Below are 57,671 nucleotides of genomic sequence, written 5' to 3'. Positions count from 1 at the left end.
TTCTTTTCCATAACTGCTATATTCTGCCTCACCTATCACACTTGTCAATACCCCACCACCTGAATCCTTACTCTTTTTAAATTAAAAGACTAGCAGTGGCAGGTACAACAAGTTTCCCATGTCGTCTAAATAGCTGGATATGAACTGAACTAGTAATAATGCCCATTGACATTTTTGACAATTGGCAGGAATTAAATATCTTGTGATTTGCTCTATAGTGCTGACGTATTGAGGAGTCCCTTATGATAAATTAATATTTGCTCCTGCACCTGTTCCTCATGCTTTGACTTCGACTAGTAAATATGGATGAGTTCTCCAACATTAGAAACTATCACTAACAGTATTTTTGCGAACTGCAAAATCAAGTTTTCCATTTCCTATAGAAAATTAATTGTGAAACCTGCTCTTGTTGATTAAATCCGAGTGATTCTATCAGATGTTCTACAAGTTTCTTGCTGATGAGAGCTTCATTACTCTCATGTAGTTAGATACCGTGTAAAATTTGATTTCAGTCTATAGTTACCATATTACCAAACAGGAAGAAATATGTGTGAAAACTTTAGGTTTCTTCGGTTAACTCTATTTGTTACTGAAATCAAGGTAGTATTTTCATTTATTTGAAATATAAAAACCGGAGAACTCATAAATTAGGATAATTAATTTTACTGAAAATCCCGAATGGCAGTTGCTTGCTCAGAAAAAACACCAATTAAGATTGCGAATAATTCAAACATTTTGTTTGCGCAAATCAATATTCATAACTATTTTCCCCGTCGGGGTGTAAGTATTTGATGAAGCTAAACTTGAGAGATTTTGTTAGGAATTAGTTTTATGCTTATATTATCGAATAATACTTAATTTCGTAATACTACGTAGATTAGCCTAAATAAATATAATATTACTTACCTTTTTTCTCAATTTTCCAAAAGCGCGATGCTTTGTAGGCTTGACGCGAAGCATATCGTACTTTAGATAAAGTGTAAGTGAGGTATCCTTTGCTTCTCAACTTGCTGCGTAGTCAAGTGAACCAGAATTTAGAATTGCTCACAACTCCCAGCCATCAAACAAAGAAGGAATCAAACGACTTAAACTTCAGGGATATTTTGAAAATTGTAGTCGCCAATTGTGCGTTAGATAAGTTAAAGATGGAAATATCTAAGCAATTTGCATTTTGCATTGCCATTTCCAGTCTTCTGGGGCTGACTGTACCTAAAGTTGAAAGAGTTTTCACCCTTTTGGGCAGTTTGTGTAAGGATTAAATAACTGCTTAGGCGTGATATTTCATCTTGACATTTCGCCAAAATTATCTCAACTTGACTGTTTAGCTTCACAGCTATTCTTTTTTTTGAAATTTCCATGTCAACTCTCGTCATCGTCGAATCTCCAACCAAAGCTCGTACCATTCGCAACTACCTGCCACAAGACTATCGGGTAGAGGCTTCTATGGGTCATGTACGTGACCTTCCACAGTCAGCTAGTGAAATTCCCGCGGCTGTCAAAGGGGAAAAATGGGCGCAGCTTGGGGTGAATATAGAAGCCGACTTTGAAGCGGTGTATGTCGTTCCCAAGGATAAAAAGAAAATTGTCACTCAGCTTAAAGATGCCCTCAAAGGTGTTGATGAATTAATATTGGCAACTGACGAAGATCGGGAAGGTGAAAGCATTAGTTGGCATTTATACCAGTTGCTGAAGCCAAAAATTCCCACAAAGCGAATGGTGTTTCATGAAATTACTCAAGAGGCCATTAAAAAGGCTTTGCAAAACTGCCGTATTATTGATGAGCAGTTAGTTCGCGCTCAAGAAACCCGGAGAATTTTAGATCGATTAGTAGGGTACACCCTATCACCTCTGCTCTGGAAAAAAATTGCTTGGGGTTTATCCGCAGGACGAGTCCAGTCTGTAGCAGTCAGGCTTTTAGTCACGAAGGAACGCCAACGCCGAGCTTTCCATGAAGGTACTTATTGGGATTTAAAAGCTAGCTTACTACAGGAAAAAACCCCCTTTAGAGCCCAATTAGTGACGCTAGGAGGTACCAAAGTAGCGACAGGTAGTGATTTTGATCCCGCCACAGGACAAATTACTGCTGGGCACAATGTGGTGTTGTTAAACAAAGAACAAGCCGTAGAACTCCAGGAACAACTCACGGGTAAAACCTGGAATGTCAACAATATTGAAGAACGTCCAGTTACGCGCAAACCCGCACCACCGTTTACTACCTCGACGCTGCAACAAGAATCTAACCGTAAGTTGTGCCTTTCAGCACGGGATACAATGCGGGTTGCCCAAAATTTGTACGAGCAAGGGTATATTACCTATATGCGTACAGATTCGGTGCATTTGTCAGATCAAGCGATCGCAGCAGCTCGTAGTTGTGTAGAAAAAAAATACGGTAAACAATATCTCAGCCCTCAGCCGAGACAATACACCACCAAGTCCAAAGGCGCACAAGAAGCACACGAAGCTATTCGCCCCGCCGGTAGCACCTTCCGCACGCCCCAAGAAACAGGTTTAGGTGGACGGGAATTTGCAGTATATGACTTAATTTGGAAGCGTACTGTCGCCTCACAAATGCCTGACTCGCGCCAAACCCAAATTACTGTCCAGCTACAAGTTGAAGAAGCTAGTTTTCGTTCTTCTGGAAAACGTATTGATTTCCCAGGCTACCTACGCGCCTACGTAGAAGGTTCCGATGATCCCGAAGCTGCATTAGAAGACCAAGAAGTCATTTTACCACCCCTCAAAGTTGGAGATCATCCTACCTGTACAGAACTGGAAGCAGTGGATCATGAAACTCAACCTCCAGCTAGGTACACCGAAGCTAGTCTAGTTAAAACCTTAGAAAGTGAAGGTATTGGTCGTCCTAGTACCTACGCCAGCATTATTGGCACTATCATCGATAAAGGTTATGCTCACTTGGTGAGTAATGCCTTGATTCCAACTTTCACAGCCTTCGCTGTCACTGATTTATTAGAGAAACATTTCCCCGATATTGTTGATCCCAGTTTTACCTCCAAAATGGAGCAAACTCTAGATGACATTGCTACAGGTGAAGCTAAATGGCTACCTTACCTGAAGAAATTTTATCTGGGAGAAAAAGGTTTAGAAACCCTGGTGAGAGAACGGGAAAGTCAAATTGATGCGACTACAGCCAGAACTGTAGAACTAGAAAATTTAGATGCTAAAGTCCGCATTGGTAAATATGGTCCTTACATTGAAGTAGAAAATGGCGAAGGTGTTGTTACAGCTTCCATTCCCAAAGATCTGACACCCGCAGACCTCGACCCCAAACAGGTAGAAGTTTTACTCAGACAAAAAACCACCGGACCAGACCAGGTGGGAAGGCATCCAGAAACTGGTGAACCAATTTATGTGAAGATTGGCACCTATGGACCTTATGTGCAGTTGGGTGACAAAACTGATGAAAACCCTAAGGCTAAACAAGTGTCTCTTCCCAAAGGTGTCACAGCGGAAAATCTCACTTTAGACATGGCTGTAGGGCTGTTGGCACTACCCCGGACATTGGGAGTTCATCCAGCGACAAATAGTAGAATTCAAGCTAGTTTAGGTCGTTTTGGTCCCTATGTTGTCCATGACCAGGGCAAGGAAGGAAAAGATTACCGTTCTCTCAAAGCAGTTGATAATGTATTGACAATCTCTTTGGAGCGTGCATTGGAATTGTTGGCAGAACCGAAAAAGGGACGTGCTTCTAGCACTAGCAAATCTAAAGCGGCTTTACGGGAATTGGGGACACATCCAGAGGACGATTCACCAATTAATATCTATGATGGACCCTATGGCCCTTACATTAAGCACGGCAAAACTAATGTCAGTCTTCCTGAAGGTCAGACCGTAGAAACAGTAACGCTTTCTGCTGCACTAGAATTACTTCAAGCTAAGGCATCTACAAAATCTACAACACGCAAAACTACTAAATCAACGAGTTCTAAAACTAAGTCAACTACTAAATCATCAATGAGTAGAGCGAAAAAGAAAGAAGCATCAAATTAGGGACAGGGGAAATGGGGAATTATGAAATCTTAAGAATTAAGGAGTATGGCTGTCGCCACGCTGCGGTATCAGGAGGCAGGAGGATAAGAAAGTAATTCCCAATGCCCAATGCCCAATGCCCTGTATCCTCCTATAGCAACATTCAAAAGTAATTCCCAATGCCCAATGCCCAATGCCCTGTATCCTCCTATAGCAACATTCAACCGAAACAGCATTACCCTTTCCTTTTAGCTTGTGATAATCTAATAAGTAAGGAAAAACACAAAACTAAATTTTGCAATTGGTTTATTTTCTCCTAAATACAGAAATGTATCAGCCCTGTTAGAAACCAGAAGTGCGACAATACGCCAGTTTCTGCAAAGAAAGTTCAATTAAAATTGAGGTATTATCTCAGGAGCGTTCAGTTCAATGGACTATATAGAAAAGGTACTGGAAAAGCTGAAAGAGTTAGCACGGAAGCTAGTTGAGGCATTGCTGGGGCCAGAATCTGAACCGGAGCCGGAACTGATTCCGATTCCTGTGAACGAACGTTCTCGTCGTCGATAAATATTTAAAGTAATTGGAGTTAACATTGCCTTCTTTAAGTATTTTCGTACTGCACGGGCCAAACCTCAATTTACTAGGACAGCGAGAGCCGGGAATTTACGGTTCTCTAACCCTAGCGGATATTAACGGACTGTTGGAAGCAGAAGGACGGAAGTTAGAGGCGAGAGTTACTGTTTTACAGTCTAATCATGAAGGAGTCTTAGTGGATGCAATTCATGGGTCATTAGGACAACATCAAGGAATTGTAATTAATGCCGGGGCATATACCCATACGAGTGTAGCTCTCAGAGATGCGATCACAGCGGTGAATTTACCAACAGTGGAGGTACATCTAAGTAATATTTATCGGCGAGAAGATTTTCGTCATCATTCTTACATAGCTCCAGTGGTAATTGGTCAAATTAGTGGCTTTGGTATGCAAAGTTATTTGTTAGGCTTACAAGCATTGATACATCATCTGAAAAAGGACGAAGTTTAACAGTTTGTTGTGGATTTTGATTTTTGGAGCAAATAGATAAAATATTCCAAAATCTAATAAATCTAAAATTATATGCGTTATTCTCTCGTAAGTCGAGTTAGAGGTATTTTCCTGGGAGCATTTCTAGGGGAGAGTTTAGCTACTCACAATCGTTGTGATTTAGGTGCAATGACGATTTTGGGTGTACAAAGTTTAATTGAGTACGGTAGATTAGATGTAGATGATTGGTTAAAGCGTTACCAACAAGCTGCCGTTGATTTAAATATTACTCATATTGCTTGGGGGAAAATAATTTTAGCCACTTTACCAGTGGTAATTTTTTTTCACGAAGACACTATTAAACTTAAAAAAAATTTGCTGCAAGTATTACAAATTTGGGATACTAACCCAGTGATGACAGATGCAGCTTTAGTAATAGGATATGTGATCGCTCAATCTTTGACAGAAAAACTTGACCCCATTACCCTTATTCCCCAAACAATTTCTTTTCTAGGAAAAACTACAACTTCAATACCACAAACTTTATTAAAAGTAAATAGTTTATTAGCCCAAGATGCCGGATTAGAACAGGTGCGGGGCGAATTGACCAAGCAAGAGGAACTAAGTAGTAATATTGCATTAGCTATTTATTGTTTTTTGAGTACATTGGAAGACTTCCGACTGACAGTTTTGCGAGTTAATAATCATACTCGGAAGCAAGAATATTGGTGTTTAGGCTCACAATCTAGAAGTGCAATTACTGGTGCCTTATCAGGGGCATATAATACTGCAGTCGGCATACCTGTTAATTGGCAGGTTTTATTCCCAGCTACTAACTCAGCCCCATGGGGACTGAAAAACTTTTCTCAGATGTTAGAATTAGCAAATACACTGGTAGAGGTTTGGTCAGGTGTGTATACTGTTACTCCCAATACTCAGGAATTAACAAAACCAGGATACGGCATGAATGGGAACCTACTTTCAATCTATGCTGCACCAAGTGTCATTCGCCCACGCTAAAAAATCAATAATATCCAAAGCAGAAGGCAGAAAAGAAGGGAGCATACCAATTTTGCAAAAATATCATACATAAATTGTCATTTTGTTAGTGCAGCACTTCATACCGTGCGGGAAGCAAGCTAGAGCATGACAGTAAACTTACATATTTGGGATGCTCCCAAAAAAAAGAGGTTGTTGGGCAACTTTACTTTTAATTACATACTTTGGTTTTTTGCGCCTTTCCACTTACACTTTCAAACAAACTCTTTGAATAAGTAGTGGTGCAAAATAAATTTTGCATTTAGAGGAAGAAACAGGAAACTCTTAACAGGGAACAGATACAGCAGGAGTCAGGAGTCAGGAGTAAAACTCTCTTGCTGTCTAGGTTTTAACTTAGATTCTGTACCTCATTGATCTGCTATCTGCTGTAAGCAATACGGAGATTTCTGTTTTTCCCAAAAATGTTTGATTAATTTCGCCCAGGTACTTATTGTCTAGGAAAACATTACTGTTGTGTGTATGCCTTGACTAAAAACTTGTTGATCTACTGAATTTAGCATTTTGTATCGGAACTACAGCCAGAAGTAATGAAAACGCAGCAATTTTGGCAGTCCTTGACCCAGCAATTGAGGCAATGGCGGCGACAGTACAAAGTGTTATACCGTCAAGTAAAGAGGCTTGGTTCGGTGAGTAATTCCAAGAGTGGAACTGGCAACAAAAAAGTTTTCAGGAATATTTTCAGAACTATTTTCAAGAATCTACTTCTGTATTTATTACCGACTACTGATCAAGGTGGACACCGACAAGCAAGAAAAGCACCTCAATCAACTGCAAAATCTTTCAAAACTCATCATGGCTTTCATGCAGTAGTTTTCAGTTGGTTACATGAAAAGCGTTCTGCTGTAATTTTGTTTATGGCTGTGGTATCTATTACTGGTGTAATGGGGCATGAATTATACAATCAACCCCAGATGAAAATTGGCACTATTGCACCACAAACATTTATTGCTCCATATACTGCAAGTATCGAAAATAGACAACAAACTGAAGCTGATCGCAAAGTAGCAAAAACAAATACACACGCTATATTGATGATTAATACCCGAAAAAATGAGCAAATTAACGAACATTTACGACAAATTCTCGAAGATGGGAATGAACTTCGTGGTGTTGCTGGGTCTTTTCCTTTTTTCGATGTTTCAATTTTGTCTGTTCCTAACCAGCGATACCTCCGTTCTTGTTTGGAATCCGAATGGCAACGGCTAAAAGTGGCTTTAGCAAATTATCAGAAACAAAATAATAAATTGTTGATGCCTAAATCAAGAACAGCAGATAGACTGGTGTTTTCTAGACCTATGCCTAGTCCGTTGTTGCCTCTATCTACACCTGCAATTAAAGAGGAAAGTAAGATTAGTAAACCTGATTTTGATCAAGCCTTAGCAGAATTAGGTGCTTATAGTATCACTGCCCCAAACAAGAATTTCTCTTTACTGATTACCCAAATATCCCAAATCAGACAAGGATATGTTCAAGCAACTGCCAAACTTTTACAGATAGAGACTCAAAGAAAACAAGCAGTATATGCGGCAACTCTGCTTTTGGATTTGTCAGATGAAGATTGGATAAAAACACAAATGGGAATCCATGAAAGTGCAGAAAGGATTCTTACTCAAGGCATAGCGCCAGGAGTACCATTCAGTATTTTGCAGGATGCGGTGAGTTTACAAGTGCAAAAGTCTGTACCTGATGAAGCTGAATCCTTAGCAACTAAGGTTTTATTGGCTGTGCTGCGGCCGAATCTCCAGCAAGATGAAGAAAAAACCAAACAACAGGCAGAAATAGCCGCAGATCAAGTTCCAACTGTGATGGAAAAAGTCCGTCAAGGACAAGTAATTGTTAACAAAGGAGAACGGATTACAGAATGGAAATCTGATGTCTTAGAGTATTATCATTTGATTCGTCGAGAACTAAATTGGCTGGCTTTGATAGGGGTAACAGGCTTGGTTAGCGCAGCCCTTGGGGTTTTTGCTTGGGTAGACCGGCGGCTTGGTAATCATTTGCGAGAACGCGATCGCTTGTTGATATTACTGCTAACTCTAAGTATCCCTAGTGTTCTAGCGATGGGTGTACCCTACACTACCTGGAGCGCCATCGGGTTATTGTTGGGGAGTTTCTACGGCTCGAATTTAAGTGTAACAGTTGTGCTACTATTATCATTAATACTACCAGTCAGTATAGGCATTAGTAAGATTGTTCTTTTAGCTGGTGCTGCGGGAGGAATTTTGAGCAGTTATTTAGCACAGAGGTTCAAATCCCGCGAAGAACTGGCGTTATTAGGTATTGTGATTGCCTTGACTCAAGGGAGTATTTATTTAGTTTTAAATATACTTATTGGTGCAGCATTTGGTTCAGGATGGTATATCGTCCTCCAAGACTCTCTGTTGTTTGCTTTATCTGGTTTGGCTTGGAGTATTATTGCTTTAGGCTTAAGTCCTTATTTAGAAAAACTATTTGATCTCGTCACTCCCATCCGCTTGGCAGAATTGGCTAACCCTAACCGCCCTTTGTTAAAGCGACTCGCTACTGAAACTCCAGGAACTTTTCAACATACTTTGTTTGTAGCGACTCTAGCGGAAGCGGCGGCTAAAAAACTGCGCTGTAATGTTGAATTAGTAAGGGCTGGGACGCTTTACCATGATATTGGTAAAATGCATGACCCTCTGGGATTTATTGAAAATCAAATGGGGAGTCCGAATAAACATGAGACGGAAATTAAAGACCCTTGGCAGAGTGCGACAATTATTAAAAAGCACGTGACTGAAGGTTTGGTGATGGCTAAGAAACACAGTTTACCGACAGTAATTCAAGCTTTTATTCCTGAACATCAGGGGACAATGGCGATCACATATTTTTATCACCAAGCCCAAGAAATGGCTAAGGATAATCCTAGTATAATTGTCAACAAAGCCGACTTTTGTTATGATGGTCCTATTCCTCAATCTAGAGAAACAGGAATTGTCATGTTAGCTGACTCCTGTGAAGCTGCGTTGCGAAGTCTCAAAGATGCGACTCCAGAACAAGCATTAAATATGTTGAATAATATTATCCGTGGCAAATGGCAAGATGAGCAATTAATAGATTCAGGATTGACAAAGGAAGAAATGTCGAAAGTTGCTCAAATATTTGTGGATGTTTGGCAGCAATTTCATCATAAACGCATTGCTTATCCAAAATTAAAAGCTAGTAGTGAAAAATCGGGTAATGATTAATAGACGACTATAGATAGATCACTTTTTTGGGCCTTCATTTGACTGACCGAAAAAAGGTTGTAGGGAAGCTAGCACAGTGAACAGGTGACCCAACTTGTAGGTGCAGTTTGCGTGGCTTCCCCCAGGGTTGAGGAATGTAGGCTCATTGCAAGCTTTCATTAAAACAAAACATAATTTATGAGATATGATACATAAGTCATAAAATAATTCGTATGCATCAATTAAATTCGTTTGACTCAGAAAACAGCTTGGTAGACAATATAGGTTTACTTTCTCATAAGAAGTTATCAACTAATGTACTTACTAACCAGTACTCGATTCATAGATGGTACAACTTTGTTGGTACAACTTTGTAGGTGGTTTTTATTCTGAATTTGTACGTTTTTATATACAAGAAGCAAAACTAAATTGTGATTATGTTGTAATTGATACTTTCTCTGGGCTTGGTACTACACTCGTTGAGTCCAACTTTCGAAATCTATTCTCAATAGGTTCTGAAGCCCATCCTTTTTTTCATGAGATATCACAAGCTAAAATATTTCTCCCATCCAATATACAAGAAGTAAAATTTTTAGAATATCTATTACTATCAATTCAACCTTACACTGGAAGTTTACAAGAAATATGGTCTGAAGATGCTCTAATTTTTTTAATGTAAGGATTCAGGTCTAAGGTAGAGGGATTAAAGAAAGGTGTATGGAAAGCAGAGTGAACTATGGCTTTCATAGGTTGGTCAAAAAACTCAATTAGAGAAAGTGCCTGACGGCGACAAGTTTTTATAACGGTCAACAAATTCGCAGGATGTTGGAATAGGTCCAGAGAAAGAGAACGACCACAGACTTTTCGTTGTGTCAGTGCTAAACCCAGGGCGAACGCATGTAATTATGGTACATATATACTAAGGAACGAGAAAGGTAGGGAGGGCTGATGATATGGAGGTTGACCAATGAGGCTCTGATGGTAAAGTCATTGTAAAAGTAGAAGAAGAAAGTCCCAAAAAGTGTGAAGCTCAAGCCCACAATCACGATTACTGACCACGTTGCACAGATGGAAGATCCAAGAGTAGAGGGGAGGAAACGACACAAGTTAATTGACATTCTTACCATTGGAATTTGTGCAGTAATTTGTGGAGCAGATAGTTGGGTGGCAATTGAACTGTATGGCTGCACAAAATATGAGTGGTTAAAAACCTTTTTAGAACTAGGAAATGGGCTCTGGTCCCAGGACACATTTGGAAGGGTATTTGCACAATTGAATCCGCAACAATTTCAAAATTGTTTTTTGAACTGGATGAAATCAGTACATAAGATAAGGGATGGTGAAGTTGTGGCAATTGATGGGAAAACTTTATGTAGTTCTCATGGTAAAAATAGTGACTAGAGTGCAATCCAAATGGTAAGTGCATGGGCAACTACAAATAAATTAGTGTTGGGACAGGTGAAGGTGCATGAGAAATCAAATGAAATTACAGCAATTCCCGAATTATTAAAGGTTTTAGAATTAGCTGGATGTATTGTCAGGATTGATGCCATCGGGTGTCACAAAGACATAGTAAAGTTAATTACGCAAGAAAATGCAGATTATGTAATTACTTTAAAAAAGAACCAAGGTAATCTGTATGAGTCAGTAGAACAGCTATTTAAGTCAGGGATAAGTACAGGTTTTCAAGAGCTTCAACATAGCACATATAAACCCGAAGAAACAGGGCATGGTCTTCATGAAATCCGCAATTATGTGATGTTACCTGGAATTGGGTTTCAGCTTGACCCTGATTCAGTTTGGTCAAATCTAAAAAGTGTTGGGATGCTAGAACCTATCGGATAAGTGGATGATAAAACAACAGTAGAGACTCGTTATTTTATTAGTAGTCTTGAGTCAAATGGAGAACAATTGGCTAATTCTGTCCGCAGCCATTAGGCAATAGAAAATTCATTGCATTGGGTATTAAATGTAGCTTTAAAACAAGATGACTACCGGATTAGGAAAGATAATGCTCCACAAAACTTTGCAGTAATGCGGCAGATAGCAGTCAATCTTTTGGGTAAAGAGAACCCCGTGAAGCGGGGGATAAAAAATAAACAGTTTTTGGCAGAAATGGATAATAACTCTTGAGAAAGAGTTTTAGCTTTAGCCTCAACTAACTTGTCAACAATTTACTTAATATTTTCTTCTACTTATTTTTACAGATAAGTTTACTTATTTATGGATGAATAGTTAGCTCATTTATCCTTAGCTAAGAGTTATTCAATTGGAGATAAGCTAATTCATCGCCTAATAGAAAAGTGATTGATTGTGTTTATATATCCATCAAGCTTTGCACTTATATAGATGATTTTAAAATCCTCATTAGTTTTTATTAGGAAATAAGGTGCGTTTGCCCTGGTTTTCAGTGGTTATTCTTCTCATATCACCTGGTCCCAACTAATAATTAGGAGTTACGTAAGCAGTCAGCTTTTTCAGGCTAACGCCAAAAATACCTATTTGATAATTAACCAATTTCTGAAACATTCAGACTCCTTTCTCTTGACTCCTGAATTCTTACCGAATTACGAGTTAATTATCATCTTGATTTTTAGCTGGTTTTGGTGATTTACCTGCATTCCGCACATTCATAACTTTACTCAGTAGATCGAACCAAAAAGGCGCTCCCATTGCAATTGCCAGACCGCTTACCATCCAACCAGTAATCATGGTTAACACAGGAACAACAGGCCAGCTATTCACTTTGTTGATTCTCCAATTGAGTTGTTCTTGTAAGTTTTCTCTTGTCCAACCAATTGGTAAACTAATTTCATTTAAGATCTCTTTTAAAATCTCTTTAGTATTAACACTACTGAGATCATTAGCATTAGTAGTTTCTATTGTTTGCACAGCTTTGTAAACAATAGCTTCTCTTAGTACCATATCTTTTGATAAACGATCAATTATGTGAAATATATCTGCATTTGCACTGACAGCTAAAGTAATACCAATCAAAATGGCTACTCCTTTAGCATTACGCTTGTAAACGCCACCTGCTCGCTGCATAGACTCATCAAAACAGCTTTCAAGTTCTCCTCGTAATATTTTAATACCTTCCTCTGTGCTTTTAGCTCTGTATTGCGCTCGTTTTACTATTGTGCCAATGTTCTCTACTATCATAGGTGGTAAGCTATCAGTCAATTCCTTAATAGTTTGATATATTGGGCTGTTGTCGTCATGTATGGCTGTTTCTATTTCTGTATAAACAGCACTACTTGTATTCATTAATTGGACGATTTCGTTGATATTGGGCTTCAATCCTCCTAGAATTATTGCTTCATCAAGATCTTGAAAAATGTGTTGACGGAGGGCCTGTAATCTCTTCAATGTTTCGTTTAAGAATTCATATTGGGGGTGTATATTGGCTTCAAAATTGTCCACATATTTATATAGACTATCTTTCATCCGTTCAACAGTGGTATCTATATCAAATCTATGATCTTTAAAGTCATTAAAAATGTCTGTATATTGCTGAGATAGATTATTGAAATCATTCCCGATATCCTGGGTGATATGATTGGATATTTTAGTTGTTTCCAAATGTTTCTGCAACCTGACAAGAATCTCTCTGACTTCTTGTAAACTTAGCTCTTTAAATTTTCCCAGCCTCACTACTGTTAAATTATAGATTAATTTAGGTATTTTCAATTCCTCTATCAGAGTTGTGGAAAAAGTATCACCGGACATATAAGAAGGTGCACTATTTTGATTTCCAAGAGCTGTTTTCCCTTGTGAGGATTTAGAAATTATTTGTCCTATGAAGCGAGTTATGGAAGCTATAAACCAAGTCAGTTTTCTAGGAAAAGTAGATAACACTCCTTTAGCTTCCTGGTTGATGCTTTTAATTAATGGATTAGTATAAATTTTATTTGTTAATTCGATTATTTCCTTGGTTTCTGAGTTTACCAAATCTCCAGCTAAGAGAATTTCAATTGATTTTCTTAAATGTACAGCCCGCCATTGCAATACTGTAGCGATTAATTCTTGAATCTCTGACGCTAACAGACTTAAAATTAGGTAAATAAAAATTAAACCCAGGGCGATATCTAAAATAAAAGCTAGGTACATTATACACATTCCTTCAGGACAATTAATAAGTTGATGGTTGTATTCTTTATATCATTTAACTTGTAAAATACTCGTTAAATGATATAAAGAATAACTAAAAAAATTTTTCTCCAAAAAATTATCATTATTGAGAGAAAACTGAGCTAATTTTGGATCTAGCCATTGCTTTCGAAAATAGTTGGTGATGGTGCAATACTGTTCTGGGTTTTGAGCCTTGAAGTTGTAACTTAGTGAGGCATCGGGCATTGAGTGGGTGAGATTCTTATCCCCATCTCCTCATCTTGTTCCCTATTACCTTCTCTACGTAATTGAACCAGCGAGTAAAATGATTAGCATAAAATATGCAAGAAGGAAGCTATATTTGGACTCACCTAGAAAAACAGCATCACCCAGTTGACAAATGGATTGATTGGATATGGTTAATAGTGTTACTGTTGGCGGCGGTGTTACTGTTCAGTATTAATCTTGGAGGACTACCGCTACGAGATTGGGATGAAGGGACTGTGGCACAGGTGGCTAAAGAAATTTGGCAGGATTCAGCAGGTTCTATGGGCTGGCTTTACCCTACTTTGGGAGGTGAACCATACTATCAAAAGCCACCCTTGATGCATTGGCTAATTGCTTGGTCTTACTCTGTAGGTGGTGTAAACGAATGGACAACTCGCCTACCTGGTGCAATATTGACTGCGATTTCTGTGCCTTTGCTGTATTGTCTTGGTAGAGAGATATTTCGCCAGCGTTGGGCGGCTGTTTATAGCGCCTTAATTTATTTGACAATGTTACCAGTAGTGCGTGATGGCAGGTTAGCAATGTTGGATGGGGTGGTAGTAACCCTGTTAATGGTGATGATGTTGTGTGTTTTGCGATCACGCCGAGATTTACGCTATTGCCTTGGTATCGGGATAAGTTTTGGGCTGATTTGCCTGACTAAAGGCTTATTGGGTATATTATTGGGTGCCGTTGCTGTAGTTTTTCTCTTTTGGGATACACCAAGATTACTCACTAGTTACTATCTGTGGATAGGAATATTGATCGGCATTTTACCTGTACTGGGTTGGTACGCTGCCCAACTACTGCACTATGGTTATCCCTTCACTGAGATTAATTTAGTCGATCAACCCCTTAATCAAATTAATCTGGTAGCAAATGGTCAACCTGAAGCATTTTGGTTCTATCTCATAGAAATTCTCAAATGGTCATGGCCGTGGTTAGTATTTCTACCACAAACTCTGCGCTTCACCTGGGACAATCGTAATCTTAGCTGGGCAAGATTGATCATAGTCTGGACTGGTGTGTACTTACTGCTGATTTCTCTGGTTAGTGTCAAACAGCCTTGGTATATCTTCCCCATTTACCCTGGTTTCGCTTTGGCCTTTGGTTTCCAACTCACAGAAATAGAGAATTTGCGTTTATTCTCCTCCTATCCCCGCGCTTGGGTAACTAGTTTTGCTATCTTAGCCGTCGTAGCTTCTGCAGGTAGCATTTATTTTAGTTGGGGGAGTACAGGCAAAACAGACTTACAGATTATTTTCGCCTCTGCAGCCTTGACTATGACTTTAGCGGCTATTTTAGCAGAACGAGGTGATGGGCAATTTTTGAAGATTTTAGTTTGGGGAAGCTATATTTCCCTACTGTTGTTGATGAAATCTAATTACTGGATCTGGGAACCAGGAGAAGCTTATGCTGTCAAACCAGTTGCGCTAATGATAGCACGAGCCAATCCAGCAGTTAGGAAAATATACACATCTTTTCCCTACCCCCGTTCATCGTTGAATTTTTATAGCGATCGCACCATTATTCCTGCTTCTTTTGGGGATTTACAATATTATTGGCAGTATGATGTACAACCACCTTATTTGCTTGTGAATGCATCTGCTTTAGAAAATCTCAAACTTCCATTGATTAAAGTAGTTGATCAAGCTCAAGGTTGGCAATTGATCACTCGCTATTAAAAAAGCTAGAAGGTAGGGGGCAGGGGCTGAAGGTAATACATTCCCCTGCACCTTTTTCTCCTTTTTGACCTTCCTTTAAAAACCTACTACAGTCGTGAATTCAAAATGCTTCTTTCAGAAGAGCTACGCTAACAGAATAGTGCTTCCAGCAGGGTGGGTGAACAAAATTCAAAATGTATATGGCGTGAGATTTTCAGAGATCTGGAATGGTTGGTTTATTTATGCCAAGCCGTACTAGATTCTACAGCCTATTTGTGGTAATTTATGGTATGTAATCCTTTCCTGGTTTAATCACCTTCTCATTTTCTCCAACCAATGGATTGTTGTAGCTTATATTTTCCTGGGTTACAGCAATTGTAGTTAATAAAACTGCACATCCCATAGCCAAAGCGACAAAAGGGCGCTGGAGAAGAACTAAATTCCTAATCATCCTAGCTAGAGGATAGCTTTGACGAGCCAACGCCGAAGCAATGACAATTTCCTCCCAAGTAAACGGATCACGGACATAGTGACCACTGTTACAAACCACAAGCCTTTCCTGACAATATGGACAAGTAAATAAACCAATATAGGTCTTCATAGGTTTTGTTCTGTTATTTCTTTGGCAAATCGGGCAAGTAACATAATTATTATCAAAGGTGTGTATATTCATCTAGCTTGTCCACCTAGTCCATTTACTCACTCTATAAAAATAGCTATATTGAACTTTGATAACTATCGAGTAATCTAGTCAAACCTTTACAACTGCGAGAGGTACGCCAGTTACATCCGCCAAGAAGGTGTATGATCCTGGGTGTGGACAGGAAACAGAGAATTGGTGTTGTTTATACCCAGTCCCAAGATCAATAAGGGACAGAGCTACTACTAATTTTTCCCTGCACCCTAAATCCCTACAAACTTTTTACTGACTTACTCATCTGCCGTCAACACTAATTCTCTCCTATTTAAACCCTTCTTTTCACAAAAATTCTAACTACTTACTTGGGTTTACCAAAGCTTTGTAATTGAAGCCAATCAAGCATACTTGTCCGGTTGCTAAATAATGGCTCACAATGAGAACTAACGAATAAAAGATTAAATTTCTTTCTACATTTCCCCCGGTTTTCATGACTCTCTTGCCTCCTACTCAACTGAGGAAGGTAAGGTCACTACCTGCCTTTCCCACAACTTCCGCCCGTTTAACTCATCTAATTAATCGTTTTCAACCATCTCCAGAAACAGTCGTGCTGTTTTTAGCCGTGCTTATTGGTGGTGGTACTGGTATGGGTGTAGTTACCTTTCACTATTTAATCCAGCTGATTCACGACCTAATGCTGGAAAATTTCATGGGACATATAGGAGTCTGGGGTGCTTGGACTTTAGCTTGTGTTCCCACACTAGGTGGTTTTATTGTAGGTTTAATGCGTTGGCGCACTCAAGACTTTGGCCCCGGACTTTCATCTCTAATTGCTGTCTCTCAAGGGAGAGAGGTGAAGCAACAACTACGACCTGTTACTAAAATGATAGCTGCTGCCGTCTCTTTAGGTAGTGGTGCATCTTTGGGACCAGAAGGACCAAGCGTTGAAATTGGTACTAATTTTGGGGTGTTGTTGTCAGATGTACTGCAAGTTTCTCAAGAGAGACAGCGGTTACTTTTGGGTGCAGGTGCTGCGGCTGGTTTAGCAGCAGGATTTAATGCTCCCATTGCCGGAGTATTTTTCGCTCTAGAAGTGGTGATGGGAACTACATCTTTTGCCACTTATGCTGTGAGTGTTGTTTTACTAGCAGCAGTAGTAGCAGCATTGATAGCTCAAATTGGTTTAGGATCCCAACCCGCTTTTGCTCTACCTGCTTACCAAGTCCGCAGTCTATTGGAATTACCGCTTTATCTAGGCTTGGGTTTGGGTGCAAGTTTAGTTGCACTGACCTACACTCAATCCATTAGTTTGGCTAAAGGGTTTTTCGAAGGTCGGATTAAAGGCTCTGAAGTTTTTACACAGATTCCTCAGCCGATTAAACCAATTATTGGTGGTGCAGTAGTTGGACTTGTGGCTTTACAGTACCCACAAATTTTAGGCATTGGTTATGGAACTGTGCAAGCAATGCTGCAAGATCAGGAATTTTCTTTAAACCTTTTACTTGAACTTATAGTATTGAAACTGCTAATGACGGTGGTTAGTTCTGCTAGTGGGTTTGTAGGTGGTTTGTTTGCACCGGCCATGTTTTTAGGTGCATCCTTTGGGTCAGCTTACGCCAAAGTTTTAGCTTTGATAGCGCCCATAATTGGTGAATATATGGCTGCTCCTCCAGCTTATGCAATGGTGGGTATGGCTGCTGTTTTAGCGGCTAGTGTAAGAGCGCCATTAACAGCTATTTTAATGTTGTTTGAGTTAACCCGTGACTACCGCATAGTTTTACCTTTGATGGCGGCAGTTGGTTTAAGTGTATGGTTAGTAGAGCGAATTAAACCAAATGTTAACTCTAATTCCAATCTTCAACAGATTGGGCTTGCAGAATTGAAAGATGACCAGGTGGAAATAGTGCAGCAAATTTCCGTGGCAGATGCTATGCACTCCTACCCTAAAAAAATGCCTGCAAATCTTGGAGTTTTGGAAGCAGCTATGGAAATGATCCGTGATCGCACACGCACTGCTTTAGTAATTGATAATGCAGAAAAATTAGTGGGTATTCTTTCTCTAGAAGATATAAACCGTACCCTTTCCCTTTGGGAAGGTTTCCATAATTCTCCCACTCAAATACAGGCTAATTTTGCCAGTCAAACAGTAATAGACATTTGTACAACTGATATTCTCTATGCTTGGAAGGATGAACCTTTATCAGAAGTTTTAGACCGTATGGCGTTGCGTGGTTTGCATCAATTACCAGTAGTAGCAAGAGACAACCCCGATTGCATTTTAGGTTTATTAGAAAAGGAGCAAATTGCTTTAACTTGTAACTTGGCAGCCACCCGCAAGGCGATACAGCAGTATTTACCTGTCTTACCAATAACAGATATAGTGATTGGTCATTAATCATTGGTCATTGGTCATTGGTCATTGATAAAGATCAACAACTGACAAATGACAAATGACAAATTATTAAGCTGTAGCTTCTACTTCAGCATCCTCTTCCCTTTCTTCTGGGTCTACTTGCCGCAATCGAATGTGCTTTTTACCCAAAGTGATGATAAATTCATCTCCAGGTTTAAGATTCATCTGTTTTGTATAAGCTGAACCTATCAATAAGTTATTATTCGACTGCACACTAATTCTATAGCTGGCACTGCGTCCACCACGACCATTAGCACTAGGTGTGCTATCCAACTGAATGCCCTCAGCATCAATTAGGGCATTCAAGAATTTCATCATATTGACGCGCTCTATACCATTTTTGGTAACAGTATAGTAGCCACACTGTTTAGCTTTGTCTTCCTTGCTCTCGTTCTCTAGCTCCTTGACTTTTTTAAGCAGTTCTTCACCAACAAGGGGGTCAATTTTTTTCTGTTTAGGCATCAACTTAGGTCGAAAATGAATGTTTGAACTGGTTGAATCGATTTTATTTTAACTGATACTGAGCTAACAGGAACAGAATCCTTTATTTTTTATCTCAGCATAGGCAAGTATATTACACTTACAGAAAAAATTGTTGCACAATTACCAATCTTGTCAAGATATTTTCTGAAATATAGTTCTGATAATGCTGGTATCTATATATAGTTTGTGAATTGCTGGTAGACTATATTTGTTTAACTTTTTTAAAGTCCCGCAGAAAAGTCGCTGCTAACGGAAGATAATCTTGAAGTCATTGGTCATTAGCCATTGGTCATTGATATGTGGCTTCCCTATTCCCCATTCCCTGATAACTGACAGATGAAACTAACCACCAGAGGACACTATAGTGTTAAGGCATTGCTAGATTTGAGTTTACAGCCAAAATATGGACCTGTGTCTGTAAAAGCAATTGCCAAGCGTCAAGATATTCCGGCTCCTTATTTAGAGAAACTGCTAATAGAAATGCGTCGTGCCGGATTAGTGAAATCAATTCGTGGCAGCATCGGTGGTTATCAATTAGCAATAAAACCTGCACAAATCTCTATAGGACAAATTTTAGAAGCAGTAGGGGAAAATATAACGGACTTACCTTTGAACAATCCACGTCCTGCACAAGCGGAAGATTGGGTAACATTTACACTATGGCAAAGACTTAACCAAAAACTAAGAGAAGCTTTATACAGTGTCACTCTGGCAGACCTTTATTATGATGCTCGTAGTTGGCAGGCATCTCTGGGAGAAGTAGCTAGTTTTGTAGTTTAGTCCAGTTGTCAATTAACAGTTATCAGTTATTACTATAAATTGTTTAGAGTTCCCTATTTCCAATGAGCAATGACCAACAACATGTATATCTTCATCATTGCAGCCTTGTTAGATTATTTAATTGGCGACCCTTGGGGTTGGCCTCATCCAGTGCGAGTGATGGGGTGGATAATTTCTGGCTTAAGTAAATTTTTTCTGCAACATTGCCAGAGTGATATAACACAGCGTTTAGCTGGAATTATACTCGCCATTATCCTTATAATAGGGAGTGGTTTATCAGGCTGGTCAATCATTCAAATAGCCAAAGGGCTGCATCCATTGTTAGGAGTAATATTAGAGAGTATTTTTCTAGCCAGTTGTTTCGCTCTTCATAGTTTACGAACGGCTGCTGTAGATGTTATCAAACCTTTAACAACAGGAAATTTAAAACAAGCGCGACAGATCTTAAGTAATTATGTGGGTCGGGATACAGCAAACCTCTCAGAACCAGAAGTTTTGCGGGCAGTTCTAGAAACAGTGACAGAAAATGCTACGGATGGAGTAATGGCTCCTTTATTTTATGCAATTGTGGGTGCATTAGTTCCTGTTGTTGGAGCAGTCCCTTTGGTTCTAGCATATAAAGCCAGTAGTACCTTAGATTCAATGGTGGGTTATCGACAAGCACCCTATACTTATATTGGTTGGTTCAGTGCTAGGTCAGAAGACTTTTTAACTTGGCTTCCTTGTCGGTTAACAGTGATGACTTTGGCACTATTATCAGTTAAACCCTTAGATGTTTGGAGTATTTGTCGCCGGGATGCTATTCAAGACCCCAGTCCTAATTCTGGTTGGAGCGAGTGTGCCTATGCGGCTATTTTAGGTGTACAGATGGGAGGGATAAATTATTATGGTGGAGTAACTAAAAATAAACCATTGTTAGGAAATGCTATTTATCCAATCACCCCAGCGTCAATTTACAAGGCTTTGCAATTGACTAGATATTCGTTTTTACTGTGGTTGGGGTCGGCAATATTTTTAATTTATAATTCTTAATTCATAATTGGAGACAGAAAGCTGAAGAAAGATAAATATTTCTCTATCTCCCTCATCTCCCTTATCTCCCTCCCCCAGTACTTATGTCTACCAAAGTAGTTGAAATTCTCTCATCAGAAGAACTGCGTCGTACCTTGACCCGCCTTGCTTCTCAAATTATTGAAAGAACTCGTGATTTGTCCCAATTGGTACTTTTGGGTATTCACACTAGAGGTGTACCTTTAGCTAATTTATTGGCTCGTCAAATAGAGACTCTTGAAGATATATGTGTGTCAGTTGGAGCCTTAGATATTACATTCTATCGTGATGATTTAGATAAAATTGGCTTAAGAACACCTGCTAAAACTGAGATACCTTTTGACTTAACAGGGAAAACAGTTGTTCTAGTTGATGATGTCATTTTCAAAGGTAGAACAATTCGTGCTGCTTTGAATGCAGTGAATGAGTATGGTAGACCAGAGGTGATTCGTTTAGCTGTATTAGTAGATAGGGGTCATCGCGAGTTACCAATTCACCCAGATTTTGTAGGTAAGAAACTGCCTACTGCTAAAGAGGAGATTGTCAAAGTTTACTTACAAGATGGGGATGGACGGGATGCAGTGGAATTGATTGGTAATTGAACCAGGTGAGAAGTCATAGGTGACAGGTAACAGTGAACAGACTGATACACTAGGAGTCAGGAGTCAGGAGTAAAACTTCATTGCTGTCTAGGTTTCAATTTAGATTCTGTACCTCATTGATCTGCAATCTGCTCTTAGAGGCTATTGATAAAGTAAATGTAAAGGGGAGTAGAAAAGGAATATTGGAAGGATAGCATACATAAAATGTAGTGTATTTACATAGCTACTGATGGAACGAAAGTCTTACCCCACAGACTTAACTGATATGGAGTGGGAAATCCTGGCCCCATTGATTCCACCAGCTAAAGAAGGAGGGCATCCACCCACAACAGATATGGGTGAAATATGTAATTCCATCTATTATCATTTGAAAACTGGATGTCAATGGAATATGCTTCCAGGTGACTTCCCGCCAAGGTCAACGGTATATAGCTATTACAGGAAATGGCAGGGCCAGGGGGTCTGGGAAAAATTCAACCATACATTGGGTGGTCAAGTTCGCTCGGAATTAGGTAAATCAACACAACCTACCGCGCTCGCCGCAGACAGTCAGTCGGTCAACACTGACCAAAAAAAGGGGATGTGTATGGTTTTGACGGATGTAAAAAGGTAAAAGGAAGAAAGGGGCAGACTTTAGTTGATAGCCTGGGACTTGTGTTGAAAGTTGTTGTTAGTGAAGCGAATGCCCCAGAACGAATACTTGCTGCCTATGCACTAATGGAACTGCTAGAGAAACCCACAGAATTATTGGAAAAAGTCCAAGTTTTATGGGTTGATTCCGGTTATGACGGTGATAAATTTGCACTTGCAGTTTGGTTCCTGACTCAAGCTCATGTTGAAGTCATAGGACCTACTGAGCAAGAATTTAAAGTTTTACCACAACCCTGGGTAGTAGAAAGAACATTTGGGTGGTTTAACCAATATCATCGTCTAAGCAAGGATTATGAGCGTTTAACACAAATGAGGGAGGGGGCTATATATGCTCTTATGACTAGAATTATGCTACTTCCTCTTGTCTCCTCAACATTTACTTTATAAGTCATCTCTAACTGATAACTGTTAACTGATGACTGTGTCAATACTTTTTAATAATTGATTTGTCGTATAAGGTTTGGATAAAAAAGTCGCAACACCCAGATTATAAACTGCATTGACTTTATCGCTGGATGGCAGTCCGCTGATAGCAATAATTTCGACATTCGGATTAATTTTATTGAGAGTACGGATAGTAGTGAGTCCATCCATGGAGGGCATCACTATATCAGTTAACACTAGAGGTATTTCATTTTGAAATTCTACATATAAAGCAATTGCTTCAATACCATTATGAGCCGTCATTACTTGATAGTTGTATTTTCCTAGTGCTGTTTTTGTAATATCATAAATAGCAGTTTCGTCATCTACAACTAATATTACTTCTCCATTGCGTTGAGTCAACGAGCGAGATTTCTGGTTGTTTGATAATCTCAGTTGTATCTTGTGCTGGTAAATAAACTTTAAATTTACTGCATTTTTTTTCTTCGCTATAAACATTGATAAAACAGCCATGACTTTTAATAATTCCCAAGACGGTAGAAAGACATAAACCAGTACCACGACCAAATTCTTTAGTAGTAAAAAATGGTTGAAATATCCGGTCTATGATTATTGGATTCATGCCAATACCAGTATCAGTTACAGTAATCACAACATAAGGTCTAACTTGAGCACAAATGTGCATTTGAGCATAATTTTCATCAACTAAAACATTTTCAGCAGTAAGCTTTAAAATGCCACCTTTGGGCATAGGATTATGGGCATTGACATATAAATTTATTAACACCTGATATAATTTTGTGTAGCATCACCAGAAACAGTCCAGACATTTTGAGAGATTTTGGTAATAAGTTCAATAGTTTTAGAAAATATTTCTTTAACAATTTGCTGAATTTGGATTAGTAAATGTTTTAATTGTATCACATTAGGTTTGCTTAAGCCACCACAGCCATCACCATCTAGTCCACGAGCGAAAGATAATACTTGTTTGACTAAGTTTGAGCCTCTTCTCACATTATTAATCAATATCGGTATTAGTCTTTGAGAACGTTCACCTTTAATTTGAGCCTCTAAAGGTTGTGCAGTCATCAAAATCGGTGCTAGGACATTATTTAAGTCGTGAACAATACCACTAGCTAAAGTACCAATACTCTCTAATCTTTGAGCGCGTAAGAATTGCTGTTATAGTTGGTCTTTTTGAGTAATGTCAGTGTTGACAAGTAAAATAGATTGGAGTTTATGACTGAATGCTGGTAGTAATGTCCAACGACTTTCAACAAAGATCTCTTGACCATCTTTGGTAATTCGATATAGTTCTCGTTCGCAGGACTGATTTTTAATGAGAATTTTGAATCCTTCTGACAATTAAAAAATGCTTCTTTCTGCAAAGAGATGCCGGATTTTTTTGTTTGAGCTTCTTCTTGACTCCAAGCATACAGATGTTCAGCAGCTTTGTTCCAAAATAAAATTTGTTCTTCTAGATTACCTACTAAAATTGCATCAATAGCAAAATCAAGTAAAGCAGCTTGTTGACGGATTTTTCGTTCTGTTTGTTTGCGTTCAATGGTATACCGAATGGAACGTCCTAATAAAGGTCCTGTTAATTGACTTTTTTCGAGATAATCAACTGCACCTGCTTCCATAGCTTCTATATCTATTTCTCTATCACTCTGACCCGTAAGTAAAATAAAAGGACAAGTACAACCATTGTTAATAGCTTCCCGTAACAGTTCTAGTCCGTTATACCCACCTAAACGGTAGTCTACTAGATAGATATCATGTTGGTTTTGAGCGATCATTTCTCTAGCTAATGGATAACTATCAACCCATTCTAATTCACAACCAGCCACCTGAAATTCACTGAACTAATCACAAGTTAAAAAACAATTATCCTCTTCATCATCAATTGACAAGATTCTCAGCTTGGGTTTATTCATAATTGCCTCCCACAGCTTATAGGGGAAGTTTTAATAGATTTCTGTTTAGCTGCTTCATATCAACTTTGGATAATTACCTATACTAAACCTAGTAACGCCATGAACTAAAAATTAAAAATGTACGCAGCATTAGCTTTTTAGAGATTTGGAATCGGTGGTTAATTTCTACCGTATAATACTACTTTATTTGATAGTTGCTTTTCCCAATTACTGATGTATATCTATCTCAGGTCATAAATAAATTCAGAGGTTAATATGATATTAATCTCACTACTATTTGGTTAAAACCCTGAAAATTGTTAGTTGGTTTGCAAAAGGGGTAAAGGGTAAAAAGTAAAGGTCTTCGCCTATACCCCTTAAGTGCTTAGTATTAATATCACTTTCATTTTTCCTCTTTGTACTAATAATTTAGTATTAATGAATTATTTGTTTATTCAATAGACATAAGCTCTAGACATAAACTCTCCGCTACATTTGTATAATTAACCTCATTTTATATTTTATAGTAAGGTAGTAATCCCTCTCTGGGAGGAAAATTTTTCAGAATTCAACTATTAGCTAATATTATTAGATGCAATAGAGAATATTTATATATAAAACTCAATTATACTACTGCTATTATTTTTTCACTGTATCTAGGGTCTTTAATGGTTTTTGTACTGTGAATCGTTTGTGTAAAAAAGTTATATAATTAAATTCTTGTTGCAAGAATAGATATTCACTGGTAATTAATCAACTTATAGCATGAATTATTAATTGTGGATTAATTTGTCGCAATTTGTGAATACTTTTGATTCCATCCACCCTTTGACATAGCATCATGAGCATTCAGACATAAAAAATTAGTTAATATTTGTTGAAATTGGAAATTTGGAATTGAGTTCTGCAATAGATGTACTACCATTAAAACTAGCGAAAATACATTATTTAAATCATGAGCAATTCCGGTAAAAAGAGTGCCAATACTCTCCATACTTTGAGCGCAGATAAATTGCTGTCCTAACTGTTTTTCATAAGTGATATTTGTCTCAATGAAGAGGATATTTTTAGCTAAAAAATTATCATTATATACCAAGTTACACCAACTTTCTGCAATTATTTGTGCGCCAGATTTTTGATGCTTATATAATTTTCCTTGCCAATAAATATTTGTGACAACTGTTTGATATATTTTCTGCTGTTATGATTCTATTTGATGATTCCATAGATGGTTAGGATTTTGATTGATAACTTCTTCTGCCTTCCAACCATAGAACTTTTCGGCGCTTTTATTCCATAAAAATATTTTGTTGTCTAAATTCTGGACAACAATGGCATCTGTTACAATATCTAGTAATTTAATGCAGATTGTTAGTGGAGTTTTTGTTATGAATTTTTACGGGCTATGATATCCTTATGCATATATAGTCGGACAAAATATTGATCATTTCTACCACAAATCTCGCTGGAAAAACGCCGAATAATCCGCCTATCTGTGAAGGATAGTTCATCTTCAATTACGGAACGATTATTTTCAAATTTGAGAGCGTGAAATGATGATAAAGAAGATTCCCTATCGGTGATTCATTGGAAACAAGTGGGAAGAATATCTTGACTTTTTAGTTCCCTAGTTTCCATGCGCTCCTTCAAGTGTTAAATTTGCCAAAATTCACACAACTTCTCATTAAAAAAAGGATATTTCAATCTAACAGTGCTTGAGTCAATTCTGCTTGAAGATAGTAATTAATCCACTGGTTTAAATGGGTTATATCTGCACCTATCTCCCTCGCTAGAAGATCTTACATTGTGGAGTGAGTCCAAAAAGTTTTGCAGTCTTTGGAGTATCAGAAATATGTAGAATGTCCTTATCTACTAACTCTACAATTCCCATCATCATCGGGGCACTTTTAAAGAAAGTATGTAGCATAGATTTACTTTCATCAAGTGCTGTCTGAGCTTGTGTATGTTCTGCATTCAAATGTGAAAGTTGTTTTAAATGTCGGCGAATTTTTAATTGTCTAACTATTAGACGTATATTGCAGTCCTCTCAATTGTTTAGGACTGATTTGGCGTGGTACTTGATCTGCTACACATAAAGTTCCAATAGTTGCTTCTCTTGAGACTACTAAAGGTAGAGCATCATAAGATGTTATATACGGTTCAGAGATGACTGCATGTACTATCGCAAACTGTTCAATTGCCAAGGTATCAGGAATAATTAAAATATCACCTTGCTGAAGAAAACTGTGAAAAAAGTCCTCATCTAAGGGTATTTCCTGAAAATATAACCCTACTTTGGAGTTACACTAATGGTGGGTATCTATAAGATTAATTGCAGCAATTGGTGTATCACAAAGGAGCGCACCTAATGATGTTAACTGATCAAAAGTTTACTCTGAATCGATATCAAGAATTTTATGCTGATGGGGAGTATCAAGCTTTGTTGCTACATGATTAGACACTGGGAATTTTATGAACAATTTTCCTACTAATAGTTACAGGTTTGATAGAAAAACACTCAATTCCTCTAAGCAACCATTTTGTAAGGATTTATCCTGAATGGATGTACTAATACACCAGACCTCTTGCAAAATTGTTTATGTGGTATGATAGAGAGTTTCAGATTTTATCTGTTTTTGGTGTTCTTTGGCCTCGCTAATTCAAACATGACCCTGTAACTCTAACTTCTGGCTAAAATAAGGATACGCCCTGATTATAACATAAAATTAATTCTGCAAGAGGTCTACTCTGTATCTCATTGGCAAAAGTGTTTGAGAATATTATTCTGAATAATATTAGTACTACACGTCACATTTGACTTGATATGTATAAGGTTATTAGCACGAAATAGACAGCATTCACTTCTTCTTATCAGCCCATTTTTACTCACGGTTTGGGCTGTTTAAGGTGATAAATTTTTCTCACCAGTTTAAGATTCATCTTTCAGCAATTAGTGATGAATATGAATCTTACTTTTCCCATCAGACCTAAAGCTGAAGATAGCTTTGCTATTACCTTAGCTCCATTGTCCATTGAAGAAATTTATACTAAAGCAGACAACACTGCCAATGGTGCCGTAGTGGTAATGAGTGGGATGGTTCGGAATCAAACCGATGGTAAAGCAGTGGTAGCTTTAGAGTATCAGGCGTATGAACCAATGGCGTTAGAGATATTGTATCAAATTGCTGCTGATATACGCTGTCGTTGGACTGATGTAAATCGGATAGTAATATATCATCGTGTGGGGCTGTTAAAAATTGGAGAAGTAAGTGCTTTAGTAGCTGTAGGATGTTCCCATCGGACTGAAGGGTTTGCAGCTTGTCAATATATAATTGATACCCTGAAACACAACGCAGCGATTTGGAAAAAGGAACATTGGCAAGATGGTTCTATTTCCTGGGTAAGCATTGGTGCTTGTGAACAGGAATGTTTAAGGGTATCCTCTGACAACAAATTGCTAGGTTGAATGGTAAGATTGATTCACAGTATTTACAACCAGGATATCTAGCAATAAATTTACAACAAGTTTAAAACTACTAGCGCTTTTATGGTAATATTTTTGGCTAGTTGATGAGAATTACGTGCTCCTTGGGGCGATCACTCGTACTGCTTAACCTATATGTTGTTTAGTTCTTCGGTTTTTATGTTAGGGTTTTTGGCAGTCACTCTGCTGGTATTCTGGCTCTTAAGTAAATGGGGATTAAATCAATTTGTATTACCTTGGCTGCTGATATGTTCTATACTTTTCTATTCTTATTGGAATCTTTTTCCTCTAGCAGGACAAGCATTAACCCCCGGAGACATTTTACTGATTATTGTTTCTGTTGTTTTTAATCATCAAATGGGGATGGTAATAACCTCAGCCCAACTCTTTAGTAGTCGAGGTGAACTTTTGTTGATTATTGGCACTGTAATCAATCTCGGACTGATTGCATATTATAAATATGCTAACTCTTTTTTATCTTCAGTTGGTAGCTTGTTTGCAGCTGAATGGAATTTGGGTAATTGAATACTTCCCTTGGGGATTTCTTTTTAGACCTTTACCCAAATTGCTTATCTAGTCGATGCCTATCGTGGACAAGTTAAAGGTGAACAGTATATTTTACCAAATTACGCATTATTTATTCTCTTCTTTCCTCACCTAATTGCCGGTCCAATAGTACGTTATGATAAACTCATTCCCAAACTAGATCATTTAAAAGACTTTGTTTTTTCTGGTAAAAATTCTGCCTTACGGCTAATAGTATTTAGTCTAGGTTTAGCTAAAAAAATCATTATAGCTGATACTTTATCTCAGTGGTTAGTCCCAGTTTTAGTAATACTAATATTGCCACATTTATTCAAGCTTGGGTAGGAGCTTTAGCCTATACACTTGAGCTATATTTTGATTTTTCAGGTTATTTACATATGGTGGTTGGACTAGGATTTATGTTTAATACTCACCTAGCAATCAATTTCAGATCCCCCTATAAATCTACTTCAATTACTGATTTTTGGCAACGTTGGCATATTACCTTTTCTAACTTTTTGAGAGATTATTTATATATTCCCTTGGGAGGAAGTCGTAAAGGAGAAGTCCCACGTTATGCCAACTTAATCATCACCATGTTATTAGGAGGATTATGGCATGGTGCAGGTTGGAGATTTGTGACTTGGGGAGGATTACAAGATATTTTTTTATTAAAAAATCATGGCTGGCGAAAACTAAATATTAAACTTCCTGCATTAGTAGGGTCGTTGATGAAACTTTTTGCAGTGGTAGTGGGTTGGGTAATCTTCCGCGCTCAACATTTACAGGATGCTATAGAACGTCTCAAAACAATGTTGAGAATGAATGGCATAGTTATACCTGCCTGGTACGCCAGGTGGTAAACTTGTCTATTCTGTCTCAATTTGGCATTCAAGTTCAAGAATGGAGTAAGCTGACTTATTTAACTGAATTTTATGGTAAGCAATCTTTAAGCTTTGTTGTCTTATTTGTACTAATGATTACTCTTACATTCCTAGGTAATACTCAGGAAATCAGCAATAAAATAACTTTTAACAAATGTTGGGGAATTGCTATCGGTTTATTGGCTGGCTATTGCATACTTTCCCTGAATTATGTCTCTGAATCCCTTTATTTCCAATTTTAGAAATAAGTATAAAAGGTATAATTTATTTCGTACTCCCCATAAGTGATTCTTCTTACGATTTAACTAATAGTTCTGAAACTCAACGGAGCAAGTCGGATAATTATCCTCAATTTAATAAGTGGCTTTTAGTAACTATAGCCATATCTAACTTGATGGTAGTCAGTGTTAATCTGGCCATTGATCCTTATGGAATATATAAAATCCCAAATTTTTCGAGTATTAATCATGTAAAACCCAAAAGAACTTCTAATGATCGGTTACATAAAAAAAGTATTGATATTATTCGAATAAAACCTTTGGTTGTATTTTTAGGTTCATCAAGAACTAACCAAGAATGAGACCCTAGTTATCCAGCTTTATTTAATGCTCAACCTGCTTACAATCTAGCTCTTGATGGAGCTAAGCCATACGAAGTTCTGGGCTATTTACAACATACTATCAAAAATCGACCTGACCTAAAAGGAGTAATTTTGGGAATTGATTTTTTGATGTTAAATGATCTTAACAGTAATCAAGATCGCTTTGATGGAAATAGCTTAGGAAAAACTTCTTTAATTCCTACTCATGTTATGAATCCCCTCCTTTCAATAGATACTTTAGAGGTGATCAGGGAAACAGTATTGGCTAGTTTGAATGAGCCTAATAAAGATAACTCCTATGGAGAAAATAGGTTTCTACCTCATCGTCAATATAAAGATGGAAATACTAAAGGCAGGTTTACAAACTCTATTAATAGATAATACAAGTTCTATCACAAATAGAAGTTCTCCGATGGATATTTTGATATTTTTCAAAAGATCGTTAATTTCTGTCGAGACAAGAAGATAAAATTAATTGTTTTTATTTCTCCTGCTCATGCTACTCAATGCGAAGCAATTCGCGCTACAGGAGATTGGCAAACCTTTAAAAATTGGAAAAAGAAAGTTGTGCAAGTAACTCCTATTTGGGATTTTTATGGATATAAAACTATCACGGCTGAATCAATTAAGAATGGAAAACTATGTTGATAATTCCCATTACACCAAACGAGCAGGTGATGTACTATTAAATCGCATTCTTGCTTATAAAGAAAATGAAGTATCAGCAGACTTTGGTGTTTTAGTAACTAAAGAAAATATCGAATCTAATTTAGCTGAAATTTGTGCAGATAGAGAAGAATAGTTAACAAACTACAAAGATGAATTAGAGTTAGTCCAAACCCTGGAACAGAAATTTGTGGAAAATATAAATCAGAATGATAGACATCGCAAATAATAAATTACAACCTTACTGGTGGAATATTCTTTGTAGCATCAAGAAAATTAATCATCATGTACTTTAATAAAACAACGATAATGTATGAATAGTTCACCTCTTTGTGATTTAACTAATCCTTATCAAGCAGAATTTAAAAAATATGATAATGATTTAAAATTCAACGAATGGTTTTTATTTACTCTAGTAATATCTATGTTACTAGTGTTAAGTTTTAATATAGTAGTTGATCCTTATGGAATTCATAAGACTCCTAATTTCTCCGGGATTAATCATGTAAAGATATGAAAAAATTCAAATGATCGTCTATATAACCCACATTCGGCACCATAAAGTACCATAGAGAGAAATTACGGAGAGGAGAAATCCAAGGGAGCATAAAAACAAACATATGCAGTGAAAAAAGGCATTGGAGAAACAGTAAAGCACCAAAAATAGCATCAAAAGTTATTCTCAATAAGGAGCAATAAGAAAGAACACCGCCCAGAGGAGTCAACAGATAAATGAAGATATTCAAGAGATAAATCATAACTTAGACTAATAGATTGAAGTGAAAAAAGAAATTATTGACATAGTAAAATAGAGATATAAATCAAAGACATTAGGTTATTTTCTGATAGAAATTAAATTAATAGAGAGGAGAATTAGGTAAGTAATTGATAGTAGGGAAAACAATGCTCTGGTAAAAGATTCACAATGAAATATCTCTGTTGGATCCAGTTAGATATGTGTTTTTCTTGGTTAAGTGTAACTAAATGAATAGACTGAAAGCATGGAAAAATCCAGCGTAAAGTGGGGCAGTCAGTTGATTTGCCCAATTGATTTTTTACTCTTGATTTAGACTCTCTCACAGCGGTTCTAATTTGTCGTTGCCCTAAAGTATAAACCAGCAGACATAAACCCATAATCATTCCCAGGGACTCTATTCTCTCTGGACTTTTTAGGAAAATACTGTCTGCAAAAAATAATGGGTCTTTGAGAAAAGCAAACCCTCTCTAGCAAGACTGTTGAGCTTTATATTCATTCAAGATGGAGTCATGGGTAAGTTCATTGGAATCCAAAAGGTTTGTACCAATAATAAAAGACCCTGCCCTCAGAAATTCTGTATTAATTTTACTTTCATTCTGGGAGAATGTAGCTGATATTTCAGAGGATATCTCTCCTGAACTATCTTTTTTCTTAGATTTGACTTGAGTAACGTTACTCTGGTTAATTTGGTGATATTTGAATTGTTTGAATAGTTGAGATAACCCCTTGATAGAATCAGCTTCACAAGCAAATTTTTCTGGTGATAACTTTTTGAAATCTTGCACAGCTTTTGATTGTGCCTTGGTAATTTTTTGTGAGAGTTTACCCAGGTCTAATTCTCTTCTTTCTTGACTTTGCACTACTAACCATCTTTGTTCTATTCCTGGATAATTTACTGTTTTTGAAGCTAGTTTATATCCGGGTAAGTTACTATCAACAAATTCCGGTTCTGGTAATGTTTATATTAATCATTGTGCTGATTTTATGCTTAATGGCACTGGACATAACCAGCTTAAATATGACATCATTCATCATTTTTAGATTTGATTCTGTATATAAGGCCCAGTCTGCTACTATGAGACTGTTAACTTTTAACTGTTTTTGGTACTCTACTGCTATTTTACCAAAGCATGATGAATCTGCTTGGTTTCCCGATGCTAGTTTTAAAAATATATATTGGTATGTCTCCATCTCCTGAAAATATCATTTCTATGATCAACTGTTTTAACTCCGGTCTATGGTCACCAGAATAACCGTAGGTGATAGTTATTTCCTTTGGTGATTTTACTGCTAATTCTTCTATTTCTTGATTATTTCCTACTTTTCGACTCTCAAATATTACTTCTGGTAAGCTGGTATTATATTGCCAATGTATGTACATTTATGATGAGTCTAGATGCCCTGCTCATAGGGATACTCAAAATTTTTGGCCTGCTTTTAAGGCGACAATAAAAAATATTCTATCCAATCCTTTTATAAATAGTTCATCCATGACTCTCCCCAGTTTATCATCCTTGAGATATTCTGGTGTTACTCCTGCTCCTATTAGATACTCACAGGGGATTGTTTCAAAATCTTGGGGAAACCTATATAAGGGTTTTTATACAAATCCTAACCCGTTGATTATCATGGGTTTTACTACATGACCCGGACTTACTTTCTCTCCAATTTCAAGGATTATTTCTACTACTCCTATGGCGTCTATTATTCCTGCTACTACGCTTAAATGGTCTAGGTTTTGAATTTCCATTTTTTGAAGCTTTGATTTCACAACAGAATTATCCACAGCTCCTGTTGTGATTAAATCATTTCTTCTTCTGTTCTAATTTAATTTTTAAATCATTAAATTTTCTTTTCTTTTATCTTGTTTACAAAACTTTATTCTCTCACTCTATTCCCATTTTAATGATACTGTTCTCATTAAGCCTTTTCTTCCTTGCAGGAGTTTTAGTTATTGTGTACTACTATCTGTGACAGTTAGGGTGCCGAAGGTGGGATATAAAGCTATTGATATTATTCGTATTAAACCATTAACTATATTCTTAGGTCCATCAAGAACTAAGTAAAGTTGAGATCCTAGTCACCTAGGTTTATTTAATACTCAATCTGCTTACAATTTTGGTCTTGATAGTGCTGATTTCTACGAAAGAATACCCTATGTACAACATAGTACTAAAAATTAGACTGTAATAAGTAATTTTTGGGATTAATTTTTTTATGTTTAATGAATTACGTAATAATCGACCTGGCTTTGATGAAAATAGGTTAGAAAAGGAATTTTCAATTCCTGCTGACATTATGGATTCTCTCTTTTCAGTAGATACTTTTAGAGTCAGTCAGAAAAGCATATTGGCTAGTTTGCAAGTCCTGACAAGAATAAATATTATTATGCTGGAAATGCGTTTTCACCTTATACAGAATCTAAGAATGCTAAGACTATAGGAAACTTTAAATATACTCTTAGTTTGTATTTGAACCGCTACCATTACTATAAACTTTATGATAAATATTTTGAAGATTTCCAAAAGCTTGTTAGTCTTTCTTAAGAAAGAAATATAAAATTAATTGTTTTTATTTCTCCTGCTGAGGCTACTTAATGGGAAGCTATTAAAGCCACAGGAAAATGGCAAGGTTTTGAAAACTGGAAAAGTAAACTCCCTGAGTAAATCCCCGTGTGGGATTTTTATGGACATAATACCATTACTCTTGAACCAATTCAGGATGTGATGGAAAACTATGTGGATAATTTCCATTATACCAAACTAGTTGGTGATTTAATACTTAATCGCATTCTCGGTTATAAAGACAATGAAGTACCAGCAGATTTTGGTGTTTTAGTAACTAAGGAAAATCTTGAATTTCACTTAGCAAAAATTCGTGCGGATAGAGGAGAATGGGTAAAGATACACCCAAATGAATTATATTTAGTGGAAAGTTTGCAAATAAAATTTGTAGAAGAACTAAAGAAACAGAATAAAAGGACATTACACATAGTTAGCTAAATGCTTGATAAGCATTCAGCACTTCAGTAGTCACTAGTACTCCAAGGCGAAACTCAAAAGTTGAAAATCTTATGGAGTAGCCTTTTCATCTATTTTAAATGGTTGGTTTACTTACGTCGTATTGTACTAGTACTACCGTCAACTCAACCTTAGAAATGAAGATAATGCAAGCATTTCGTACTTTTGGAATAAGTGTTTTATTTACGCCTTACTGTACTAGATAAAGCAATTTGAGAATTTGGTAATTGTCTAAGTGATGAAGAATTTTACTTTAAAAAGACTTAATACATAAGATGATTATTGTTGTAATTATTTACTTACAGATATGGCTATCAAGTATTGCACTTTGTAAATATTTTGTGTAGCTGTAAGGACTATACCTTTAGACTAATGTCGATACAGACATCATCTAAGATGGGGGTTAAAGACAAATGTATTTAGCAAATCTATTTTGTCACGAGTTTGTAGTTGCTGTTTCCTTTGTGGCTTGTATTGTTGGCCTAGTATTATTATGGGACAGTAAGATAGAGAAAGATGAAGCCCAAGCGTCAGGAGAAGTCCTGTTGACAATGAGCTTTGCTTACTGGCTAGTTTACTGTGTTGCTTTTGGTATTGAAAAAATGGTTTTACCAGATTGGGAAGGTTTAACCACAACTCTAAAGATTACTAGAGCTTTGTCATATTTTTTAACTTTTTCTTGTATTCTCAGTTTGCCATTACATAAATTTTCAGTACATGAAGTTGAAGAATAGTCAAATTTCAAGGGAGGAGTGTTTTTGATTCATCTCTGGTTCAATTTTCTTATTCATGCAATTTTCATGGCTATAGTGATCGCATATTTGAGTTGTTCCTGTGGTAAAGTTATTAGCACAAAAACCTCTTGCACCGTCTTTCCCTGGCGTGCAATAATTCTATAACCCCCACGAATAGGTATAGACGCCCACTTTTGGCGCATGGCCTTTCACTCGTCCAATGACCGTCGGTGTCACAGTAGAAATCCCATCCTGTTGACATAAACGTTCTACAATGGGGATAAGGCCAGGAATGTGGGTAGAATAATTCTAAACAAGTCTGCCATCAGTGGGTTTAGTCATGATTAAGCTCCTTCCAACGGTGCCATTGTTAATCCAGCACGTCGCAGCTGTTGATGGTACAATTCTGCTGGTTCTTGGGGACCAACCCAAACTATCGCTTGTCCTTCATAGTGTACTTGATTGGTCAGATCCCAAGCGAGATCGCCTGACATTCCCGGAATATACTTCATCAAACATTCAGCTACGTACTGAAAAGTATTGAAATCATCATTCAATACAATCACCTTATAATTAGGATAGGTTTTCCGAGTAACTTGATTAACCCGATCAGGTGTTACAGTTGGTGCTGTGGCCATATCGTAATAAACAGCTGCAAGTCTTGTCTCCATAAATTAAAAACTACGTTTTACAAAACTACACTTCAAATAACCAGTTTAATCCATTCTTGGATTGAGAATTGGGGATAACTCATCGACAATACAATTGAACTAGTAGCGCCGTGAATTCAAAATCCTTCTTTCAGAAGAGCTACGCCAACAAAATAGTGCTTCCAGCAGGCTTGCGCCAACAAAATTCAAAATGAATATGGCCTGAGCTTTTCAGAGATTTGGAATGGTTGGTTTATTTACGCCGTACTGTACTAGGAATATATAAACTAATAACAGGTACGAAAATGAACACCTTTGCTCTCGATACAACCGACTTCCACCCTTGGACTCAAGAACAGGTTAATTTACTCAAAACTCAATAATGGGATACATTAGACACCGTTAATTTAATTGAAGAACTCGAAACTTTGGGGAGAAAAGAAAGACAGGAATTGAGAAATAAAATAGCTGTGTTCCTAGGACATTTATTAAAGTGGCAATTTCAAGCTGAAAAACGTAGTAATAGTTGGCTGAGTACAATTAAAGAATAACGTATTCAAATCAAATTACTTTTACAAGATAGTGCCAGCTTAAAACCTTATTTAGAGGAACTTTTTCTCACCGCTTATGAACTTGGTTGAGCATTAGCAATGAGAGAAACAAAATTAGGTCAACAGGTATTTCCAGAAATATGTCCTTACAGTTCCGAACAAACCCTTAATTCTGACTTTCTACCACATTAGGTGACAGTAAACAGAAAAAACTGATAACTGATAACTGATTTACTTCCAATCTTCCCACTTTTGGTTAAAAATGGAAGTATTAGGAAAGGCCGTAGGATTACCATTTTGTTCCAACAGCCGTTTTAAAACTTGTAATTGCGGTTCTGGTTTCGGTAAATCATTCACTAACTGATAGGGTGCAATATTATGTTTAAGTGCAAAACTGGCCACAGTTCCTGCTGCAGCACCAGAAGACCATTCAAAGGAATGTACGCGATACGCAGCCGCAGCTATATGACTGGTAGCAATACTTTTACCTCCTACTAATAAGTTATCAATTTTTTGGGGAATCATTGCTCTCAGAGCAATTTGGAATGGATAAGCGTTACCAGAACCCCTTCTTTCTCCTGGTCGTTCTTTATTTCCCGGTGTTTCCGCTGGACTCTTTACCATGCAAGGATGAAAATCTATGGCGTAATGACCCATACCTACAGCATCCGGGAAAATCGTGGAACGACTGCGTCTCATCGCTTTATCTGGGGAAATTTCACCCCTAATTACTGAAGTTACCTCTAAACCTGCCAGTGTCGCTTTTAACTGCCGGTACATATTTGTCGGTAGGGTTTTCCGGTAATATTCATCATTATAATTATGGCGAGAAATATCTACTTCCCAAATACCAAAGCCTTCCGGTTGTCCCCAACTGGGACGGCCGATGATGCGTCTTCCTTCTCGCATATATGGATATTTCGATAAACCGTGTGCAGTTCCCATTGGGGAATTAAAACCTGTTAATAAGCGATTGTTAGGTTGGGGTTGCTTCACACCTGCACCTAGTTGAGAATCAGTATTTCCAGCAACTAACCAGTAATAATAAGCGAGAGAATTTTCTTCTCCTTTGCGGAACGTTTCAGTTCTTAGTCCTCCTAACCAGCCACCAGGCTGTAATTGACCTGTGGATCTTAATTGTTGATGAGTATAAATTAGATTATCTTTGCTTGTTCCTGGACGGTAGTCATTTCCCCAAGTCCAGTTTTGCATGGATATGTCCCCTGGGGTGGGACTCGTAAAATTAACACCACCAAATTTAGTTTGTTTTCCCTGTTGCGGACTCCAAATACGACGATAGGTGAAAACTAAATCAAAATTTGCTAATCTTGCTAATTCATAGCTGAAATAAGGCGCATATTCGGGATAAAACGGTGGCATTACTTGGTTTTCCGGTTCTTTTGTTGCCTCCATTACAAAGGTGTATGTAAAACCTTGGGTACAATAAGGATCATTACTCGTGGTGGAAGATGAAGGTTCGAGATAGGAAAGCGCATCAATTCCCAAACGGTAAGGAACATCTGCTAAAGCGATAATTTCCCCAGTTTCACTGGTGTCTACAACGTACCATTTTGAGGTTTTGTTTTGAGATTGTTTGGGAAGAAAGCGAATTATAGTTTTAGTGAAGCGGGATGAGTTTTGGTAACTATAAGCGTCTTCAATGGTTTGAGATAAGGTGAATGTATTGAGGGGTGGTGCATTTTTTGCTGGTTGGTGTTGTATTGCGATCACACTATTAATTATTTTACCATCTTGGCTAAGTTGTAAATCTTTAATTACGGTATTTGGAAACCATTGTAATTTTCCTTTACCCTGTTTTTCGGCGTCTTTAAGCATTTTTGTGATGACGTTGTGAGCATCACGGGGGAGAAAGCAGGAGTCACTTACCCAACAGTCACCAGGATTAAGTTTGCCATATTTGCGTTGAATACGGTTTCGCAATTCTAAATATCCACGAGAATAGAATTGTTTAGCTCTTTGGGTTGGTCTTTCATCTAACGCAGATGTACCTTGAGAAGATATTTGTCCACCTAACCAGTCGGTAATTTCTGTTAAACAAACTGTCCTTCCTGCGAGTGACCCTTCATAAGCTGTAGCGACTCCAGAAAGTCCACCACCAACAACGAGAATTTCACAGTTGACGGTTTTATCTGGGTTTCTGGGTGGGGTTGCAGTGACGAAATAGGGAGTGAGAATGGTGGTTACTAAGCTGATCCTGATGAGTAATTTCTGGTGACAAGCCTTTTTTTGTATACGATTCATGGTTTCTGGACTCTGGAAACTACGTCATTTTGTAGACGGTAGTTTTGGGGAAATGTTCTTTGCGAGGTTGGATAAGAGAACTCCACAAAAAGAAATACCCAATGTCATTCTGTTAGCGCAGCGTGGTGCAAGCCCTACGGAATGAAGTGTAGTAAAAAGTCATGAGATACTTCATTTTGTTTTACTGCGCATGACTATAGTTTGCGTGACGACGTATGAGTCATATGCCACGCTCCGCGTTGACGCAGTGTCCCGAAGGGATATAGCATGACAAGACAGGAATGTTTATTTTGTGGCTTACTCTATCTATGTTTAGTTTTGTAAAAACCATGAAATGTCCTATTTGCAAGGTATTTATTGTATTGACATTTCGTTACATAGGTTGATTTTTTAACACCGACTCACTTACAACAGATTGCAGATCAATAGACTTGTCCACAAACGATAAAAATCTTACTGTGAAAGCGTTACAAGAACTATAACTGGGATGAAACACTAATTATGGCTGACGGCAAAAATAGGGGTTTGGGGATGAAAATATCAAAATTATTAAAAGTTTTAAGAAACATAGCTTTCTAAAAAAGATAATCTTAAGGCTGATAATTTAAAGATCATGACTTACTCACTCAGTCCTTCCCATATTTCTTGATATTTTTGCTCGTCTTTTTTGACCTCTTCTATTTGGGAGATAGGTAAAATTCCCCTCGGAATTGCTACCCAATAATTAAATGTGTTATTTGCTTTTGTCCTCCATAGATCAAACAATAGTCCTAGAATTTCAAATGTTGGCTTCTGTCTGAGGTCTACTAGGCATAGACATACTCCCTCCTTTGGGCTGATTTCTGCTTTACGTCCTCCTCCAGACGCTATTAACCTAATTGTTCTTTTTTCAACTTCTGCTTGTTTCTCTAGATACCTTTTTTCTGCTAATGCTACTAATGTGATAAGGTCTTCATACTTAATCCCAATTAATCTTTCTGATTCCTAGGGGTATAATTCTATTCTTTCTAGGGGACTTGTCATTGTTGATATACACAGTTATATTTTTTCTGCTTATTTTGCCACAAAATTTCTTTTAAAGATAGGTCTAATGAGGTACAGAATCTAAATTGAAACCAAGAGAGCAAGAGACTTTTACTCCTGACTCCTGACTCCTGACTCCTGCTATATCTCTCGTCCATTCTCTGTGTGAGACCATATTTCTCAAGAAAAAATAAAATTCCGGCAATTCCATAACCCAAGAACTACCATTAAAGCAAACAATTAAAAATCGGTATGTGCCATCATGACAACTAAAAAGGAATTTAACAGCTTTGAAGAAATGTTATCAGGTTCTGATGTTCCAGTATTAGTGGACTTTTACGCTGACTGGTGTGGTCCTTGTCAGATGATGGTTCCAATTTTAGAACAAGTTAATGCTCAATTGAAAGACCGTTTACAAATTGTCAAAATTGACACTGATAAGTATACAGGATTAGCGAGTCAATATGCAATAGCTGCTTTACCAACCTTGGTACTATTTAAGGAAGGTAAGCCAGTAGATAGAATTGAGGGTGTAGTCCAAGCACCACAGCTAGTTCAACATCTGAGAGCTCTGATTTAATTTGCTAATAGGGGAGAATGAATAATTAATTAGTTCTTCCCTATATACTCTTCCCTGTTACCTGTCACCTGTCACCTATTCTTTTTAAGAACGACGTGCATTTAAGCAACACCATTCTTTTCTTTTCCAGAGAGTAGCTACAACCCAGCCATTTTGTTCTAAAACATCAGCAACAGCTTTAGATTGTTCTAGTAAAATACCGCTAAAGACCCCCCAGCTAGTAGTTTTAGTAATAGCTCCCATTTCTGGAATTAACTCAATAATGACATCAGCCAAAATATTGCAAACAATACCGTCCACTGGTTGAGAAATCAGTTTTGTCAAAATATCTACACTACCCTGGGCAGGTATTAACTGTTCTGAATTAATATCATTAAGGGCGCGATTGCTGAAAGTTGATTTCACAGCCAAGGGATCATTATCGACTGCATAAACTTTTTCTGCTCCCAAAAGTATGGCACCAATGGAAAGGATACCAGAGCCACAGCCGATATCTGCGATTACTAAAGATTGTTTTTTTTCATTCTTATCAATAAAACCTGTGGAGACTTCGCTAAGGCGCATTTCTAGAGATTCTAAACACAGTTGAGTTGTGGAATGATTGCCTGTACCAAAAGCAATACCCGGATCAAGGCGAATCACTAACCGTTCTAGTGAGTCCTGTAACGGTAGCCATGCGGGATTAATTAGGAAGCGATCACCTATTTCTTGAGGTTGCCAATACTGTTTCCACCTACTAGCCCAATCCTCCTCATCAATCAAATTCCAGTGTAGGAGGGGAGATGGCAATCCTATACACAAAGCATCTTGACGCAACCATAGTGATAGGGCCGACAAATCTAGTAGTTGTGCTTGAAAACTTGGTAAATAAGCCTTTAATAGTGAGGAATTCCCTTTACTTTCGCTGGCTGTACCACGACAGCCAAAACCTTCCAGTCGCCAAAAGATAATATCTTCTAGGTCTACTTCACATAAAATTTTCAGTTCCCACCAAGTATTTGCCATAAAATTTTAGATTTTAGATTCTAGATTTATCATGGGAACAGGCAATAGGGAATAGGGAAGGAGGGAAGGAGGGATAGGAAATCTAACTGTGACCTATCACCCACCTGTCACCTATTTGTAATCCAAAGTTAAAGTGTTACTGTATATGCATCTCGAATGCCGGGTACTTTTGTAATTTCATCCAAAATGCCATCGGGTAAAGGATCATCAATACTTAAAGCCATGACCGCATCACCACGGACAATTTTTCGTCCTACCTGCATACTGGCAATATTGACATTAAAACTACCCAATAGAGAACCGAGTTTACCAATAATTCCTGGCATATCACGGTGGAGAGTGAACAGCATATATTTGCTAGGTGGAACGTTAATGGGGAAGCCGTCAACATCAGTTAGGTGGATTTCTTTATCACCCAACAAAGCACCTGTGACAGAATGAGTGCCCAAAGTACCTGTAGCTTCTAAATGCAGTGAGCCTGCATAATCTCGTGCTGAAGCATCCCTTGTTTCAATAACGCGAATACCCCTTTCTTTGGCTTCTATGCTAGCGTTGACGTAATTTACTCGTTCCCGCAAAGCTTGATATAGTAGTCCTTTCAGGGCTGCTACTACTAAAGGCTGACTCTTATTAGTTGCCAGTTCCCCTTGTAGTTTGACAGTCAGTGTTTCCACCCTTCCTCCTGCTAGTTGTCCTACCAAGTTACCCAAGGTTTCCGCCAACTGCATATAGGGTTTGAGTTCTTCCAAGATATCGGGTCCGAGTCCGGGAATATTAACAGCAGAACGGGCTGGTAGTCCTAAAATAACATCACGGATTTGTTCAGCTACGTCTATGGCTACATTAACTTGGGCTTCTGTGGTAGATGCACCTAAGTGCGGAGTAAGAATAATATCTTTACCGAGCGATCGCAGCTCAGACTCTCCCAGGGGTTCAGAATCGAATACATCCAACGCTGCACCACCGATTTTACCTTCTTTAATCGCCGCTGCCAAAGCTGACTCATCAATGATGCCACCACGAGCGCAGTTGATAATTCTAGCAGTTGGTTTCATCTTCGCCAAAGTTTTAGCGTTGATTAAATTGGTAGTTTCTGGAGTTTTAGGGATGTGTAAAGTAATATAATCTGCTTGCTGGAATAGCAAATCTAAATCTACCAACTGACAACCCATTTGTTCAGCCCGTTCTGTAGAAATAAAGGGATCATAAGCTAATAGCTTCATCCCCATAGCCTTAGCTACAGACGCTACATGGGAGCCAATTTTCCCTAACCCAACAATACCGAGATTTTTTTTGTATACTTCTGCACCCACAAAAGTTTTCCGATCCCACTCACCGCGTTTAACGGAAGCATTTGCATCCGGGATATGACGGGATAAAGATAATATCATTGCTAGTGCGTGTTCAGCAGCGGCGATCGTGTTTCCCTCTGGAGAGTTAACTACTATAATACCTTTGCGGGTAGCAGCAGGAACATCCACATTATCCACACCTACACCAGCACGACCAATAATTTTTAATTGTGTGCCAGCTTCAATAATCTCTTGAGTAACGCGAGTTCCAGAACGGATCATTAGCGCGTCATACTCACCAATAATTTCTATTAGTTCTGCTGGTTTTAGACCTGTTTTGACATCAACCGTAGCAACTTGGGAAAGAATGTCAATACCAGCTTGGTCAATCGGATCAGAGACAAGAACCTTGGACATGATTACTTCATTTAAAATTACAGGTTGTGCTGTACAAGACTTTTAAGTTTAGTCTTTATCTGTCTCAATTCAGCAAAAATTATGGGTTTTTATATCAAACCAGCTGCTGTAAGCCTTCACTGTACTGAGCTATAAAAACTTTTCACAAATTCGCCCTTGAACTCTGGTAGCTGGGTGTGGTCGGGAAACGTGATAGTTTGCGGTGTTCCAATAGTAACAACTTTTAAGTGATGAGTTGTGATTTGATTATCTCTTACATAAATTATCTATCACGTACTTCTAAAGCATAATTCTGGACAGCTTTGGTAATCTCTTCCCGCAGATTTGTATAAACTTTAGCAAACAGCGGTTGCTTTTCCGAAAGTCCTAAGACATCGGAAGTAACTAAAATCTGTCCGTCACATTCCCAGCCTGCACCAATACCAATAGTAGGGATACGCAACTTTTGGGTAATTTGTAAGGCTAGTTGGGGCGGGATATGTTCTAATACTATTGAAAACACACCTGCTTGTTCGAGAGCGATCGCTTCATTTAAAATTCTCTCACTGGCTTCTGGGCTTTTACCCTGTTGTCGCAAACCTAGTTGATGTAAAGATTGTGGTGTCAATCCTACATGACCCATTACCGGAATTCCCGCTTGCACCAACCTGGCCACCGTTTCCACCATTGAGGGATGTCCACCCTCTAATTTTACCGCTTGTGCGCCTGTTTCTTTCAACACCCTTCCGGCTGAGTGCATCGCTTGGGAAATACTTTCTTGATAGGTTAAGAATGGTAAATCAACCACAACCAAAGCCCGTTTGACACCACGACGTACAGCTTTAGCATGATGGATCATTTCATCTAGAGTTACTGGCAGCGTTGTATTATACCCAAGCACTACTGCCAGAGAATCTCCTACCAGGATTAAGTCTAAACCAGCTGCATCTAACAGTTGAGCGATCACATAATCCCAAGCAGTCAAAGCGACAATTGCCCGTCCCTGCTGTTTCCATTGAATTAATTGCTGGGTAGTAATTACCATAATCAATTAAAAATTCAAAATTAAAAATTCAAAACAAAATTAAAAATTCAAAATTGGAAGTAGGGAATAGGTGACAGAAGACAAGAGGCAAAAGACAGCAGGGAATACATCTATTTATTCTTATTCTCTCAGTCTTGAACCCCATACCCTATACCCCATAACCTACTTCACACTCCGACCAAAACCAAAATGAGGTCTTGCCTTATCCATTGTAGGCATTAACCAAGCTAGTCCCTCACTGGTTCCCACCCACAACTTATTACCAAGATCAGGAACAACCGTCAGCACCCGACTAGAAGGAAGTCCCGGAACTCTATCTAACAAAGCTCCAGTATTCGGATTTAATCGTAGTAAACCATTAGTAGTACCAACCCAAACACTACCATCTTGAGCAAAACGAACTGAAGTTACATTTCGTCCGCGCAGAGGAGTTACAGACCTAAGCACAATACCATTTTTCGGATTAACTACCAGTAATTGATTTGGCATCCCTGCCCAAATTAACCCTTCAGGACTAATAGCCAAAGTTTGTACTGTCGACCCTGGTAGATTGTTCATCCTCTTCATAATCAAAGCACTGGCAGTATTCACCCTGATCAGTCCATCCAAAGTCCCAGCCCAAAGCTGACCCTCAGCATCTAAGGTCATTGCATTGACACAAACACCAGGCATATTTTTAACTGTTGTCATGATCAAGCCTTGATCGGGACTAATTAAAGCTAAACCACTATCAGTACCTGTCCACAAATAACCGCGTTTATCAATCAGCAGCGACAACACCCTTTTGGAAGGTAGTAATAAATTTTGGGCTGTAATTTCATTAGTGCGGGGGTCTACTCGTGTCAACCCTTCATAATTACCGACCCACAAACGACCGACTTTATCTTGAGCTAATGCACCAATAGTCACATTGGGTAAACTGACACGAGCAATAATATTACCCGTATTCGGGTCAATCTGCGATAAACCACGCCAAGAACCTACCCACAAATTACCAGCAAAATCACCTAATAAGCTACTAATACGATAATCAGTTTCTGCTTCTCTCTCCTGCACATCTCTATCATCCGGTAAAGGATCTACTCGTTTTGGAGGAGGTCCAACTGGATAAGTAGCATTATTAGCGGGATTAATATCAGGTTTTTCTTGGGATCCTACTCGTATGCCTATACTGGGGCTGATAGCTATCCCCAGTAAAGTAGAAATCATCAATAAACGAGTACGTCTATTAAATAATACCACGCTTTTATATCCTTTGGAGACAGTACCTAAGAACTTAGTAATTCAGAATGCAAAACTAACAAATAATGGTAAGCCTAATCTGGAACTGTACTGATATATAACTAATAATCACCCTTTGTAAAGCAGTCTTAACTCATTTATTTGAATTCTTTCAATAAGAAATTTAAATCAATGAGTTAAGAACTTTCAAAGGATAACTTATTGAATTGTTGATATATTGTGAGACAAGTTACAAATTCCGTCGTGTGTACTTTTTTATCTTTGGCTCATCCTGGAGCTAAACCGCAGTTAGTGAAGTTTCCTCTATATCTTTTTTCCCAAATCATGAGAAAGATATCAGGAGATAAGAACCGGGAGAATAGGCTTGACAGGCTCAAACCCTAATTCTTCCTAGTTTTAAGGCATAAATTTTAAAGAATGCCCATAAAGCGGCGAAGTTTCTCTGAAACTAAGCAGGTTTAGTACAGTAAGCAAAAGATATATCAAAGACTTTGTCTTCGTGGAACAAGGGAAAAAACCAAGCGCCTAGATGTGCACCTCTACTATTATTCTACTATTATTATATAGAGATAAAAAGGTGCGGTAATTTGGTACTGTTACCAAGTATTTACAAAACAAAGAACGCTACCCTCAACCAACAAACAGACCTAATTATAAGTTTTCTTTATATCTACAGGGAGATAAAAAGAAAGATAAAGGGTGATAAAAAGTTGCACATAACGTGATTTGATAGTAAAAAGATTGACTTCTTGGAAGAAAAATATGTCTTACGCGCAAACTAAGACTCAGGCTAAATCTGGGTATCAAGCTGGGGTTAAAGATTACAGACTAACTTATTACACTCCCGATTACACACCTAAAGATACAGATATTCTTGCAGCATTCCGGATGACTCCTCAGCCTGGAGTTCCACCCGAAGAAGCTGGTGCTGCGGTAGCAGCTGAGTCTTCTACAGGTACTTGGACAACTGTATGGACAGACTTGCTCACCGACCTAGACCGTTACAAAGGTCGTTGCTACGATATCGAACCAGTTCCTGGTGAAGATAACCAATACATTGCTTACGTTGCTTATCCTCTGGACTTGTTTGAGGAAGGTTCTGTAACCAATATGTTGACTTCTATCGTAGGTAACGTATTCGGTTTCAAAGCATTACGTGCATTACGTTTAGAAGACTTGCGGATTCCAGTTGCTTACTTGAAGACTTTCCAAGGTCCTCCTCATGGTATTCAAGTTGAACGCGACAAGTTGAACAAGTATGGTCGTCCTTTGTTGGGTTGTACGATCAAGCCCAAATTGGGTTTGTCTGCGAAGAACTATGGACGCGCTGTATACGAATGTTTGCGCGGTGGTTTGGACTTCACCAAAGACGACGAAAACATTAACTCTGCACCATTCCAAAGATGGCGTGATCGCTTCCTATTCGTAGCAGAAGCAATCCACAAAGCACAAGCAGAAACCGGTGAAATCAAGGGCCACTACCTAAACGTAACCGCACCTACCTGCGAACAAATGCTGCAACGGGCTGAGTACGCCAAAGAACTCAATATGCCTATCATCATGCATGACTACCTGACCGCAGGTTTCACAGCTAACACAACCTTGGCTCACTGGTGTCGTAACAATGGTGTATTACTACACATCCACCGTGCTATGCATGCTGTTATTGACCGTCAAAAGAACCACGGTATTCACTTCCGTGTATTAGCTAAGACGTTACGTATGTCTGGTGGAGACCACATTCACACCGGTACAGTTGTTGGTAAGTTGGAAGGTGAACGCGGCATCACAATGGGCTTCGTTGACCTACTACGTGAAAACTACGTTGAACAAGACAAGTCTCGTGGTATCTACTTCACCCAAGATTGGGCTTCTATGCCTGGTGTAATGGCAGTTGCTTCCGGTGGTATCCACGTATGGCACATGCCCGCACTCGTAGAAATCTTTGGTGATGACTCCGTACTACAGTTTGGTGGTGGGACACTTGGTCACCCATGGGGTAACGCTCCTGGTGCAACCGCTAACCGTGTAGCCCTAGAAGCTTGTATCCAAGCTCGTAACGAAGGACGTAACTTAGCTCGTGAAGGTAACGATATTATCCGCGAAGCTGCTAAGTGGTCTCCTGAACTGGCCGTTGCTTGCGAACTGTGGAAAGAAATCAAGTTCGAGTTTGAAGCAATGGATACCGTCTGATAATTTAGGATTTGGGATTTTGGACTATTGGATGAATTTAAAATCCAAAATCTAAAATCTAAAATCAATGGGGCTGGGGTTAAGCATGAATCTAAAGCAAATTGCGAAAGACATAGCCAAAACTCTCCAAAGTTATCTGACTTATCAGGCACTTATGACTGTTTTGGCACAGCTAGGCGAAACAAATCCTCCATTAGCACATTGGTTGCAAAACTTTTCTGCTGGAAAAATGCAAGATGGAGAAGCGTATATTGAGGAACTGTTTCGGGAGAACTCAGATTTGGCTCTGCGGATTATGACTGTCAGGGAACACATCGCGGCAGAAGTGACAGATTTCTTACCAGAAATGGTGCGTACTGGCATTCAGCAAGCCAACATGGAACAGCGTCGCCAGCATCTTGAACGTATCACGCAATTAAATTTATCAAATCCCGCCCCAAAAACTGAACAGCAGACAATTTTAGATCCTGACTTGGATAATTTATCCAGTTAGGATAGGCGCAAGCCCCAAAAACCAATCAGTGAAAAATAGCCCCCAATTATCAACAGCTATGCAAACTTTACCAAAAGAGCGCCGTTACGAAACCCTCTCTTATCTTCCTCCTCTATCTGACGCGCAAATCGCCAAGCAAGTTCAGTACATTCTGAACCAAGGCTACATCCCAGCAGTTGAGTTCAACGAAACTTCTGAACCTACTGAATTATTCTGGACAATGTGGAAGCTACCTTTGTTTAGTGCTAAAACAACTCAAGAAGTATTAGGTGAAGTTCAAGCTTGCCGTTCTCAGTATGGTAACTGCTATGTTCGTGTTGTTGGTTTTGACAACATCAAACAGTGCCAAGTTCTCAGCTTTATCGTTCACAAACCCAGCAGATACTAAAATCTGATTTGGTTTCAATAATTTATTTATTTTGTGGAGAGGTAGAGTTTTCTATCTCTCTTTTTTGAACGCATTAGTGTGGAGGTACGCGGAGGGTTTTTTAGTTTTTGATATGTGGTTAGCGGGACGTAAACAAAAATCAAGCCCAAATGTAGCCCAAACTGGCTTGATCAGAAGGAAACACGTCCGGATTCCAGTTGAACCAATCAATAAATAGAAAAGATATGGCTGTTCTCAACGCTTCTAAGGCTGCAGTAAAAGTATTCAAAGGTTTCTTAGCCCACCTTGGTCTTAATCCTCCAGTCCACTGATGGCAAAGAATAAAAGTGTAGACACAGAAAACCAAAATAAAATAGCGCAGTAAACTGCTGTTATCTCGAACTTAATATTCTTTGAGTCCTAACCATCCCTTGGCTTCCCTGTAAACAAATTCTACCCAACTTCTTCGAGAATATGTATCAACTATCCATTGGGGTGTGACAACTGATGAAGAAACATTGGTCATAAAGTAGTCAATATCAGTGGCTTGAGAGAAGGTAGAAGTGTTGATGACGATAGTAATATTCCCCTTTCCAGTTAGTTAAGGCTGATATTTCTACTTCTTTAGTTACTACCCATAATGTTTTAGGTTTATCTAACTCCAGTTGAATTTCTGTAAAAGCCTCTTGGGGTAAACTTTGTGCTAATTCATCTAACCTAATTATTTGTGGACTATCCTCTTGGTCACTGGCAAGGACTTTGGGATTTTTAGCTAATCCTCCTCAATACTTTAAATTCCGATTTTCCATCTTTTAATAAGAAAGATGTATTGTGGCCATATCCAGGATCTACAATTACTATTCCTGGTTGATAACCACGGCTTTAGGCTTGATTTTTGTTTACGTCCCGTAATCAGGTACTAAGTTAAATAACAGGAGGTTCTTATGGCTAAAGCCATAGAGATTGATGGCAAGCCTGCTTGCAATCCTATCCCCATCCCCAGATGCTTCACGGCAAAAGCTGGCTAAAGGCGCAGTTCACAGTGAAGGCCCTGTTTATATCCAAGAAGATGATAGCGTTATGTGGAGTGATGCTCATGGCAATCGTCTACTGTATTAGAATCCTAGTAACAGTGTAACTATCCTACGTGACTCATCTTATTACCAAAGCGGTAATTACCGAGACTTGGAAGGTCGTATAGTTGCTTGTTCCTTTAGTTTGCGTGCTATTTTCCGCCAGGAACACGATTGAGAGTGGAAGGTTTTAGCCGATCACTACCAAGGTAAACGCCTCAATAGCCCCAATGATTTGGTTGTCAAAAGCGACGGCAGAACTTGGTTTACCGATCCGGAATTACCGAGCTAAATCAAGGGTATGGTGGCGAACAAGAACAAGCCAGAAGTTACGTGTATCGCTTTGAACCACCAACAGGTGAGATTTATCCTGTAGTGACAGATATGGTGCATCCTAACCGAGTGGCGTGTAGTCCTGATGAAAGCCTCTTGTATATTTCAGATACAGCTGCATTTAATATTCCCAGCGGGGCGCATTATATCCCACCTTCGGCACCCTAACTGTCACAGATAGTAGTACACAATAACTAAAGCTCCTGCAGGGAAGAAAAGGCTTAATAAGAACAAGTATGATTAAAATGGGAATAGAGTGAGAGAATAAAGTTTTGTAAAGAAGATAAAAGAAAAGAAAATTTAATGATTTAAAAATTAAATTAGAACAGAAGAATAAATGATTTAATCACAACAGGAGTTGTGGATAATTCTGTTGTGAAATCAAAGCTTCAAAAAATGGAGATTCAAAACCTATACCATTTAGGCATCGTAGCGGGAATAATAGACCCCATAGGAGTAGTAGAAATAATCCTTGAAATTGGAGAGAAAGTAAGTCCGGGTCATGTAGTAAAACCCATGATAATCAACGGGTTAGGATTTGTATAGAAACCCTTATATATGTTTCCCCAAGATTTTGAAACAATCCCCTGTGAGTATCTAATAGGAGCAGGAGTAACACCAGAATATCTCAAGGACGATAAACTGGGGAGAGTCATGGATAAACTTTTTATAAAAGGATTGGATAGAATATTTTTTCTTGTCGCCTTAAAAGCAGCCCAAACACTTGGAGTATCCCTATGAGCAGGGCATCTAGACTCATCATAAATGTACATATATGGGCAATATAATACCAGCTTACCAGAAGTAATATTTGAGAGTCGAAAAGTAGGAAATAATCAAGAAATAGAAGAATTAGCAGTAAAATCACCAAAGGAAATAACTATCACCTACGGTTATTCTGGTGACCATAGACCGGAGTTAAAACAGTTCATCATAGAAATGATATGTTCAGGAGATGGAGACATACCAATATATATTTTTAAAACTAGCATCGGGAAACCAAGCAGATTCATCATGCTTTGGTAAAATAGCAGTAGAGTACCAAAAACAGTTAAAAGTTAACAGTCTCATAGTAGCAGACTGGGCCTTATATACAGAATCAAATCTAAAAATGATGAATGATGTCAGATTTAACCTGGTTATGTCCAGTGCCATTAAGCGTAAAATCAGCACAATCATTAATATCAACATTACCAGAAACAGAATTTGTTGATAGTAACTTACCCGGATATAAACTAGCTTAAAAAACAGTAAATTATCCAGGAATAGAACAAAGATGGTTAGTAGTGCAAAGTCAAGAAAGAAGAGAATCAGACCTGGGTAAACTCTCACAAAAAATTACCAAAGCACAATCAAAAGCTGTGCAAGATTTCAAAAAGTTATCACCAGGAAAATTTGCTTGTGAAGCTGATGCTATCAAGGGGTTATCTCAACTATTCAAACAATTCAAGTATCACCAAATTAACCAGAGTAAAGTTACTCAAATCAAATCTAAGAAAAAGGATAGTTCAGGAAAGATATCCTCTGAAATATCAGCTACAGTCTCCCAGAATGAAAGTAAAATTAATACAGAATTTCTGAGGGCATGGCCTTTTATTATTGGTACAAACCTTTTGGATTCCAATGAACTTACCCATGACTCCATCTTGAGTGAATATAAAGCTCAATACTCTTGCGAGAGAGGGTTTGCTTTTCTCAAAGACCCATTATTTTTTGCAGACAGTATTTTCCTAAAAAGTCCAGAGAGAATAGAGTCCCTGGGAATGATTATGGGTTTATGTCTGCTGGTTTATACTTTAGCTCAACGACAAATTAGAACCCCTTTGAGAGAGTCTAAATCGACAGTAAAAAATCAATTGGGCAAACCAACTGACCGCCCCACTTTACGCTGGATTTTTCCATGCTTTCAGTCTATTCATTTAGTTACACTAAACCAAGAAAAACACATCTGTTACTAGACTCAAGAGAGAGATTTCATTGTGAATCTTTTACCAGAGCATTGTTTTCCCTACTATCAATTACTTACCTAATTTCCCTCTCTATTGATTTAATTTCTATCATAAAATAACCTAATGTCGTTGATTTATAGCTCTATTTTACTATGTCCATAATTTCTTTTTTTACTTCAATATATTAGTCTAAGTATTGATCTGTTGACTCCTCTGGGCGGTGTTCTTTCTTATTGCTCCTTATTGAGAATAGCTTTTGATGCTATTTTTGGTGCTTTACTGTGTCTCCAATGCCTTTTTTCACTGCATATGTTTGTTTTTATGCTCCATTGGATTTTTCCTCTCCGTAATTTCTCTCTGTGGCACTTTATGGTGCCGAATGTGGGTTTAAAGAAGGTGACAAGGTATTTTCGCATAACAAGCACCACATAACAGTATGGGTTCATACTGGATACTCACCCCAGGATGTGGAAGCATTTTGGCTAATATTTGGGTATCCACTTCTAAGATGCAATCGATCGCTTCTAACTCTTTTTGACTAGGACGAGGATTAAAATGAAACCTTTCCTACCGTGCTACTACACCACCAATTCAATGTCTTGAAAGGACGTTCTACTATTCCACCTTCAGAAGGGCGATGTCGTAAATGACAGACAAACCCTAATTGCGCCCCAATTTCCCTTAAGTGGTTAGAGCTAAAGTCCTTACCACCATCAGTATAAAAATGTTCTGGCTTACCATAACTTCCCCACTTGCAGAGCAGTTTGTACTCTGAACCGTAACTTTTCGGTAAAATCGCATGGCGTAATGCTAAGGAGACTACCTGAGAACTAAGTGTATCAAAACCTAGATTATACCCATAATGCAACGAGAATAGGTATCAATTAAAGTTGTTAACCAAGGACGACTTAGAAATTCACCATGCTGATCTACTACTAACACACCCGTACGGGTATGATCACACTGCCAGACATCGTTGCTGTAATCAACAGATAAATCCTTCCCTTCGCGGGTTTTAACTGAGTGAAAGTCTTGTCCCCCTCCCACAAGGACTGCGGATACTTTTAGTTTTTTCTTGTTTTTCCAATATGGGAGCTAATACCCGTACAACAATCCTGTAATTAGGAGGTTTTAAGTCACCCGATTCATGGGCTTTGGCCTGAACCCTGAGAGCAACCTGTTTAGGAGTCATGCGTTTACTTTCCTTGTTACCCTCCCGATAAGTTTTGATGATGAAGTTTTCCCAAAACTCACCAATTCGGTGGTTTCCTTTATCAGTCCTACCTATTTGAGTCAGTCTGACTAAGCCATCCTGCTCCCACTTTTTGACTAAAGCTTGAACTGTTCGGACTGATACAGCTATTTTTCACCAGCTTCCTTCAACTTTTGTCCATAAGTTGTGCGATCACACGGTTCGAGCAAATTTTGTATTACCTTCTTGAGAGAGTTCTGTGACAATCAGATTTATCTCAGGAGATGTATTGTCTCCTTGTGATATGCCTTCCCCAGGAATACGTGAGGTATGAACAGTTCAATCAAAAGTTTTATCTCTGTTCATAAACAAAATAGTTTTTATAAAAACATAATGTTATTCTAACCTCCCAGAAAGCGACAGTTAATTTGTCACTGTACAAGTGGTCATTTAATTTGGCAATTTACTCTTGAACTGACACAGTTAAAACTTGTGGTGGTGAAGCATCAGGAGGATAGAGAAAGTCTACTTCTACTAAAGAGCGATCACCTGGTTTCATATTTAATAACGCCAAAGGTTGACCTGGTTCACCTCTGGTTTGGACTAAATGCACAAATTCCGTTTTTGGTTGACCTTGATTATCTTTATACCGAATTCGCACAGTTCCCCGGAAGAAAACTTGACGTGCTAGTCTAGTGAAAAAGCGCAACCCTGACTGACTTAATTGATCTTCTTTAATTGGGGTTTGCACCAACACACTCACCTTCTGGTGACTTTGTGTATTGTTGTACAAAGGCAACTTCAAACTATATTGAACTCCATAATTGCCATGGGCGCGATAAGCTGTATCAGGATAACGCACTAACATAGATGCACTTTGAATTTGACCAGTTCCCAAAGTACCACCATCCACTGTGCTTAAAACATAAGAAAAAGCTTGACCAGGTTGGGGAATAGTTAAATAATTAGTTTTAGGACTATCTACCAAGAGTGATCGCCACACCGAACCACTCGCTACACCTGCCACTCTTCCATAAATTCTCAGTTTACCAGTCTCCTCTAAAGGAGTGGGAACTTTATCTCTAGGTGTGGATAATTCACCATTATTCAGTAGATTTTGCCATTCTCCTAAAGTTGGCGCACGTTCACTACCATCTTTATTAGTTGGTGCAAACATAGCCAGACTAGCAGCATACACAGTACCATTACTCCGCAGACGCATAAATGAAGAACGGCCATTTAATGGTGGTGTCAATCCTTGCACCGGAATAGGTAGATTTAATAACATATGACTTTCCCCAGGAGGAATGACAATTTGAGCAGGGAAAATTCCTTGTCGTCTTCCCCCCAGCACATCAGACATCACACGACTACCCGGTCCGGCAAACACCGTACCTGCATTATTAGGGATAAAAGCATCCAACTTAATAAATGGTGCATCCGGTTGACTTAAATAACTTGCCCCCTGTAATATATTCACCTTTACTGGCTGAGTTCCAGGGTTATGCAAAATGATGCCTAAATACAAAGAACGCAAACTTTCTGGTGGTTCTGCTTTAGCAACATGATGAGCAAAAATATCAAAGCGTCCCCGAAAAGCAAAATTTAAATGTGCAGTTGGTACCTTTTTACCGTTCGGGGGAAAGGTAGAAAGTAATATACCTTCTTTTAATACCAATTCTGGGCTATTGCTATTAAAAACTGGCACAGTATCTAACTGTCCTGATAACGCTCGAACTTCTTGTGGTTGTACCACTTCTTCAGGTGGTGGTGAGGATTGATTTGCTTGAGCGAGAGTCAAACCGAGTAATAGTGGCAACATAAGCAATTAAAAATTAAAAATGAGAACCCGCTTGAATTGGTCAGGACTTAAGGCATTCTACATCAAAAAAATCTTGCATGAGTATTTTCTACTTCCTACCTTCATTAAGTAATTACCAGATTATTAATACTTAAAACAAAATCAGCCATAATGATCATCAAATTTTCTTGATTCAAAATCGGGACGTGAAGAAAAATGCAAGGAATAGGCAGTTGAGATTGGTATAAGTAGTCCAATACTGAATAATAAAGACCTTCACATACGAATCCACCACAGTCGTACCTAATATCAACTCCTGCTGTTTCCGCCATTAATTGTTCAACATCAACAGTAGTTTGCAAAATATTTTCTGCACAATCTATAAATGTAATGTCAGTAGTCTCTACAGATATGATACTTGCACTTACTTGCACACTTAAATTTATCCAACTGGCCACCATGCCACAACAAATAACATAATCAGGTTTGATTTCATTGATTTTAACAATGACTCGAGAACCAGGAAGGTCAACATCTATAGGTAGTCGCCGCGAAAAAATTAAATCATCACAGACACAAGCCATTTTGGCTAGTTCGAGTAACAAATCATCGGAAGAATTTGATTGTTGATCACTCAGCCAAGTGTAAAAAGAAGTTAATAATATTTCTTTCTGCATAACAAATATTATTTAGAATTAGAATATAAATACCTTCCCTAATAAAATTACAAGGAGCAGGTAAATGCCAGTGATTGCGGTCGTAGATTACGAAATGGGAAATTTGCACTCAGTCTGCAAAGGCTTAGAAAAAGCTGGGGCAACTCCTAAAGTAACTTATTGTGCCAGAGAATTAGAACAGGCAGATGCAATAGTTTTGCCTGGAGTTGGAGCATTTGATCCAGCAGTACAACACCTGAGAGAGCGTGGTTTAGAACAACCTATTAAAGATGCGATCTCATCTGGTAAACCGTTCTTAGGTATTTGTCTAGGACTGCAAATTTTGTTTGAATCTAGTGCCGAAGGTACTCAACGAGGACTAGGAATTGTGCGCGGAAAAGTTCGCCGATTTCGTCCAGAAGCGAGTATTGCTATTCCCCACATGGGTTGGAATCAACTACAACTCACTCAGGCAAAAAGCATTTTGTGGGAACATTTACCCGCTCAACCTTGGGTTTATTTTGTCCATTCCTACTATGTTGACCCAACTGAACCACACATTCGAGCAGCAACAGTTACTCATGGGAGTCAAACTGTCACAGCTGCGATCGCTCATGAAAATCTCATGGCAGTCCAATTTCACCCCGAAAAATCATCTAATATAGGTTTGCAAGTTTTATCTAATTTTGTGGCTCAAGTCCGCGAAAAAATTCCTGCTTAATAAAAATTTGCACTATTATCTGTTCTCCGTTGTTTAAAACTAAAAACCAATGACTAAATGACTAACTGACCAATAAATCATGAGTCTGAGAATTTATGGGAATCGGCTGCTAAAAACTTTACCAGGAAAAGAAACTAGACCTACCAGTGCGCGAGTACGGGAGGCAGTTTTTAATATTTGGCAGGGAACAATAGATGGTTGTTGCTGGTTAGATTTATGCACCGGTAGTGGTTCAATGGGTGCAGAAGCTTTATGTAGAGGAGCCAGCTTAGTAGTAGGAATTGAACTATCCAGTCGAGCTTGTGCAATTATCCAGGAAAATTGGCAGCAAGTAGCTACTAAAGAACAAAAATTTCAGATATTACGCGGAAATTTACTCCAGCAGTTAAAAAAGTTATCAAGTCAGAAATTCGACAGAATATATTTTGATCCGCCTTATGCTATTGGATTATATGAACCAGTCTTAGCAGCGCTCGCTCAATATCAGCTTTTAAATACTCATGGAGAAATAGCCGTCGAACATAGTCCCCAAAATTTTCAACCACCAGAAATCCCCAATTGGGAAATCTACCATCAAAAAGTTTATGGCAACACAGGACTCACATTCTACAAAACCAGGCAATCAGAAAAAATAGAACTACAAGAACAGGGTGAGCAAGAGAGATAGACAAGTAAAATCATCATTCTCACCTTCCTCACCTCTGCCACCTAACTCCTAACTCCTAACTCGATTTTAGCCTCCCAACTCAGTGGGACGCTTATATTGCTTATAAGCAGCGTAAAAAAGCCCGCTAAGAGTAACGAAAATTAGACCAAGAACAATACCGGACAACAAGGGTTCAACCACTGTAAATATCCTCTTTACTATTATTCAACATTCCTTTCCTGCTTTTGATTTTACCAAATCCAGCATCAATGCCGCGCCCTACACCGTTGTGAGAATGTAAATACAATTTGAATTGTCCTGGATCTAAAAGTACGGAGAATCTTAAGCAGTCCAAAGAAGACTCTTAAAGGTGTAGTTAAAGCACCTCTAATAGCTTTACTCTCGTTAATCCCAATCTTGTCTTTCAGACGTTCGGAGTTCGGCAAAAGATTTTTAGGATTTGATTCGAGGGTTTTGAGCCTATTTTTTTATGAAGATTGTCATCTGTGCTTGTTGCAGGTACAATCAAGAGATTTTAAGCTATGTGTAGGAGATGAAAAATTTTTTGTACACCTAGACAGTAAAAGCAACCCTTTTGAATAACCAGCTTACCAAACCTGAAACTTTAATTCAGTGGATCGCTTTGTCGGCTTTAGCGATACTCATAGCAATACCTTTGGTCATTCTTGGTGTTCACATCGTTCAAGCCTCCGATCCATACATCAAGAGCGTTGTATCACTGGAGGGAACCCCAGTACAGGGAAAAGCTATCTTTCAAATCAACTGTGCTGGATGTCACGGTTTACAAGCCGATGGGCTAGTAGGTCCAAGCTTGCAAGCCGTCTCCAAGCACAAATCTCGATATGGCTTAATTCACCAAGTTATTAGTGGTGAAACCCCTCCCATGCCAAAATTCCAGCCCAGTCCACAAGAAATGGCAGACCTTTTGAGTTATTTGGAAAGTCTGTAAATTTTTGTATAAATTAACTAGTTTTTAAGAAAGAGGTAACTGATAATTCGTGCGTTCTTATATCTTTTAAGACGGAGATATAAGCAAAGCGTTCTGGTAGGGTAAGCTGCCATGAGGATTTTATGCCTCAACCACTGCTAATAGGCAATATTACATATTATATCTTATTAAAGATATCAGAATTGCTTTGGCTACGACTTTAAGAGTTCATTTTTGGAATCCTTAAGAATCCCCATACCTTTAGGTCAGTGAGAGTCAGTTCAAAGTTTTCTGATAGCTTTTCTTGATATTGGGTGTTTCTATACATCCTCACGCCTTATGGTACAAGGATTTTTACCTATTTTA

The 57,671-nt window shown here is 38.3% G+C and carries 48 protein-coding genes and 8 pseudogenes (1 of these 56 only partly in view); 30 read left to right on the top strand and 26 right to left on the bottom strand.

Features of this window, described 5'->3' with window-relative positions; all coding sequences use genetic code 11:
* A pseudogene (locus AAZO_RS43655) lies at positions 1-11 on the bottom strand (IS66 family transposase); it reaches 1,416 nt to the left of the window's first position.
* A gap of 1,345 nt (positions 12-1,356) precedes the next feature.
* Here AAZO_RS43655 and topA point away from each other — a divergent pair.
* Positions 1,357-4,008 (top strand): type I DNA topoisomerase, encoded by a 2,652-nt coding sequence (topA, locus tag AAZO_RS10395; RefSeq protein WP_013191215.1) that lies wholly within the window; start codon positions 1,357-1,359, stop codon positions 4,006-4,008.
* A gap of 68 nt (positions 4,009-4,076) precedes the next feature.
* On the opposite strand, the gene AAZO_RS35250 is transcribed toward topA, so the two are convergent.
* Positions 4,077-4,223, bottom strand: coding sequence for a hypothetical protein (locus AAZO_RS35250; protein ID WP_013191214.1), 147 nt, complete (start codon positions 4,221-4,223; stop codon positions 4,077-4,079).
* A 356-nt stretch (positions 4,224-4,579) separates the two neighbouring features.
* On the opposite strand from AAZO_RS35250, the gene aroQ reads away from it, so the two are divergent.
* From aroQ to AAZO_RS10375, 3 genes are all read left to right on the top strand, one after another.
* A complete protein-coding gene (gene aroQ / locus AAZO_RS10385) occupies positions 4,580-5,032 on the top strand; it encodes a type II 3-dehydroquinate dehydratase (RefSeq protein ID WP_013191212.1) in 453 nt (150 codons plus the stop codon).
* Between the two features lie 72 nt (positions 5,033-5,104).
* Entirely contained in the window at positions 5,105-6,031 is a 927-nt protein-coding gene (locus AAZO_RS10380) for an ADP-ribosylglycohydrolase family protein (protein ID WP_013191211.1), read from the top strand.
* 566 nt (positions 6,032-6,597) lie between these two features.
* Complete coding sequence (locus tag AAZO_RS10375; protein WP_013191210.1) at positions 6,598-9,279, top strand: HD family phosphohydrolase; 2,682 nt, start codon at positions 6,598-6,600, stop codon at positions 9,277-9,279.
* Positions 9,280-9,879: 600 nt separating this feature from the next.
* On the opposite strand, the gene AAZO_RS33635 is transcribed toward AAZO_RS10375, so the two are convergent.
* Positions 9,880-10,068: a hypothetical protein gene (locus AAZO_RS33635; RefSeq protein WP_144031277.1), complete on the bottom strand. Its 189-nt coding sequence runs from the start codon at positions 10,066-10,068 to the stop codon at positions 9,880-9,882.
* Positions 10,069-10,281: 213 nt separating this feature from the next.
* Between AAZO_RS33635 and AAZO_RS10365 the strand changes: the two are divergent.
* A pseudogene (locus AAZO_RS10365) lies at positions 10,282-11,391 on the top strand (ISAs1 family transposase).
* A gap of 441 nt (positions 11,392-11,832) precedes the next feature.
* Here AAZO_RS10365 and AAZO_RS10360 read toward each other — a convergent pair.
* Positions 11,833-13,266: a hypothetical protein gene (locus tag AAZO_RS10360; protein WP_338027122.1), complete on the bottom strand. Its 1,434-nt coding sequence runs from the start codon at positions 13,264-13,266 to the stop codon at positions 11,833-11,835.
* A 443-nt stretch (positions 13,267-13,709) separates the two neighbouring features.
* Here AAZO_RS10360 and AAZO_RS10350 point away from each other — a divergent pair, with 443 nt between their 5' ends.
* Positions 13,710-15,320, top strand: coding sequence for an ArnT family glycosyltransferase (locus tag AAZO_RS10350; protein ID WP_013191206.1), 1,611 nt, complete (start codon positions 13,710-13,712; stop codon positions 15,318-15,320).
* Positions 15,321-15,582: 262 nt separating this feature from the next.
* Here the strand turns inward: AAZO_RS10350 and AAZO_RS10345 are convergent, their stop codons facing one another.
* Positions 15,583-15,972 (bottom strand): hypothetical protein, encoded by a 390-nt coding sequence (locus AAZO_RS10345; protein WP_013191205.1) that lies wholly within the window; start codon positions 15,970-15,972, stop codon positions 15,583-15,585.
* Positions 15,973-16,426: 454 nt separating this feature from the next.
* On the opposite strand from AAZO_RS10345, the gene AAZO_RS10340 reads away from it, so the two are divergent.
* Complete coding sequence (locus tag AAZO_RS10340; RefSeq protein ID WP_013191204.1) at positions 16,427-18,331, top strand: chloride channel protein; 1,905 nt, start codon at positions 16,427-16,429, stop codon at positions 18,329-18,331.
* A 66-nt stretch (positions 18,332-18,397) separates the two neighbouring features.
* Here AAZO_RS10340 and AAZO_RS10335 read toward each other — a convergent pair whose 3' ends face one another.
* Entirely contained in the window at positions 18,398-18,811 is a 414-nt protein-coding gene (locus AAZO_RS10335; RefSeq protein ID WP_013191203.1) for an AbrB family transcriptional regulator, read from the bottom strand.
* A 357-nt stretch (positions 18,812-19,168) separates the two neighbouring features.
* Here AAZO_RS10335 and AAZO_RS10330 point away from each other — a divergent pair, with 357 nt between their 5' ends.
* The 4 genes from AAZO_RS10330 to AAZO_RS29810 all read left to right on the top strand — a co-directional run bounded on the left by AAZO_RS10330 (position 19,169) and on the right by AAZO_RS29810 (position 22,302).
* On the top strand, positions 19,169-19,612 hold the full coding sequence (locus AAZO_RS10330) for an Rrf2 family transcriptional regulator (RefSeq protein ID WP_013191202.1): 444 nt from the start codon (positions 19,169-19,171) through the stop codon (positions 19,610-19,612).
* 69 nt (positions 19,613-19,681) lie between these two features.
* The gene (cbiB, locus tag AAZO_RS10325) at positions 19,682-20,644 is read left to right on the top strand and encodes an adenosylcobinamide-phosphate synthase CbiB (protein ID WP_041639861.1); all 963 of its coding nucleotides are present in this window, start codon (positions 19,682-19,684) and stop codon (positions 20,642-20,644) included.
* Positions 20,645-20,727: 83 nt separating this feature from the next.
* Positions 20,728-21,264, top strand: coding sequence for a bifunctional pyr operon transcriptional regulator/uracil phosphoribosyltransferase PyrR (pyrR, locus tag AAZO_RS10320; protein ID WP_013191200.1), 537 nt, complete (start codon positions 20,728-20,730; stop codon positions 21,262-21,264).
* Positions 21,265-21,493: 229 nt separating this feature from the next.
* Positions 21,494-22,302, top strand: a protein-coding gene (locus tag AAZO_RS29810; protein ID WP_228371604.1) for an IS5 family transposase whose coding sequence is annotated in 2 segments (ribosomal slippage) — positions 21,494-21,830 and positions 21,830-22,302 — 810 coding nt in all. Because the reading frame shifts where the segments join, the coding sequence is not laid out codon by codon here.
* A gap of 21 nt (positions 22,303-22,323) precedes the next feature.
* Here the strand turns inward: AAZO_RS29810 and AAZO_RS41985 are convergent.
* From AAZO_RS41985 to AAZO_RS26460, 4 genes and pseudogenes are all read right to left on the bottom strand, one after another.
* Positions 22,324-24,236 (bottom strand): annotated as a pseudogene (locus AAZO_RS41985) (hybrid sensor histidine kinase/response regulator).
* Positions 24,237-24,999: 763 nt separating this feature from the next.
* Positions 25,000-25,311, bottom strand: coding sequence for a hypothetical protein (locus tag AAZO_RS26470; protein ID WP_049790662.1), 312 nt, complete (start codon positions 25,309-25,311; stop codon positions 25,000-25,002).
* A gap of 105 nt (positions 25,312-25,416) precedes the next feature.
* Complete coding sequence (locus AAZO_RS43650; protein ID WP_420807062.1) at positions 25,417-25,563, bottom strand: PAS domain-containing protein; 147 nt, start codon at positions 25,561-25,563, stop codon at positions 25,417-25,419.
* Positions 25,564-26,233: 670 nt separating this feature from the next.
* Positions 26,234-26,488: a GAF domain-containing protein gene (locus AAZO_RS26460; protein WP_338027192.1), complete on the bottom strand. Its 255-nt coding sequence runs from the start codon at positions 26,486-26,488 to the stop codon at positions 26,234-26,236.
* Between the two features lie 683 nt (positions 26,489-27,171).
* Between AAZO_RS26460 and AAZO_RS10295 the strand changes: the two genes are divergently transcribed.
* The 5 genes from AAZO_RS10295 (at position 27,172) to AAZO_RS33630 (ending at position 30,511) form a co-directional block, all read left to right on the top strand.
* On the top strand, positions 27,172-27,681 hold the full coding sequence (locus tag AAZO_RS10295; RefSeq protein WP_013191197.1) for a molybdenum cofactor biosynthesis protein MoaE: 510 nt from the start codon (positions 27,172-27,174) through the stop codon (positions 27,679-27,681).
* A 153-nt stretch (positions 27,682-27,834) separates the two neighbouring features.
* Entirely contained in the window at positions 27,835-28,224 is a 390-nt protein-coding gene (locus tag AAZO_RS37790; RefSeq protein ID WP_228371601.1) for a hypothetical protein, read from the top strand.
* Positions 28,225-28,511: 287 nt separating this feature from the next.
* Positions 28,512-29,087 carry an MBOAT family O-acyltransferase gene (locus AAZO_RS37785; protein WP_228371600.1) on the top strand — a complete coding sequence of 192 codons (576 nt, stop codon included), beginning with the start codon at positions 28,512-28,514 and terminating at the stop codon, positions 29,085-29,087.
* Positions 29,088-29,820: 733 nt separating this feature from the next.
* Complete coding sequence (locus AAZO_RS29795) at positions 29,821-30,090, top strand: hypothetical protein (protein ID WP_081462754.1); 270 nt, start codon at positions 29,821-29,823, stop codon at positions 30,088-30,090.
* Between the two features lie 214 nt (positions 30,091-30,304).
* Entirely contained in the window at positions 30,305-30,511 is a 207-nt protein-coding gene (locus AAZO_RS33630) for a hypothetical protein (RefSeq protein WP_144031275.1), read from the top strand.
* A 361-nt stretch (positions 30,512-30,872) separates the two neighbouring features.
* Here the strand turns inward: AAZO_RS33630 and AAZO_RS43645 are convergent, their stop codons facing one another.
* Both AAZO_RS43645 and AAZO_RS43640 read right to left on the bottom strand, forming a co-directional pair.
* On the bottom strand, positions 30,873-31,133 hold the full coding sequence (locus tag AAZO_RS43645; protein WP_013191195.1) for a hypothetical protein: 261 nt from the start codon (positions 31,131-31,133) through the stop codon (positions 30,873-30,875).
* A 115-nt stretch (positions 31,134-31,248) separates the two neighbouring features.
* Positions 31,249-32,882, bottom strand: a pseudogene (locus tag AAZO_RS43640) (IS1634 family transposase).
* Between the two features lie 922 nt (positions 32,883-33,804).
* Here AAZO_RS43640 and AAZO_RS26450 point away from each other — a divergent pair.
* Both AAZO_RS26450 and AAZO_RS10250 read left to right on the top strand, forming a co-directional pair.
* Positions 33,805-34,134, top strand: coding sequence for a hypothetical protein (locus AAZO_RS26450; protein ID WP_013191193.1), 330 nt, complete (start codon positions 33,805-33,807; stop codon positions 34,132-34,134).
* A gap of 431 nt (positions 34,135-34,565) precedes the next feature.
* Complete coding sequence (locus AAZO_RS10250; RefSeq protein WP_013191192.1) at positions 34,566-34,886, top strand: hypothetical protein; 321 nt, start codon at positions 34,566-34,568, stop codon at positions 34,884-34,886.
* 53 nt (positions 34,887-34,939) lie between these two features.
* On the opposite strand, the pseudogene AAZO_RS10245 reads toward AAZO_RS10250, so the two are convergent.
* Both AAZO_RS10245 and clpS read right to left on the bottom strand, forming a co-directional pair.
* Positions 34,940-35,180: pseudogene (locus AAZO_RS10245) on the bottom strand (DUF2103 domain-containing protein).
* A gap of 50 nt (positions 35,181-35,230) precedes the next feature.
* Entirely contained in the window at positions 35,231-35,557 is a 327-nt protein-coding gene (gene clpS, locus AAZO_RS10240; protein WP_013191191.1) for an ATP-dependent Clp protease adapter ClpS, read from the bottom strand.
* 284 nt (positions 35,558-35,841) lie between these two features.
* On the opposite strand from clpS, the pseudogene AAZO_RS29780 reads away from it, so the two are divergent.
* A pseudogene (locus AAZO_RS29780) lies at positions 35,842-36,279 on the top strand (DUF29 domain-containing protein).
* Between the two features lie 39 nt (positions 36,280-36,318).
* On the opposite strand, the gene AAZO_RS10235 reads toward AAZO_RS29780, so the two are convergent.
* On the bottom strand, positions 36,319-38,349 hold the full coding sequence (locus AAZO_RS10235) for an FAD-dependent oxidoreductase (RefSeq protein ID WP_013191190.1): 2,031 nt from the start codon (positions 38,347-38,349) through the stop codon (positions 36,319-36,321).
* Positions 38,350-38,967: 618 nt separating this feature from the next.
* The gene (locus AAZO_RS37760; RefSeq protein ID WP_228371693.1) at positions 38,968-39,189 is read right to left on the bottom strand and encodes a helix-turn-helix domain-containing protein; all 222 of its coding nucleotides are present in this window, start codon (positions 39,187-39,189) and stop codon (positions 38,968-38,970) included.
* 445 nt (positions 39,190-39,634) lie between these two features.
* Between AAZO_RS37760 and trxA the strand changes: the two genes are divergently transcribed.
* A complete protein-coding gene (gene trxA / locus AAZO_RS10230) occupies positions 39,635-39,952 on the top strand; it encodes a thioredoxin (RefSeq protein WP_013191189.1) in 318 nt (105 codons plus the stop codon).
* An 84-nt stretch (positions 39,953-40,036) separates the two neighbouring features.
* Here trxA and prmA read toward each other — a convergent pair whose 3' ends face one another.
* From prmA to AAZO_RS10210, 4 genes are all read right to left on the bottom strand, one after another.
* Complete coding sequence (gene prmA, locus AAZO_RS10225; RefSeq protein WP_013191188.1) at positions 40,037-40,957, bottom strand: 50S ribosomal protein L11 methyltransferase; 921 nt, start codon at positions 40,955-40,957, stop codon at positions 40,037-40,039.
* A gap of 128 nt (positions 40,958-41,085) precedes the next feature.
* Complete coding sequence (gene serA / locus AAZO_RS10220; RefSeq protein WP_013191187.1) at positions 41,086-42,666, bottom strand: phosphoglycerate dehydrogenase; 1,581 nt, start codon at positions 42,664-42,666, stop codon at positions 41,086-41,088.
* Positions 42,667-42,928: 262 nt separating this feature from the next.
* Positions 42,929-43,690 carry a 3-methyl-2-oxobutanoate hydroxymethyltransferase gene (gene panB / locus AAZO_RS10215; RefSeq protein ID WP_013191186.1) on the bottom strand — a complete coding sequence of 254 codons (762 nt, stop codon included), beginning with the start codon at positions 43,688-43,690 and terminating at the stop codon, positions 42,929-42,931.
* Between the two features lie 162 nt (positions 43,691-43,852).
* A complete protein-coding gene (locus AAZO_RS10210) occupies positions 43,853-44,932 on the bottom strand; it encodes a ligand-binding sensor domain-containing protein (protein WP_013191185.1) in 1,080 nt (359 codons plus the stop codon).
* Positions 44,933-45,694: 762 nt separating this feature from the next.
* Here AAZO_RS10210 and AAZO_RS10205 point away from each other — a divergent pair.
* From AAZO_RS10205 to AAZO_RS10195, 3 genes are all read left to right on the top strand, one after another.
* The gene (locus tag AAZO_RS10205; protein WP_013191184.1) at positions 45,695-47,125 is read left to right on the top strand and encodes a form I ribulose bisphosphate carboxylase large subunit; all 1,431 of its coding nucleotides are present in this window, start codon (positions 45,695-45,697) and stop codon (positions 47,123-47,125) included.
* A gap of 85 nt (positions 47,126-47,210) precedes the next feature.
* Positions 47,211-47,618: a RuBisCO chaperone RbcX gene (gene rcbX, locus AAZO_RS10200; RefSeq protein ID WP_013191183.1), complete on the top strand. Its 408-nt coding sequence runs from the start codon at positions 47,211-47,213 to the stop codon at positions 47,616-47,618.
* A gap of 58 nt (positions 47,619-47,676) precedes the next feature.
* Positions 47,677-48,006 (top strand): ribulose bisphosphate carboxylase small subunit, encoded by a 330-nt coding sequence (locus AAZO_RS10195; RefSeq protein ID WP_013191182.1) that lies wholly within the window; start codon positions 47,677-47,679, stop codon positions 48,004-48,006.
* Positions 48,007-48,145: 139 nt separating this feature from the next.
* On the opposite strand, the pseudogene AAZO_RS29770 reads toward AAZO_RS10195, so the two are convergent.
* Positions 48,146-48,864 (bottom strand): annotated as a pseudogene (locus tag AAZO_RS29770) (transposase); the annotation flags it as partial.
* Between the two features lie 87 nt (positions 48,865-48,951).
* Between AAZO_RS29770 and AAZO_RS37755 the strand changes: the two are divergent.
* From AAZO_RS37755 to AAZO_RS37730, 4 genes and pseudogenes are all read left to right on the top strand, one after another.
* On the top strand, positions 48,952-49,104 hold the full coding sequence (locus AAZO_RS37755) for a hypothetical protein (protein ID WP_228371598.1): 153 nt from the start codon (positions 48,952-48,954) through the stop codon (positions 49,102-49,104).
* 215 nt (positions 49,105-49,319) lie between these two features.
* On the top strand, positions 49,320-49,559 hold the full coding sequence (locus tag AAZO_RS37750; protein ID WP_228371597.1) for a hypothetical protein: 240 nt from the start codon (positions 49,320-49,322) through the stop codon (positions 49,557-49,559).
* Positions 49,560-49,787: 228 nt separating this feature from the next.
* Positions 49,788-51,421: pseudogene (locus AAZO_RS43635) on the top strand (IS1634 family transposase).
* A 102-nt stretch (positions 51,422-51,523) separates the two neighbouring features.
* Positions 51,524-51,772: a C4-dicarboxylate ABC transporter gene (locus tag AAZO_RS37730; RefSeq protein WP_081462752.1), complete on the top strand. Its 249-nt coding sequence runs from the start codon at positions 51,524-51,526 to the stop codon at positions 51,770-51,772.
* Between the two features lie 118 nt (positions 51,773-51,890).
* On the opposite strand, the gene AAZO_RS35245 is transcribed toward AAZO_RS37730, so the two are convergent.
* From AAZO_RS35245 to AAZO_RS10170, 4 genes are all read right to left on the bottom strand, one after another.
* Entirely contained in the window at positions 51,891-52,208 is a 318-nt protein-coding gene (locus tag AAZO_RS35245; RefSeq protein ID WP_049790656.1) for a hypothetical protein, read from the bottom strand.
* Entirely contained in the window at positions 52,187-52,387 is a 201-nt protein-coding gene (locus AAZO_RS35240; RefSeq protein WP_049790655.1) for a hypothetical protein, read from the bottom strand. Before AAZO_RS35240 ends, AAZO_RS35245 begins: the two co-directional genes overlap by 22 nt.
* 608 nt (positions 52,388-52,995) lie before the next feature.
* A complete protein-coding gene (locus AAZO_RS10175; protein ID WP_013191181.1) occupies positions 52,996-54,354 on the bottom strand; it encodes a DUF3370 domain-containing protein in 1,359 nt (452 codons plus the stop codon).
* A 104-nt stretch (positions 54,355-54,458) separates the two neighbouring features.
* Complete coding sequence (locus AAZO_RS10170) at positions 54,459-55,010, bottom strand: pyroglutamyl-peptidase I family protein (protein ID WP_013191180.1); 552 nt, start codon at positions 55,008-55,010, stop codon at positions 54,459-54,461.
* A 64-nt stretch (positions 55,011-55,074) separates the two neighbouring features.
* Here AAZO_RS10170 and hisH point away from each other — a divergent pair, with 64 nt between their 5' ends.
* Both hisH and rsmD read left to right on the top strand, forming a co-directional pair.
* A complete protein-coding gene (gene hisH, locus AAZO_RS10165; protein WP_013191179.1) occupies positions 55,075-55,710 on the top strand; it encodes an imidazole glycerol phosphate synthase subunit HisH in 636 nt (211 codons plus the stop codon).
* A gap of 79 nt (positions 55,711-55,789) precedes the next feature.
* Positions 55,790-56,377, top strand: a complete 588-nt coding sequence (gene rsmD, locus AAZO_RS10160; protein ID WP_013191178.1) for a 16S rRNA (guanine(966)-N(2))-methyltransferase RsmD — start codon at positions 55,790-55,792, stop codon at positions 56,375-56,377.
* A gap of 66 nt (positions 56,378-56,443) precedes the next feature.
* Here rsmD and petG read toward each other — a convergent pair whose 3' ends face one another.
* Positions 56,444-56,557, bottom strand: a complete 114-nt coding sequence (petG, locus tag AAZO_RS29750) for a cytochrome b6-f complex subunit V (RefSeq protein WP_013191177.1) — start codon at positions 56,555-56,557, stop codon at positions 56,444-56,446.
* A gap of 394 nt (positions 56,558-56,951) precedes the next feature.
* Between petG and AAZO_RS10155 the strand changes: the two genes are divergently transcribed.
* Positions 56,952-57,326, top strand: a complete 375-nt coding sequence (locus tag AAZO_RS10155) for a c-type cytochrome (protein ID WP_013191176.1) — start codon at positions 56,952-56,954, stop codon at positions 57,324-57,326.
* Positions 57,327-57,671: the final 345 nt, after the last annotated feature.

The organism is 'Nostoc azollae' 0708 (assembly GCF_000196515.1).
Lineage (GTDB): Bacteria > Cyanobacteriota > Cyanobacteriia > Cyanobacteriales > Nostocaceae > Trichormus_B > Trichormus_B azollae.
This window is presented reverse-complemented; position numbering and strand designations above follow the sequence as displayed.

Coding starts and splice junctions, on each gene's coding strand:
- AAZO_RS10335 (WP_013191203.1), bottom strand. CDS start 18,811: ATGCCTAAACAGAAAAAAATTGACCCCCTTGTTGGTGAAGAACTGCTT.
- AAZO_RS37755 (WP_228371598.1), top strand. CDS start 48,952: ATGGCAAGCCTGCTTGCAATCCTATCCCCATCCCCAGATGCTTCACGG.
- AAZO_RS10330 (WP_013191202.1), top strand. CDS start 19,169: ATGAAACTAACCACCAGAGGACACTATAGTGTTAAGGCATTGCTAGAT.
- rsmD (WP_013191178.1), top strand. CDS start 55,790: ATGAGTCTGAGAATTTATGGGAATCGGCTGCTAAAAACTTTACCAGGA.
- panB (WP_013191186.1), bottom strand. CDS start 43,690: ATGGTAATTACTACCCAGCAATTAATTCAATGGAAACAGCAGGGACGG.
- AAZO_RS37790 (WP_228371601.1), top strand. CDS start 27,835: ATGTTGTTTAGTTCTTCGGTTTTTATGTTAGGGTTTTTGGCAGTCACT.
- serA (WP_013191187.1), bottom strand. CDS start 42,666: ATGTCCAAGGTTCTTGTCTCTGATCCGATTGACCAAGCTGGTATTGAC.
- hisH (WP_013191179.1), top strand. CDS start 55,075: ATGCCAGTGATTGCGGTCGTAGATTACGAAATGGGAAATTTGCACTCA.
- AAZO_RS33630 (WP_144031275.1), top strand. CDS start 30,305: ATGGATATAAAACTATCACGGCTGAATCAATTAAGAATGGAAAACTAT.
- AAZO_RS35250 (WP_013191214.1), bottom strand. CDS start 4,223: ATGCTGTTTCGGTTGAATGTTGCTATAGGAGGATACAGGGCATTGGGC.
- AAZO_RS10375 (WP_013191210.1), top strand. CDS start 6,598: ATGAAAACGCAGCAATTTTGGCAGTCCTTGACCCAGCAATTGAGGCAA.
- AAZO_RS10235 (WP_013191190.1), bottom strand. CDS start 38,349: ATGAATCGTATACAAAAAAAGGCTTGTCACCAGAAATTACTCATCAGG.
- clpS (WP_013191191.1), bottom strand. CDS start 35,557: ATGGAGACAAGACTTGCAGCTGTTTATTACGATATGGCCACAGCACCA.
- pyrR (WP_013191200.1), top strand. CDS start 20,728: ATGTCTACCAAAGTAGTTGAAATTCTCTCATCAGAAGAACTGCGTCGT.
- AAZO_RS10350 (WP_013191206.1), top strand. CDS start 13,710: ATGCAAGAAGGAAGCTATATTTGGACTCACCTAGAAAAACAGCATCAC.
- AAZO_RS10170 (WP_013191180.1), bottom strand. CDS start 55,010: ATGCAGAAAGAAATATTATTAACTTCTTTTTACACTTGGCTGAGTGAT.
- prmA (WP_013191188.1), bottom strand. CDS start 40,957: ATGGCAAATACTTGGTGGGAACTGAAAATTTTATGTGAAGTAGACCTA.
- AAZO_RS10250 (WP_013191192.1), top strand. CDS start 34,566: ATGTATTTAGCAAATCTATTTTGTCACGAGTTTGTAGTTGCTGTTTCC.
- topA (WP_013191215.1), top strand. CDS start 1,357: ATGTCAACTCTCGTCATCGTCGAATCTCCAACCAAAGCTCGTACCATT.
- AAZO_RS10175 (WP_013191181.1), bottom strand. CDS start 54,354: ATGTTGCCACTATTACTCGGTTTGACTCTCGCTCAAGCAAATCAATCC.
- AAZO_RS43645 (WP_013191195.1), bottom strand. CDS start 31,133: ATGATTTATCTCTTGAATATCTTCATTTATCTGTTGACTCCTCTGGGC.
- AAZO_RS10380 (WP_013191211.1), top strand. CDS start 5,105: ATGCGTTATTCTCTCGTAAGTCGAGTTAGAGGTATTTTCCTGGGAGCA.
- AAZO_RS10295 (WP_013191197.1), top strand. CDS start 27,172: ATGAATATGAATCTTACTTTTCCCATCAGACCTAAAGCTGAAGATAGC.
- trxA (WP_013191189.1), top strand. CDS start 39,635: ATGACAACTAAAAAGGAATTTAACAGCTTTGAAGAAATGTTATCAGGT.
- rcbX (WP_013191183.1), top strand. CDS start 47,211: ATGAATCTAAAGCAAATTGCGAAAGACATAGCCAAAACTCTCCAAAGT.
- AAZO_RS10345 (WP_013191205.1), bottom strand. CDS start 15,972: ATGAATATACACACCTTTGATAATAATTATGTTACTTGCCCGATTTGC.
- AAZO_RS10205 (WP_013191184.1), top strand. CDS start 45,695: ATGTCTTACGCGCAAACTAAGACTCAGGCTAAATCTGGGTATCAAGCT.
- cbiB (WP_041639861.1), top strand. CDS start 19,682: ATGACCAACAACATGTATATCTTCATCATTGCAGCCTTGTTAGATTAT.
- AAZO_RS10195 (WP_013191182.1), top strand. CDS start 47,677: ATGCAAACTTTACCAAAAGAGCGCCGTTACGAAACCCTCTCTTATCTT.
- AAZO_RS10340 (WP_013191204.1), top strand. CDS start 16,427: ATGACTCTCTTGCCTCCTACTCAACTGAGGAAGGTAAGGTCACTACCT.